This is a genomic window from Rheinheimera texasensis DSM 17496, from assembly GCF_000711985.1.
Taxonomy (GTDB): domain Bacteria; phylum Pseudomonadota; class Gammaproteobacteria; order Enterobacterales; family Alteromonadaceae; genus Pararheinheimera; species Pararheinheimera texasensis.
The window spans coordinates 346,030-403,700 of record NZ_JONU01000008.1; the positions used below are offsets into that span (position 1 = coordinate 346,030).

General features: G+C 53.8%; 38 protein-coding genes (2 of these 38 only partly in view). 11 read left to right on the forward strand and 27 right to left on the reverse strand.

The genetic code is table 11. The features are described 5' to 3' along the window. The 5 genes from Q399_RS0107495 to Q399_RS0107515 all read right to left on the reverse strand — a co-directional run. Nucleotides 1-456, reverse strand: the 5' end (the start) of a protein-coding gene (locus Q399_RS0107495; protein ID WP_031567315.1) for a flippase. Its footprint begins 870 nt before the window's first position; the window shows 456 of its 1,326 coding nt (coding positions 1-456); the start codon lies at nt 454-456; the stop codon falls past the left edge of the window. Continuing rightward, complete coding sequence (locus Q399_RS0107500; protein ID WP_157836253.1) at nt 449-1,564, reverse strand: phytanoyl-CoA dioxygenase family protein; 1,116 nt, start codon at nt 1,562-1,564, stop codon at nt 449-451. The genes Q399_RS0107495 and Q399_RS0107500 overlap by 8 nt, the downstream gene beginning before the upstream one ends. Nucleotides 1,565-1,948: 384 nt before the next feature. Beyond that, nucleotides 1,949-3,523: a methyl-accepting chemotaxis protein gene (locus Q399_RS0107505; protein ID WP_031567320.1), complete on the reverse strand. Its 1,575-nt coding sequence runs from the start codon at nt 3,521-3,523 to the stop codon at nt 1,949-1,951. A gap of 90 nt (nt 3,524-3,613) precedes the next feature. Next, complete coding sequence (locus Q399_RS0107510) at nt 3,614-5,242, reverse strand: methyl-accepting chemotaxis protein (protein ID WP_031567322.1); 1,629 nt, start codon at nt 5,240-5,242, stop codon at nt 3,614-3,616. 76 nt (nt 5,243-5,318) lie between these two features. After that, entirely contained in the window at nt 5,319-6,209 is an 891-nt protein-coding gene (locus tag Q399_RS0107515; RefSeq protein WP_031567325.1) for a LysR family transcriptional regulator, read from the reverse strand. Between the two features lie 139 nt (nt 6,210-6,348). Between Q399_RS0107515 and hutH the strand changes: the two genes are divergently transcribed. From hutH to Q399_RS0107545, 5 genes are all read left to right on the forward strand, one after another. Then, entirely contained in the window at nt 6,349-7,866 is a 1,518-nt protein-coding gene (hutH, locus tag Q399_RS0107520; protein ID WP_031567328.1) for a histidine ammonia-lyase, read from the forward strand. 11 nt (nt 7,867-7,877) lie between these two features. Further along, nucleotides 7,878-9,878, forward strand: coding sequence for a urocanate hydratase (locus tag Q399_RS0107525; protein WP_031567330.1), 2,001 nt, complete (start codon nt 7,878-7,880; stop codon nt 9,876-9,878). 357 nt (nt 9,879-10,235) lie between these two features. Beyond that, nucleotides 10,236-11,696 carry a molybdate ABC transporter ATP-binding protein ModF gene (modF, locus tag Q399_RS0107535; RefSeq protein WP_031567335.1) on the forward strand — a complete coding sequence of 487 codons (1,461 nt, stop codon included), beginning with the start codon at nt 10,236-10,238 and terminating at the stop codon, nt 11,694-11,696. Between the two features lie 104 nt (nt 11,697-11,800). Then, a complete protein-coding gene (locus Q399_RS0107540; RefSeq protein ID WP_084164198.1) occupies nt 11,801-13,924 on the forward strand; it encodes a TonB-dependent receptor in 2,124 nt (707 codons plus the stop codon). Further along, on the forward strand, nt 13,924-15,351 hold the full coding sequence (locus Q399_RS0107545; protein ID WP_031567343.1) for a PepSY-associated TM helix domain-containing protein: 1,428 nt from the start codon (nt 13,924-13,926) through the stop codon (nt 15,349-15,351). Before Q399_RS0107540 ends, Q399_RS0107545 begins: the two co-directional genes overlap by 1 nt. A 3-nt stretch (nt 15,352-15,354) precedes the next feature. On the opposite strand, the gene Q399_RS0107550 is transcribed toward Q399_RS0107545, so the two are convergent. From Q399_RS0107550 to Q399_RS0107565, 4 genes are all read right to left on the reverse strand, one after another. After that, on the reverse strand, nt 15,355-16,065 hold the full coding sequence (locus tag Q399_RS0107550; protein ID WP_031567345.1) for a hypothetical protein: 711 nt from the start codon (nt 16,063-16,065) through the stop codon (nt 15,355-15,357). Nucleotides 16,066-16,143: 78 nt separating this feature from the next. Next, nucleotides 16,144-17,127 carry an HD-GYP domain-containing protein gene (locus Q399_RS0107555; RefSeq protein ID WP_031567347.1) on the reverse strand — a complete coding sequence of 328 codons (984 nt, stop codon included), beginning with the start codon at nt 17,125-17,127 and terminating at the stop codon, nt 16,144-16,146. Next, nucleotides 17,124-20,453 (reverse strand): MHYT domain-containing protein, encoded by a 3,330-nt coding sequence (locus tag Q399_RS0107560; RefSeq protein WP_106388975.1) that lies wholly within the window; start codon nt 20,451-20,453, stop codon nt 17,124-17,126. Before Q399_RS0107560 ends, Q399_RS0107555 begins: the two co-directional genes overlap by 4 nt. 77 nt (nt 20,454-20,530) lie before the next feature. Beyond that, nucleotides 20,531-23,368, reverse strand: a complete 2,838-nt coding sequence (locus Q399_RS0107565; protein ID WP_031567352.1) for a ligand-binding sensor domain-containing diguanylate cyclase — start codon at nt 23,366-23,368, stop codon at nt 20,531-20,533. A 185-nt stretch (nt 23,369-23,553) separates the two neighbouring features. On the opposite strand from Q399_RS0107565, the gene Q399_RS0107575 reads away from it, so the two are divergent. Continuing rightward, complete coding sequence (locus tag Q399_RS0107575) at nt 23,554-24,006, forward strand: DUF4826 family protein (protein ID WP_031567354.1); 453 nt, start codon at nt 23,554-23,556, stop codon at nt 24,004-24,006. Nucleotides 24,007-24,150: 144 nt separating this feature from the next. Here the strand turns inward: Q399_RS0107575 and Q399_RS0107580 are convergent, their stop codons facing one another. From Q399_RS0107580 to Q399_RS0107600, 3 genes are all read right to left on the reverse strand, one after another. Beyond that, nucleotides 24,151-24,510 (reverse strand): hypothetical protein, encoded by a 360-nt coding sequence (locus Q399_RS0107580; protein WP_031567356.1) that lies wholly within the window; start codon nt 24,508-24,510, stop codon nt 24,151-24,153. A gap of 543 nt (nt 24,511-25,053) precedes the next feature. Next, nucleotides 25,054-27,687 (reverse strand): TonB-dependent receptor plug domain-containing protein, encoded by a 2,634-nt coding sequence (locus Q399_RS0107590; RefSeq protein ID WP_031567360.1) that lies wholly within the window; start codon nt 27,685-27,687, stop codon nt 25,054-25,056. A gap of 485 nt (nt 27,688-28,172) precedes the next feature. Then, entirely contained in the window at nt 28,173-29,984 is a 1,812-nt protein-coding gene (locus Q399_RS0107600) for a cyanophycinase (protein ID WP_051685839.1), read from the reverse strand. 371 nt (nt 29,985-30,355) lie between these two features. Here Q399_RS0107600 and Q399_RS0107605 point away from each other — a divergent pair, with 371 nt between their 5' ends. The 4 genes from Q399_RS0107605 (at nt 30,356) to Q399_RS0107620 (ending at nt 36,770) form a co-directional block, all read left to right on the forward strand. Next, nucleotides 30,356-33,235 (forward strand): TonB-dependent receptor, encoded by a 2,880-nt coding sequence (locus tag Q399_RS0107605; RefSeq protein ID WP_031567366.1) that lies wholly within the window; start codon nt 30,356-30,358, stop codon nt 33,233-33,235. A gap of 69 nt (nt 33,236-33,304) precedes the next feature. Next, complete coding sequence (gene yfcC / locus Q399_RS0107610) at nt 33,305-34,801, forward strand: putative basic amino acid antiporter YfcC (RefSeq protein ID WP_037045877.1); 1,497 nt, start codon at nt 33,305-33,307, stop codon at nt 34,799-34,801. Between the two features lie 21 nt (nt 34,802-34,822). Beyond that, the gene (gene iadA / locus Q399_RS0107615) at nt 34,823-35,995 is read left to right on the forward strand and encodes a beta-aspartyl-peptidase (protein WP_031567370.1); all 1,173 of its coding nucleotides are present in this window, start codon (nt 34,823-34,825) and stop codon (nt 35,993-35,995) included. Nucleotides 35,996-36,116: 121 nt separating this feature from the next. Then, nucleotides 36,117-36,770 (forward strand): response regulator, encoded by a 654-nt coding sequence (locus tag Q399_RS0107620; RefSeq protein ID WP_031567373.1) that lies wholly within the window; start codon nt 36,117-36,119, stop codon nt 36,768-36,770. Between the two features lie 11 nt (nt 36,771-36,781). On the opposite strand, the gene Q399_RS0107625 is transcribed toward Q399_RS0107620, so the two are convergent. The 9 genes from Q399_RS0107625 to Q399_RS0107665 all read right to left on the reverse strand — a co-directional run bounded on the left by Q399_RS0107625 (nt 36,782) and on the right by Q399_RS0107665 (nt 48,792). Beyond that, nucleotides 36,782-38,620: an ATP-binding response regulator gene (locus tag Q399_RS0107625; protein ID WP_051685840.1), complete on the reverse strand. Its 1,839-nt coding sequence runs from the start codon at nt 38,618-38,620 to the stop codon at nt 36,782-36,784. Further along, nucleotides 38,617-39,777, reverse strand: coding sequence for a nitric oxide-sensing protein NosP (gene nosP, locus Q399_RS0107630; protein ID WP_031567377.1), 1,161 nt, complete (start codon nt 39,775-39,777; stop codon nt 38,617-38,619). Before nosP ends, Q399_RS0107625 begins: the two co-directional genes overlap by 4 nt. A gap of 115 nt (nt 39,778-39,892) precedes the next feature. Continuing rightward, the gene (gene exaC, locus Q399_RS0107635; RefSeq protein WP_031567379.1) at nt 39,893-41,413 is read right to left on the reverse strand and encodes an acetaldehyde dehydrogenase ExaC; all 1,521 of its coding nucleotides are present in this window, start codon (nt 41,411-41,413) and stop codon (nt 39,893-39,895) included. Nucleotides 41,414-41,553: 140 nt separating this feature from the next. Beyond that, on the reverse strand, nt 41,554-42,258 hold the full coding sequence (locus tag Q399_RS0107640; RefSeq protein WP_245612852.1) for an esterase/lipase family protein: 705 nt from the start codon (nt 42,256-42,258) through the stop codon (nt 41,554-41,556). Nucleotides 42,259-42,425: 167 nt separating this feature from the next. Next, a complete protein-coding gene (locus tag Q399_RS0107645) occupies nt 42,426-44,852 on the reverse strand; it encodes a zinc-dependent metalloprotease (protein ID WP_211253230.1) in 2,427 nt (808 codons plus the stop codon). A gap of 485 nt (nt 44,853-45,337) precedes the next feature. Then, on the reverse strand, nt 45,338-45,799 hold the full coding sequence (locus Q399_RS0107650) for a helix-turn-helix domain-containing protein (protein ID WP_031567386.1): 462 nt from the start codon (nt 45,797-45,799) through the stop codon (nt 45,338-45,340). Nucleotides 45,800-46,452: 653 nt separating this feature from the next. Then, nucleotides 46,453-46,626: a hypothetical protein gene (locus Q399_RS22080; RefSeq protein WP_157836254.1), complete on the reverse strand. Its 174-nt coding sequence runs from the start codon at nt 46,624-46,626 to the stop codon at nt 46,453-46,455. A 159-nt stretch (nt 46,627-46,785) separates the two neighbouring features. Beyond that, nucleotides 46,786-47,622 carry an S-formylglutathione hydrolase gene (fghA, locus tag Q399_RS0107660; protein ID WP_031567387.1) on the reverse strand — a complete coding sequence of 279 codons (837 nt, stop codon included), beginning with the start codon at nt 47,620-47,622 and terminating at the stop codon, nt 46,786-46,788. Between the two features lie 51 nt (nt 47,623-47,673). Beyond that, on the reverse strand, nt 47,674-48,792 hold the full coding sequence (locus tag Q399_RS0107665; RefSeq protein WP_031567390.1) for an S-(hydroxymethyl)glutathione dehydrogenase/class III alcohol dehydrogenase: 1,119 nt from the start codon (nt 48,790-48,792) through the stop codon (nt 47,674-47,676). 142 nt (nt 48,793-48,934) lie between these two features. On the opposite strand from Q399_RS0107665, the gene Q399_RS0107670 reads away from it, so the two are divergent. Then, a complete protein-coding gene (locus Q399_RS0107670) occupies nt 48,935-49,807 on the forward strand; it encodes a LysR family transcriptional regulator (protein WP_031567393.1) in 873 nt (290 codons plus the stop codon). A 34-nt stretch (nt 49,808-49,841) separates the two neighbouring features. Here the strand turns inward: Q399_RS0107670 and Q399_RS0107675 are convergent, their stop codons facing one another. The 6 genes from Q399_RS0107675 to Q399_RS0107700 form a co-directional block, all read right to left on the reverse strand. Then, nucleotides 49,842-53,003 (reverse strand): efflux RND transporter permease subunit, encoded by a 3,162-nt coding sequence (locus Q399_RS0107675; RefSeq protein ID WP_031567395.1) that lies wholly within the window; start codon nt 53,001-53,003, stop codon nt 49,842-49,844. After that, nucleotides 53,000-54,169, reverse strand: a complete 1,170-nt coding sequence (locus Q399_RS0107680) for an efflux RND transporter periplasmic adaptor subunit (RefSeq protein WP_051685841.1) — start codon at nt 54,167-54,169, stop codon at nt 53,000-53,002. Before Q399_RS0107680 ends, Q399_RS0107675 begins: the two co-directional genes overlap by 4 nt. A 184-nt stretch (nt 54,170-54,353) precedes the next feature. Further along, nucleotides 54,354-55,571, reverse strand: a complete 1,218-nt coding sequence (locus Q399_RS0107685) for an ABC transporter permease (protein WP_031567399.1) — start codon at nt 55,569-55,571, stop codon at nt 54,354-54,356. A gap of 10 nt (nt 55,572-55,581) precedes the next feature. Beyond that, complete coding sequence (locus Q399_RS0107690; RefSeq protein WP_031567401.1) at nt 55,582-56,892, reverse strand: ABC transporter permease; 1,311 nt, start codon at nt 56,890-56,892, stop codon at nt 55,582-55,584. Between the two features lie 9 nt (nt 56,893-56,901). Then, entirely contained in the window at nt 56,902-57,606 is a 705-nt protein-coding gene (locus Q399_RS0107695; protein ID WP_031567403.1) for an ABC transporter ATP-binding protein, read from the reverse strand. A 57-nt stretch (nt 57,607-57,663) separates the two neighbouring features. Continuing rightward, nucleotides 57,664-57,671: the final stretch of an efflux RND transporter periplasmic adaptor subunit gene (locus tag Q399_RS0107700; RefSeq protein WP_031567405.1), read on the reverse strand. It continues 1,264 nt past the right edge of the window; 8 of the gene's 1,272 nt are visible here — the last part of the coding sequence; its start codon lies beyond the right edge, outside the window; the stop codon is at nt 57,664-57,666.

Below are 57,671 nucleotides of genomic sequence, written 5' to 3' on the forward strand. Positions count from 1 at the left end.
GCCGGCCAGATAGCTGTGCATGTTTTGTTGTTGAAACCAAAACTGATACACATCAAAGGCATAAAAGATCTGCGCCCCCAGAAGCAACGCAAATAGCAGGCTTAACCTTGCCTGACTCTCTAACAGCAGAAAACACAATCCCCCGGTCAATGCCACAGCAAAACCAGCGAAGAAACGGGCCTGCATGGCACTGTAAAGCAGACTGCGCGGTCGATCTGTCACCGTCAGTTCCCGTACCAGGATCCGGGCTAAACCCAGGGAGTACAAGGGAACTGCAAAAGTTAATAACGACAACAGATAATGAAAATGACCAAACTCTGCTGCGCCGAGCTGCCGGGCAAGTATGCTGCTGAGTAATAAAGTTACTAACAGTTGTATGCCACGCTCAGCCAGCAACAGCACAAAGTGTCGCCCGAGGCTAGTCCGGCCAGACCAGCGCTGCCAGATCTCAGGCAAGACATTTCCTGGGTTTTACACACAGACGATGTGCCGGACAAATCAGGTGATTGCCGTCAGCTGACAATTCACCTAATGCCAGGTCGGCACCGGCATGTGGACAATAGCGTGGAAATTGCTTCAGCTGGCCTTCGACCATTACATCAATGCGTTCGTGGTCAATATAAGTCGGTTGTAATGAAGAACCTTTTTGTTCAGCTGCAGCGAAAGTGGTGGCGGTTGATTCTGGTACAAATAAGGCTGGTGCGAAGGATTTGGCCAGGGTCAGATTATTAAAGCGGCCATGCTCAACGCCAATGTAGTTATAACGATACTTTTGGTGGAACTGCGGCTTTTCCACCGCACAGCGCATACTCAGTGCCACCCGGGTCTGGCCAGACTGATTGATCACAGAACCATGCAATAACTCTGCACAGAAAATCACTGCATCGCCGGCCTGCAGATCTGTCACGTAGTGCTGACTCGGGTATGTTTTGACACCAGGCTGGATCTCCTGGCCGTCCGGGTCGTGTTTCGGATGGTAATCTAATGAATGCAGTAAAATGCCCATACCATTTTGTGCATTGGCTTCTGTCAGTGCCAGCCAGACGTTAATGGTATTTTTTGGATGACCCCGCCAGGAATCTTTATGCTGGCCGTGTGGATTGAGCTTACCGCGGCCAATTTGTTGTTCGATGTAAGCTTCATGATCTTTAACAAAAGCATAGGGCAAATGCAGACGGATGTTTGGTTGCAATTCCAGGTACATTTGCCGGGTATGAGGGGAAAGCAGCCGGTGCATAATGCTGCTTTGCAGCTGTAAGCTCAGAGGTGAGCTTCGGGCGACCCGGGCTTGCCGGACTATGTCATGCACTGTTTGCTTCAGATGGATCTGGCTCAGATCTGCGACATCACAGGCAAAATATTGCTGGCTCAGCTGAGTAAAATCTTGCTGTAAACCGAGCTTATCGATTAGCTGCCGGACTATGATAACGTCACCTTGCTGTATAGCGGCAAGTGCGGCGGACTCAGGGATTATTTGCTGCTGACTGACCGAAAAATAACTTAGCTCGCCCGGCAGTGGTTTTATCGATTGGAAGACCGCCTTGTTGGCCCTGTATCGACGCATGGCGCTCAGCCACAGATAAAAAGGCGTTCTGTATAACTTTTGCCGGATTGCATGCAGATTCAATTTGATTTTACTTACCTGATGATCAATTCCGGCAAGTTTATTGACAGTGATTAGCGGATTCAAGCTTTGTTTAAGCCAGCCAGGAGGCGTATGCACTGCGTGTTGGTTATATGATTCAGATGTGGGCATCATTGTTGTCGGGTTACCACCGATTTAACAGGCATAAATGACTGTACGATGCCATTTATGCCTGGACCCTTTTGCCGAACGCAACGAGATGCGGCTCCATTCAGCTTACTGACGCAAGAACAGAAAGCTGAGATTTGCATCTTAAAGCTTACGTAGATAGCAGAAGCGGGCGACAGCTTTGCGGAGCCACTCTCAGGCCACTTTAAAGCGTGCGGCCATCATTTGCAGTTCATTGCCGAGCCGGCTCAGGTCTGTGCTGGCGGCGGCAGTTTGCCGGCTGCCGATCGCGGATTGTTCCGCGACGTCACGAATGCTGAAAATGCTGCGGTTAATTTGCTCTGCTACTGTGGCCTGCTGCATCGCGGCAGCGGCGATTTGTTGATTCATTGATTGAATTGTGTCGATTGCCCGTTCAATTGACGTGATGGCTTCAGCCGCACTATCAGCGCTGCACAGCGTCTGTTCCGCCAGGCCTGCGCTCTTTTGCATGTTGCCGACTGCAGTTTCTGCTTTGTATTGTAACGTGCTGATCAACTGCTCAATCTGACCGGTTGACTGCTGAGTCCGCTTCGCCAGGGCGCGCACTTCATCTGCAACCACGGAGAAGCCGCGGCCCGCTTCGCCGGCTCTGGCGGCTTCAATGGCCGCATTCAAGGCCAGCAAATTAGTCTGGTCGGCGATGCTTTTAATCACGTCCAGGACGGCACCGATACTGTTACTCTGATCTTTTAACTCGACAATAGCCTGTACAGAGGTTGTTACTTCATGTGCCAGTGCTTTGATTTGACTCGTGGTCTGGCCAACGACCTGTGAGCCCTGGCTGGCTTGTTGTGCTGATTCAGTGGCACTGCCGGAAGCGGCCTCGGCGCTTTGTGCAACATCCTGCACAGTCGCCACCATTTCGTTCATTGCTGTGGCCACCTGTTCGGTTTCTTCCTGTTGCTGGCGCACGCCGGCTGAATTTTGCGCTGAAATCGCCGCCATTTCTTCAGTGGCTGCCGCCAGCTGTGCGATACCCATGGTCAGATTCTGAATCAGGCTGCGTAGGTTGATGCTCATTTGTTGCATTGAACGCATCAGTTGGCCCGGTTCATCCCGCCGATATGTGGGTAAGTCACTCGTCAGGTCGCCAGCCGCGATATTCTCTGCTACCCGCACCACCTGCTGGATGGGTGTCACCACCATTTGCGTGATGATCAGCGCCGCCATCAGGCCAATCACCAGCGCCGCTGCGGCACAGATGATAATCAGGCGCTCTTTACCAGCCACTTCACTTCTCATCGCTTCCAGCTGGCGTTCGACTGATTTGGTGCCGGCCTGATCGGCAGCCCTGGCCGCTGTGGTCATTTGCTGTTCCAGTGCTGCAATGTCTGTAGTGCGATTCTCGCTGCGGGCGTCTTTCAGCTGGGTCAGCAGCTGTTGATAGTCGTTGAGCTCAGTGAGCATTCCCCGCATCAGCGTTGCACTTTCCTGCGTACTGAACAACGCCAGGCTTGCTTCGCCTTGTTGTTTAGCTCTGCTGCTCAGTTCCTGCGCGGCCTGATAATATTTGGTATCGCCACGTAGCAGAAAGTTTTTTTCCTGCTGACGGGCCTCACTGATCAATAAGTTGGCTTCGCTCACTTTATTGTTGAGCTCAAATCTGGCACTCAGGCTCTCCAGCGACAAATAGCTGGTGACGGAAACGAATAATAAAATCATCAACACCAGACCAAAACCAGCCAACAGCTTGACGCGAATACTCAGATTCTCTATCGCTACTAACATAGATGGAACTCCGTTAGGTTGGGGCAGGCGTTGGCGCAGGGCCTGCGTGCTTGCATTTTATCTGGCTTGCTTACCGCAAGCCGGCTCGTTTTATGCCGTTTTAAACTTCTTCACTTTTTGCTCCAGGCTGATGGCCAGATCTTCCAGTTGTTGACTGGACACCGTGATGGCGCTGGCCTGTTCCTCGACCAGAACGGCAGATCGGGTGATGTGGCTGAAGTGGCGGCTGATTTCTGTTGCCACTGCGGATTGTTGCTCTGCGGCAGTGGCGATCTGCAGATTCATCTGACTGATTTGACGGACCGACACATTGATGGCATTCAGTGAGTCGCCGGCTTTTTGCGCCTGTTCGACACTATTATCGGCCTGAGCTTTGCCTTGGGCCATTACCGCGACCGAATTGACCGAACTGCTTTGCATTTTTTCTATCACGGCCTGGATTTGGCGGGTTGATTCTTGCGTGCGCCGTGCCAGATTACGCACTTCGTCGGCCACCACAGCGAAGCCCCGGCCTTGTTCGCCGGCTCTGGCCGCTTCAATGGCCGCGTTTAATGCCAATAAATTGGTTTGCTCGGCAATACCCTGGATCACTTCCAGTACTGAACCAATCTGGCGGCTGTCTTGCGATAAATGATGGATAACAACGGCCGCTTCGCTTACTTTTTCTGCTAAGGCATTGATACTCGATTGGGTTTTGCCGACTTCAGCCTGGCCAGCAGTAAATTCGTTCATCGCTGTTTGTGCCATGCCGGCGGCATCGCTGGTGTGACTTGTCACTGCCGCTACTGTCGAAGACATCTGATCTACTGCGGTTGCACCCTGAGCAGTGGCCTGTTTCTGCTGACTGATCAGCTCTTCATTGTATTGTGCTGTCGACAATAAGGCTTTTGAGGCGGCTGATAACTGACTGGCAACCGCAATCGAATCTCTGGTAATGCCGGACATGTGGTCAGTTAAATCTTTGACAGCGCTTAGAATACTGTCTGAAGCAGATACCCGTACCTGCACTGTTAAATCACCGGAAGCAATCTGTCGCAGCACCTGCACTGCATATTCAGGTTCACCACCGACCATGTTTTTCAGCCGGCTGACGGTGCTGAAAGCGACAAAAGCACCAATGATGATGGCAATGGCTGTCACGGTCAGCATGATCCATTGAAAGCTGTTGGTCTGGTCGCGGGCCGCCGCGACCTGTTGCTGAATCGCTGCTTCCTGATAGTCGATGAGTTTATTAATCCGTTTCAGCCATTCGCTGTAGGATGGAGAAACAGTGGTCAATAAATAATCTGTCGCCTGCTGCTGTCGGCCGCTGTTGACCATCTGTAACAGATTGGCGGTGACTTGCTGCGTTGACAGCTCAATTTCTTTAATCAGCTGCAGCAGCCTTACTTCTTCGGCGCTGTGCGGCACTTTGCTGTACATAGTGTCGAGGGTCGCAGCGGCCTGTTGATAAAATTGGTCTAACCGCTTGATGTCGCTTTGATGGGTTTGCGACTGACCGGCTTCCTGCACCAGAACGGCGTCCCGGATTGAAATGGCTCTGTCGTGCACACTGCCGCGAAAGTTAATCGCCTGGCGTTGTTCCACCGCTGTTTGTTCAGATAGCTGCGTCAAATTGGCATCGGCGATGCTGATTTTAAACAAACCAAATAAAGTGATGCCCAGCATGATCACTAACAGCATGCTGAAGCCGGAATACAGTTGCTTCACTACCGTCATTATTGCACCTGCTTTGAAGTTATCGAGCGACTACTGTGCCGTAAAAAATAAGTTACGTTTGGTGCAATGGTCTGGATCAGTGGCTGTTCCGAATTTCGTTAATTGTCGCCTGCGCCAGCGGCGATGTGCTGTTGCTTTTTGAGGTGATCAGCATGACCGGGATTTGATAGCAGTATTTCTCGGGCATAATGGCGCGGAACAGGCCTTTGTCGACCCAGTAACTGGCATAGTGTTCGGGCAAATAACCGATAAACTGGCCGGATAAAATCAGATGGGCGATGCCTTCATCGTGATAGGCGCTGGCGCTGTTTTGATAGTTCAGGCCGTCGTTGCGGCTGTCTTTGTCGCGCAGGTAGTTGCTGGTAATAACTTCAGCTTGTGGCAGTAACTCACTGATTTTATTTGCTTCACAGTCAAATAGCGGATGGCCTTTACCGCAGTATAAATAGTTGGTTTCGTTGTGCAGCGGCACATAATCCAAGCCGCGGATCTGATGGCGGCTGACACCGATGCCGACCAACGAACGGCCGTTCGCCACAGACGTTTCTACTTCACGCGCTTCACAGACATAAATCTCAAACTGCAGGTTGCTGCTTCTGGCTTTAAGCCTCGCTATTGCCTGTGCCACACCGCAGCGTGGGTCGCTGACCAGGGTATCGATAATGGCAATAGTGACGCGGCCGGAGAGCTGATGTTTAGAACCTGCGACTGTGCTGGCAAAAGTCTCACATTGCTGCAGTAATTCTAATGATGCCTGATAGGTGATGCGACCGGCGTCGGTCAGTTCAAAGCCGCTACGGCCGCGTTTACATAGCTTGAGGCCAAGCCTTATTTCCAAATCTGACAAATGGGTGCTGATGGTCGAGCGGCCGATATTTAACCGTGACTCGGCCGCTGATAGACCGCCACATTCGACGATAGTGACAAATATCCGCAACAAACGTAAATCGACGTCCTGTACCTGCATTAGTTTGCGGCCTTTTAGTTCGATAAATTCGGAATAAGATACGATTATTATGTATTTATAAAACATCAGGCGCAAGCTAGCATCTGTTCATCCGCTGCCTGGCCGGCAGCAGCAGTTGCACCAATTTATGGAGTTTAAGATGGCATTTCATTATGGTATCGATCGGCTGGATTTAGACACAGTCAACGGCATCGCCAGCGGCCGCATCCCGGCACTGTTAAGCGAAGCTGCAGTGGCGAAAATCAACCAAAGCCGCGCTTGTGTCGATGTGATGGCGGCATCCGACAAAGCCATTTATGGTATCAACACTGGTTTTGGCCCTTTGTGTGACACGCAAATTTCGCCGGCCGAAACCGCGTTATTACAGAAAAACCTGCTAATCACTCATGCCGTTGGCGTCGGTGAACCTATTGCCAAAGCCATTTCCAAATTAATGCTGATCACTAAAGTGCACGCTCTGAGCCAGGGCTTTTCCGGTGTGCGGCTTGAAGTCGTTGAGCGTATGCTGAAATTTATCGAGCTGGATCTGATCCCGGTAGTGCCGGAGCAAGGTTCAGTGGGTGCATCCGGGGATTTGGCGCCGTTGTCACATTTATTCCTGCCATTAATCGGCGAAGGCGAATTCTGGGCCAAAGGCGACAGCAAAGACATCATTCCGGCAGCGCAAGCGTTAGTCGAGCATGGTTTAACTCCACTGGAATTGCAGGCCAAAGAAGGCTTAGGCCTGATTAACGGCACTCAGTTTATTTTGTCGCATGGCATCACAGCGCTGACCAAAATGCAGTATTTGCTGGATTTAGCCGATGTGGCGGGCGCTATGAGCATCGAAGGTATGCAGGGCAGTGGTTCACCGTTTCGGCCTGAACTGCACGAAATCCGGCCTTTCCCAGGCAATATCGAAGTGGCCGCGCGGATGCGCCGGCTGTTTAAAGACTCACAAAATATGGCGTCGCACACCGGCTGTGCCCGCGTGCAGGACCCGTATTCGCTGCGTTGTATCCCGCAGGTGCATGGCGCATCGCGCAACGCCTTTAACCATTTAAAACAGCTGGTTGAGATTGAGATGAACTCAGTCACCGACAACCCTATTGTCATCAGCTCGGAAGAAGCATTATCCGGTGGTGGTTTCCACGGCCAGCCGCTGGCGATGGTGCTGGATTACACCTCGATTGCCGCCGCCGAACTTGGCAATATTTCTGACCGCCGTTGTTATCTGTTGCTGGAAGGCCTGCACGGTTTGCCGCGCCTGCTGACCAAAGCCGGTGGCCTCAACTCCGGCATGATGATCCCGCAATACACCACGGCGGCACTGGTGACTGAAAACAAATCTTTGTGTTTCCCGCCTTCTGCCGACAGCGTACCAACCTCGATGGGCCAGGAAGACCATGTGTCGATGGGCAGTATCTCTGGCCGTAAACTGAATCAAATCCTCGGCAACTTAGAGAAGATATTAGCCATTGAACTGATGTATGCCGCCCAGGCCATCGAGTTCCGCCGGCCGAACAAATGCTCTGATTTAATCGAAGAAAATCATGCGATTATCCGCGCCAAAGTCGCCAAGCTGGAAGAAGACCGCCTGTTGAAGCCGGATATTGATGCGATGATCAAGCTGGTCCGTAGCCAGGCCTTCCACGTTAACTTTGCGCTGAACTCATAAAGGAAATCGCCATGAATTTTCAGGACCAGATTAAACAAGGTATTCCGGCCACTTTACCTGCAGCCAAGCCTTATCCGGCGGACGCCAACCGTGCGCCAAAGCGCAAAGACATTTTAACCAAAGCGGAAAAGCAGCTGGCGGTACGTAATGCGCTGCGTTATTTCCCAAAAGAATGGCACGCTGAACTCGCGGTTGAATTTGCCAAAGAGCTGAATGACTTTGGCCGCATTTACATGTATCGCTTTAAGCCGGAATACGCCATTAAAGCGCGGCCGATCAGCGACTATCCGGCTAACTGCCAGCAGGCCGCCGCTATTATGCTGATGATTGACAACAACTTAGACCCGGCAGTAGCACAGCATCCGGAAGAACTGATCACTTACGGTGGCAATGGCGCAGTGTTCCAAAACTGGGCGCAATATCGCTTAACGATGAAATACTTAAGTGAAATGGCTGAAGATCAAACGCTGCATATGTATTCCGGTCACCCAATGGGCTTGTTCCCATCATCTGTCGAAGCGCCGCGAGTGGTGGTGACCAACGGTATGATGATCCCGAATTATTCCAGGCCAGACGACTGGGAGCGCTTTAATGCGTTAGGTGTCACCCAATACGGTCAGATGACGGCCGGTTCTTTTATGTACATCGGCCCGCAGGGCATAGTGCATGGCACCACCATCACAGTGATGAATGCGTTTCGAAAAGTGCTGGTAAAAGGCGATACGCCCAAAGGCAAAATCTTTTTAACTGCAGGTTTAGGTGGCATGAGCGGCGCTCAGCCTAAAGCCGGCAACATCGCCAATTGCATTACCGTTTGCGCTGAAGTAAACCCAAAAGCGGCGACCAAACGCCATCAGCAGGGTTGGGTTGATGAACTCATCGACAATATGCCGGCGCTGATTAATCGCGTCAAACAAGCACAAGCGCAGCAGGAGGTGGTGTCTATTGCTTATATTGGCAACGTGGTCGACGTGTGGGAAGCCTTTGATGCTGAGGATATTTTTGTGCATTTAGGCTCAGATCAGACATCTTTGCATAACCCATGGTCGGGCGGCTATTACCCGGTTGGCGTATCATACGATGAAGCCAACCGCTTGATCCGTGAAGAACCCGGGCTGTTTAAAACCAAAGTGCAAGACACACTAAAGCGCCATGCGGCCATTGTGAATAAACACACCGCCAAAGGCACTTATTTCTTTGACTATGGCAATGCGTTTTTACTGGAAGCCTCACGTGCCGGTGGCGATGTGATGTCTGACAATGGCATCGACTTTAAATATCCGTCTTATGTGCAGGATATCTTGGGCCCTATGTGTTTTGACTACGGCTTTGGTCCGTTCCGCTGGGTTTGTACTTCGGGCAAACCGGAAGATTTGGACAAAACCGATGCGATTGCGGCGGAAGTTTTACAGCGCCTGATGCTGGAAGCGCCGGAAGAAATTCAGCAGCAGATGCAGGACAACATCAGCTGGATTTTAGACGCTAAGCAAAACAAGCTGGTGGTCGGTTCACAAGCACGCATTCTGTATGCCGACGCGCAGGGCCGTGCTGAAATCGCCCAGGCCTTTAACGACGCCATCGCGCGTGGCGAGATTGGCCCAGTGGTGTTAGGTCGTGACCATCACGACGTCAGCGGCACCGACTCGCCGTTCCGCGAAACTTCCAACATCTATGACGGCAGCCGTTTTACCGCTGACATGGCCATTCACAACGTCATCGGCGACAGTTTCCGTGGTGCGACCTGGGTGTCTATCCACAACGGTGGCGGCGTTGGCTGGGGCGAAGTAATGAATGGCGGTTTTGGCATGTTGCTGGATGGTTCAGCTGAAGCGTCGAAGCGCTTAAAATCGATGTTGTTCTTTGATGTCAACAACGGTATCGCTCGGCGAAGCTGGGCGCGCAACAACGAGGCGGATTTTGCCATCCGCCGTGAAATGGCGCGCACACCAAAACTGCAGGTGACGCTGGCCAACCGCGTCGACGACGAACTGCTGAACCAGTTGCCGTTTTAACTGACTGAGACTGGTCTGCGCCAGTAAGGCTTACAGCGGAGGCGGGTCTATGTCATGTGACGACCCGCTGAAACTGTGCCTGGCTTGTACTCAGCGTATTTGCAGGGGACGTTGCGCCTGCACTTGCCGCAGCGCTGCCTCGAATCGCATTAACAAACTCTCAGCACCGCGTTTGGACAAGACAGTGTAAAGACCAACCTGCTCAGGGATAGGGCAGATTTGAAGATCTTGCGGTGAACTTGCCACTGTCAAAGCAGGATAATTTAGCTGCTGGACCATCAGGTCAGATTCCGTCCGTGTTCATTTCGAAGTAAGCTGGCTTTTTCTGATTTTTGATAGCGCGGGCGACAAGTACCAATGCTCATTTTTCAACAATGCCGGTTTTTATTGGGCCTGAGCCATCAGGTGCAGGTCTCACAATTACAGCTTTCTGCCGGCCAGCACTGTGCCATTGTGGGCGCGAATGGCAGTGGTAAATCGGCGTTGGCGGCGGTGTTGGCTGGGCAGGCGCAATTATTGGCAGGTCATGCAGAGTTACCTGCACGCATTAGTTGGGTCAGCAGTGCACAACAACAGGCACTGATTGAAGCGGAGCGACGCAAAGGCGACGCCGATATTTTGGATGTAGAGGTGGACCCGAGCAGCGCCCGGGACATCATCTGTCGCGACCATCAGCATTGGTCGGACGCGCAGGAACAGCAGTTACAGCAGCTCGCCAGCATGCTGCGTTTGCAGCAACGGCTCGACACAGCTTTTCTGGCGCTGTCGACCGGTGAAACCCGCAAGTTATTATTAATCAAAGCGATTTTACAACAACCAGAATTATTGGTGCTGGACGAGCCTTTTAACGGTCTCGATGTCGACGCTTGTTCGGCGCTGCAGCAGCTGTTAGCGGATTTGCAGCAACGCATGACTTTAGTGCTGGTCCTGAACCGGCTTAGTGAACTGCCGGATTTTACGCAAAAAATTCTGTATCTGGCGCATGGTGAGATCGAATGGCAATCGGCCGACGCTGGTATCACCGCGTTGGAACTGGCGGAACTGGCGCAACTGAATCAGTTGCAACAAGCTCCGGGGCCATTGCCGGGCAAAGACCGTGATCGTTTCACGCCGGCACTGGCCGAGCAGATCTTAGTCCGTTTGCGTCAGGGTAAAGTGCAGTATGGTGACAGAGTGATTTTTCAGGGCCTCGACTGGCAAATTCAGCGCGGTGAACACTGGCAAATCACCGGGCCGAATGGTTCAGGTAAAACCTGTTTATTGCAGATGCTAAGCGGTGATAATTCACACTGTTACACCAACGATTTGCAAGTGTTTGGCTATCAGCGCGGCAACGGCGAAAGCATCTGGGATATCAAACAGCATCTCGGGCTGGTATCGAATAGCCTGCAGCTGCAATACCGCGTCGGTTGCCCGGTATTGCATGTAGTACTGTCCGGTTTTTACGACAGCATTGGCCTGTACGACCAGCCGTCAGCCCTACAAATTCAACTGGCGCAGCAATGGCTGGCGTTAATTGGCCTCGAAGCCAAAGCCAAAGACTCATTCCAGTCGCTGTCCTTTGGTGACCAGCGGCTGGTGCTGATCGTGCGGGCTATGGTGAAACACCCAACGCTGCTGATTTTAGATGAACCCTGCAATGGCCTCGACGAACTGAACCGGCTTAAAGTGCTGGCGCTGTTAAGTGTGTTGGCGCAAAGCGGCGAATCAACTTTGTTATATGTCAATCATCACTCTGAGGACAAAATCGATGGTATTCATCGGGTATTGCGGATGACCGATTATCAGGCGCCAGTGCCGGATCGGCCAGTCGCGTAAGCGGCTCTGTGCTACCAGACTGCGACAATTTGTCACAGCCGGCCCGGCATTTGTTTATGAAAAAATAACACCATTCCAGCTTGTTGATTTTATGGTGATATTTGATGCAGTCCTGCCACTTTTCCCAATCCCTCCCACGCACTCGTTTAGCCCTGTTGCTCGCCGCTGTATTGCCGGTGGCCAGCCTGCAGGCTGCGGAGCTATCCGCAAACGACAGCGCCCTTGAAGCCCAGGTAGAACGTCTGACCGTCTATGGCGAAAAACAATCCGACACTTTTGGCAGCAAGTCGGGCATTTTACTGAAAGAGCTGCCACAAAGTGTGCAGCTATTAGATGTCGATAGCCTGCGGGCGCAGGGGCTGGTGTCGGTTGGTGACTTGTTACGCGATGTGCCGGGTGCCAACCCGGGATATTCCCGCGTGGGGCCTTATCAGTCCTTCAGTCTGAAAATTCGCGGCTTTATGGCGGACCAGATGCGCAACGGCATGCGCCAGCGTTATTTTGAAGATGTGGATGCATCAGCGCTTAACAGCATCGAACGGCTGGAGGTATTAAAAGGGCCGTCCGGTGTGTTGTATGGTCAGTCGGCGGTGGGCGGCGTGATTAACCTGGTCAGTAAAATGCCGGGCGCCGATCAAAGCGGCAGTGCCTCGGTCCGTCTTGGCAGTTTCAGCCAAAAAGCGCTGAACTTTGACCACAGCCTGCAACTAAGTGATGCCAGCGCGCAAAACGTGGCCCTGCGGCTGACCGGCGAGCTGGAACGTTCTGATACTTTTGTCGACCGCCAGCCGATGGACCGTAATAATTTTGGTCTGGCGCTGGTACATACATTGGGCGAGCGTGTGACCGGCCATCTGGTGGCGGAATATGTCAGCCGCGAAACCACGCGTTATCCGGGTTTGCCGGTGTCGCTGGTGTTACCGGATCAGGATGCCGACGTGCTCGACAGCAGCCTGCAACTGGGTGAACCCGGTTTTGCTAACCTGCGATCTTTTGCACCTTTGTGGCAATACTGGGCCGATGTTCGCCTCAATGACGACTGGACACTGACGCCACGCCTGCAATATCAGCAATTTAATACGGTATTTGGGCAGGTGAACCTGCGCGCACCGGTCGCCGGCTCGCCGCAGCTGATTAGCCGCAATGGCCGCCAGGGCCGCGAGGATGATGATTACAGCATCGCGCAGTTGGATCTCAGCGGCAAACTGAACACCGGCGGCTTCGAACATCAGCTGCTGCTCGGTTATGAAGGCAGCTGGGAGCGCGGCCGTTTTACCCAGTCCAATATCCGCGCCGGTTCGCTAGCGCCTATCCATGTGCAGCAACCGGTGTATCAGTACGACCGCGTCGCACCGGTGTTAGATTTTGCTTTTGATAATGCTTACAACCTGGATTCCGATGCCTGGTATCTGCAGGACCAGCTGCGCCTGACAGAGCAGCTACAGCTGATTGGTGCGGTGCGTTATACCGACAGCAAAGCCGGCAATGGCAGCTGGCAAGCAGTGACGGATTATGTGCCGGTGTCGTCCACCATCTGGCAACTGGGGCTGACCTATCAGCTCAATGACCAGTTCACTTTGTTCGCCGGCCATAACACCGGCTTTGATCTGGAAAGCAGTGCGGCAGCCCGTAGCCGCAGCGGTGCGGCTTTAAAACCGGAAGAATCAGCGCAGCAGGAAATTGGCTTGCGGCTGGCGGCCGGCGACTTCAACGGCAGTGTCGCGCTGTTCCGGCTAGAGCGGCTGAACGCATTAACCGCCGATTTAATCGACCCGGATTTTAGCGTGAACAGCGGCGAACAGCGGGTCAATGGCGTGGAACTGGAAGGCAAATGGCAAGTGACTGCTGCCGTCGCAGTACAGGCCGGTTATGCCTGGATGGATGGGGAAGTCACTGTCAGTAACGACGGCGATCAGGGCGCTGCCTTAGGCGATCTGGCGCGGCATCAGTTGAGCCTCAGCACCAGCTGGCAGCTGAACCCTCAGTGGTCAGCGTATCTGCGTGGTAACTACAGCAGTAGCCGGCCTTTGTTGACCGGCTCGGACTGGACCTTAGATGGTTATAACCTGATTGGCGCCGGTTTCTCGTATCAGGCCAGCCAGTGGTCGGCACAACTGGCGCTGAACAATCTGCTGGACCAGGGCTATTACACCGCGTCCGGTAACGGCTTTGTGGTCTATCCGGGTGAGCCGCGTCAGGCCAGCCTGCAACTGAACTGGCAGTGGTAATGATGACAACAGCGCAATCGGCGAAAGCACAGCCAGCAACCAGCCAAGACGCACAGCGCGCCGGTCAGCGTCGGGCCTTGTTTTTCTGGCACGCCTGGTCGGCGCTGATGGTGGCGCCGGTGCTGTTGGTGTTGCTGCTGACCGGCAGCATCTACCTGTTTGACCGTGAGTTTGACCAGGCGTGGCAAGCCAAAGCATATGCGGTAGCGCAGTCCGGACAACCGGCGGCAACGCTGCAACAGCAGCAGGATTTTCTGCGTGAGCAGTATCCAGACGCCCGGCTGGACAAAGTGCTGTTGCCGCGTGAAGCATCTCAGGCGGTGCGCTGGCAGCTGGAAACGACAGAGGGTAGCCGGCTTGTTTATCTCGATCCTTACCAGCTGAAGGTCAATGCCATTGAAGATCCGGCCAGTGCGCCGATGGCGCTGGTGCGGCGCCTGCATGGCGAACTGCTGGCCGGCGCGGTGGGTGGTTATTTGATTGAGTGGATGTCGTGTTGGACGCTGTTTTTACTGCTGACCGGTGCCTGGATCTGGTGTCCGAAACAGTGGCGACTGGCCGGCGTGCTCTGGCCGCGCCGACGTGCCGATGGTTCAGTGCATTGGCGCGACTGGCATGCGATCCCTGCTCTGGTAGCGTCTTTGCTGCTGGCTTTCCTGGTGTTGACAGGTTTGCCCTGGTCGATTTTCTGGGGCCAGCAGTTTGCCAGCATGAGCCATGAACTCAGTCACAAAGCAGGACCGGCCTGGCACTGGATAGCGCCGTCACCGAATTTTCATCTGCCTGATACTGTGAATGCGGTTGATCCGCATGCGGAACATCGCGCTGAAGCAGCGAACGAAGCAATGGTTACAGGTGCTGCAGAGCCCTGGAGTGCGCAGCACCAGCATGTGCCGGCGCAGTCTGAAATCCGGCAGGGTCTTGCAGATATTGAATTGCTGACCTCCGCGCTGGCTTTATTACCAACGGAGCAGTTTGGCCCCGGAGTGCGGATTTTTTATCCCTCTGATGCTACAGCACCTTTTAAAATCAGCTATGTACCGGACAAAGCCGAAGGCCAACGCACGATTTATGTCGATGCCAACACGGGCGCTGTGCTGGATGATATTGGCTGGCAGCGTTATTCACTGGCGGCCAAAGTAGTGGAGTGGGGCGTGATGACGCATCTGGGCCGGCAATATGGCCTGCTGAATCAACTGCTGAACCTGCTGTTTTGTCTTATCGCCACCGGCGCTATTGCGGCTGGGCTGCGGCTATGGTGGTTACGTCGGCAGCCGGGGCGCTGGTTACCGCCGCGCCAGCGCACGGACCGCCTGCCACGGATACTGCAGCTGAGTCTGTTGCTGCTGGCACTGCTATTTCCACTGTTATGGCTGGCGTTGGTGTTGTATGCGTTTTTTTGGTGGCGGCCTCTGCGAAATTGCTAACGCTCAGGGCGTGGTTTGACTTTGCCGCACACCATATTCAAACATACAACCGGCAAAGGCCGGATAGCTTTGCAGGGGCGTCAGAACAATTTTGCTGATGGCGCTGATTTGATCCGCGCTTTGTACCTGGCTGATCTCCAGATAATAAAACCAATTCGGATCGGCATCAGCCTGCAGCTCCAGATAAGGGTATTGCCTGATCCGCCACTGGCCTTGCAGCATGGCGGCGTCGAGGTTATGACTGGTTTCGATACGGATCTGAAAACGCTGATTGGCTAAAAGTTCGATGCTGGCCGGTCCGGCACAGCCGGCGCCCTGATAGAGGTAGCTGAAGTCTTTTGGCGATGCGGTTTGCTGCACAGTCTGGCCGGGGGGCAGTAAAAACAACCCGATAGCATTGCCGCTATACCAATGATTGCCATGCACCATGGATTCAACCCTAAGTGCCGACCAGCCTTGTTGTTCGAGTAAATTCCTTAACTGGTCAGCTTCTGCGGGTCTGTCCATCAACAGGCCAGTGATCAGGGTATTCTGCTGCACCTGTGCCGGAAAGGCCAGGTCGTTCACAGTCACCGCAAAGCCTTGTGCCTGCAAACTGCTGCGCAGTTGTTCAGTTTGTTCTGCTGACAAATAACGGCCATATAAATGCACTTGTGTGTGTGCGCAGCCAGTGAGCCACAACAGCAGCGCCAGCACGGGAACCCGCTTTAGCATCAGTTTTCCTTAACTATTACAAATGTAATAGTTAAGTTATCGTTATAAATTTAACCGGTCAAGCCTGTTGCTGAAGATTTATTCAGCCCAGCGCGCCTTGATCTCCAGGATCTTCGGCAATTCCTGTTCGAGTAAATCCACCAGTTGTGGGTCAAAATGCCGGCCTTTTTGTGCCTGCAGGTGCGCCATAGTGTCTTCAATGCTCCAGGCACTTTTATAAGGTCGGGTGCTGGTCAGCGCGTCGAACACGTCACAGAGCGCGACAATGCGCGCTTCCAGCGGAATGTCCTCGCCTTTAAGGCCATGTGGATAACCAGTGCCGTCCCACTTTTCGTGATGATACAGCGCCACTTGCTGCGCGAGTTGCAGCAGATGCGAGTCCGCGTCACCTAAGATCTCGGCGCCGATCAGCGGGTGACGCTGCATTTCTTTAAACTCTTCGTCGGTCAGCTTGCCGGGTTTTAATAAAATATCATCGCGGATGCCGATTTTGCCGATGTCGTGCATTGGCGCGGCATGTAATAAATCTTCGGCCCGTTTTGGGCTCAAACCATAAGCGAGCGCTATGACCTGAGAAAAATGACTCATCCGCAGAATATGCAGGCCGGTTTCATTGTCGCGATACTCGGCTGCGCGGCCCAGCCTTTGAATCACCTGCAGCCGGGTCTTTTTCAGCTCTTGCGCCTGCACCAGTGACAGATGGGTTTTGACCCTGGCACGCACCACTGCCGGCGTTATGGGTTTGGTGATGTAATCGACGGCACCGACATCAAAACCCTGGGTTTCGTCGATTTCATCGCGCAGCGCCGTAACAAAAATAACCGGAATATGACGGGTTTGGGCATCGGCTTTAAGCGCAGTACAGACTTCAAAACCGGTCATGCCTGGCATCATCACATCGAGCAGCACCAGATCCGGCTGGTGTTCAGCGGCCAGTTGCAGCGCTTCCAGACCATTTTTGGCAAACAGCAGGCGGTACAGGTCATTGAGCACAGTGCGCAATACCCGCAGGTTGGTCGGTTCATCGTCGACCAGTAAAATGACCGGTAAATCCTCTGTCATACTTCCTCTCCACCTGCCAGTTGCGGCAACAGCTGTTGCAGTTGTTGCTGGGCTTTACTGAAATCAAAATCGTTGATGAGACTACAAATCTGCGCGACTTCCTGCTGGTACGGGCCATGATAGGCTTCCAGCTCAGTCAGTCGTTGCTCATCCAGTTCGTGGCGTGCCAGCGCACTTTGCAATGCCGTTAAAATCTCTGCCAACACGCTGGTGCTGGCGGGTACTGTGTAGGCCACCTGTTCGGTCGCTTGCTGTTGTAGCAACAGCTGATATTCAGCATCAAAACGTGGCCAGCAGTGCAGAATTTTATGCAGCAGATCGGCGCAGCGTTGCTGCTGTTGTTGCCGCCCGGCTTGTTCCAGTTCGGCGCAGACTTTGGCTAAAGGTTCCAGCGCCAGATTACCGGCCACACCTTTGACTGCATGCGCCACTTGTTGGATGACAGCAAAATCTTTTTGTTCCAGTGCCAGCTGCAGCTGTTGCAAGGCCAGACCTTGTTTGTCGAGGAATTGGCGCAGCGATGGCAGATAACGACCAAAACTGCCCCACAGCTGTAATGCTTTGCCAACATTAATCAGCTGCTCGCTGCCAGCTGTCGTGCTACTGAAGTCAGTCAACGGCGCTTGTACCTCGATTTGTAGTACCCGCGCCATTTCATAACAAAGTGCCGGGAAATCCACCGGTTTACTGGCAAAACCCTGCATACCAGCCTGCTGCGCAGCGGTTTTGTCTTCATCCAGCACACTGGCGGTCAGTGCTATCACTGGAATAACATCACGTGCTGTGTCCTGTTCCCATTGGCGCAGCTGACGACAAGCACCAAGACCATCCAGCACCGGCATCTGAATATCCATCAGGATTAGGTCCGGTTGGTGTTGTCTGGCAAGCAGAACGGCTTCAGCCCCGTCGGTAGCGCTGTAGACCTGATGGCCGGCGCGTGACAATAACAGGCCGAGCAATTCCAGATTTTGCGGAATATCATCGGCGATTAAAACACGCAGCGGCGGCAGGGCAGGTGCCTGCGAGCCATAACTGCTTTGTGCCGGGGCTTGCCCAGGGATAAGCGGAATGACAAAACTGAAAGTACTGCCGACACCGGGTTGGCTTTGCACCCAAATCCGCCCTCCCATCAGTTCCACCAGTTGTTTGCTGATAGTTGTACCAAGCCCGGTGCCGCCAAAGCGCCGGCTCATCGACGAATCGGCCTGAGTGAAGGCTTCAAAAATCTGCTCCAGTCGTTGTGGTTCAATCCCAATGCCGCTGTCGCGGATATCAAATTGCACCATGTCGTCAGGCATCGGCCGCACTGAAACAGTGACGCCGCCGAGTTCAGTAAATTTAATTGCATTGCCAATCAGGTTGGTCAGAATTTGCCGCAAGCGGTCGGCGGCGCCGAGGTAAAATTCGCCTAAATCCGCAGCCAGTTCCAGCTCGAGTGTCAGCTGTTTTTTCCGCGCCTGGATCCATAAGGTCGACACTACGCTATCCAGCACCGCCGGCAGCGAAAAGTCCTGCAGCTCCAGTTCCAGTTTGCCTTTTTCCAGTTTGGCGCTGTCGAGAATATCGTTCAGCAAATGCAGCAAGGAATGGGCAGAACTATGAATAGTCGACAGATGTTTTTTCTGCTCCGGCGCTAATGCAGAACTAAGTAACAGGTCACTGAAACCGATGATGGCGTTCATCGGCGTGCGGATCTCGTGGCTCATATTGGCCAAAAAGGCGGCGCGCGCTTCGGCGGCCAGTTCGGCTTTGTCTTTGGCCAGTCGCAGGTCAGTTTCCATCTGCTTGCGCACCGTGATATCCATGATAAAACCGTCCAGCCATTTGATATTGCCCAGCTCATCAAACACCGGTTCACCTTGCTCCAGTGCCCAGCGCAGCGAACCGTCCCGATGCACGATGCGATACTCCACATGAAAGACCCGGCGAAAGGTGTCCGGGTCTTGCAGCAACGGTCTATCGTCCGGATGGATGACTTCGACCCAGCTGCGTTTGCGGTCCGGCAGCATAAAGTCACTGGCCGGATAGCCGGAAATGCCTTCGATGGCGTCGCTTAAAAACAACATATCCCAGCTGTCGTTAAACAGACAACGATAAGCGGCGCCGGGGATATTGCTGATCAGCGAGCGGTATTTGGCTTCGTTGTCCTTCAGCGCCTGTTCCATCTGCTGGCGGACACGCAGGTCGGTGATAAAGGCCACAAACAGATCTTCATCCGGTAAGCGAACATGGCCTATCGCCAGCCGGACCGGTACCTGACGACCGTCTTTGTGCACGGCATTGACGTCGCGGCCCACGCCGATAATTTTTGCATCACCGGTATTGAGGTAACGCGCGAGGTAAGAATCATGTTCAGCACGGATGGTACCCGGCGTCAGGATATTCACGTTCTGGCCCAACAATTCTTGCTGCTGCCAGCCGAGGATTTGCTCCGCGGCTTTATTCATACTGAGGATTAAACCTTGCGCGTTGATAGTCACAATACCGTCAACAGCGGTATCCATCATCGCCATCAGCCGGCGTTCGTTCGTCATGGCGCGTTCGCTGGCGTCGCGGAATTTCAGTAGCAGATTGACCGCGACCACCAGTGCACAAATCATCAGCGTGGTGAAGGTAATGGCCATCGCCAGCACCAGCGGTGTTTCACCGGCTTGTGCCAGTGGTACAAAGCCGGGGGGCGGTACAAACCGCGCTGCGGCCATGCCGGTGTAATGCATGCCGGTAATAGCGCCGCCCATTACCAGACTGGCGATCATCGTCAGCCACAATGGGGAGATGCGCAGGCGTTTTAAGCCAAAACGCACCCACAGCGCCAGCACGGCCAGCACCACAGCCACCAGAATAGATAACAAAAACATCGGCAGGTCGTAGCGCAGCGCGACGGCCATGTCCATCGCGGCCATACCGGCGTAATGCATAGTGCCGATGCCGGCGCCGACTAAGACACCGCCCAATAATAATTGCGGCAGACTCAGCCGTTTTTTACTGATGAGATCCAGCGCCACCCAGGACGCTGCGATACTGGGTAACATCGACAATAACGTCAGACCGGGTTTGTAGCTGACTTCTGTACACAGGGCAAACGCCAGCATACCGATGAAATGCATCGACCAGACACCACCGCCAAGCGCGACACTGCCACTGGCCAGCATCAGCATCCGGTAACTGCGGCGCTGGATTTTAACGGCCTGCGCTGTGACCTGCATTGCCATGGCCGAGGCCAGCACGGCGATAGCAAAAGATAGCAACACCAGACCCGGCGTGTAGCTGCCACTGAGCAGCAGCGGATCTGCCGGATATTCAAACCACTGTAAAAGCCATTGCAACGACAGCACCTCCGCCTGAATTGAGTTGTGGTCAGCGCCACGACCTGATTATGTCACAGCGGCTGTGCATCCACGGATTAATTACCGGCCAGCACTACCTGATCGCGGCCCTGAGCTTTGCCCTGATACAGCGCCAGATCGGCGGCTTTGACCGCCTGTTCCAGCGCGTCTGGTTGCAAACCGACCGCGCTGATACCAAAAGTGGCACTAAGCGGGGTTGGTAACATCGGCAGCTGTAATTGGCGGATGCCCAGCCGCAGCTCTTCCACCAGGCTACTGGCCTGCGGCAGGTCCGTTTGTGGCATCAGCAACAAAAATTCTTCGCCGCCCCAGCGGGCGATTAGATCCTGGCCGCGCAGGCGTTGTTTCAGATACACCGCTACCGCTTTGAGCACGGCATCGCCTGTGTCATGGCCGTGTACATCGTTGATTTTTTTGAAATGATCGATATCCATCAACGCCAGAGTCAGGGCTGCCGGTGAGCGGCTGCGCTGTGCCTGCAGCAGCGCTGCTGCCGCATACAAGGCGCGCCGGTTTAACAAACCGGTCAGACTGTCGGTGTTGGACAATAATTTTAACTGCTGATTGGCTAATTCCAGCTCGGCAGTACGCTGTGCCACCAGCCGGTCTAGGGTGGCGGCGCGTTGTTGTAAGCGCCGCGTACGCAGATGGTACAAAAGTCCGAGCATGAAAGCGGTTCCGACTGTGAGCAGCGCAATGCCCAGCGGCCGTTGCCAGAACGGCACCGGCACTTGCAGTAATAAAGGCCGGGTTTGCACAAACTGACCACCGGCCTGCGCCATTACTTCCAGCCGGTGTTGGCCCGGACTGAGCTGACTTAAGGTCAACACTGCGTGCTCGCCGAGCGCAGTCCAGCTTTGCTCCGCTTGCCAGCGGAAAAAATACTGCACGCGCAAATGGGGCTGAAAGGCCAGCAATTTAAACTGCAGCTGCAGCTCTTCGACTTTTTCCGGTAGCAGGATGCTGCCGTTGGTTTCCGCCACATGAAATAACTGCCGGTTCAGCCGCATACTGGTCAGGTGTAACTGCATCGAGGATGGCACAGCGGTCATATCAGCCGGGCTAAGTTGCCACAGACCCATGCTGGTCGCGAGCTGCACCAAGTCGCCGGCAAGCGGGCTGATCCCCCTGAGCTGGGTGCTGCTGAGATCGAGGCCAGGTCTTGGCGCAAACAGATGTAAATTGCTGCCGTCCGGGTTGAAGCTCAATATACCATTGCGGGTCAGAACCCAGACCACATTCCCGCTCCGGGTGATGCCAATCACCCGCGGGTCCGGCAAGCCTTCTGCCTGACCGAGCAGTGAGACGGTCTGCTGGTCTGGCTGCAGGCGAATAAGGCCTCTGTCGGTACATAGCCATAACAAGTCTTCGACCGGCAACATGCATTGGAAATAACCGGTGGCCAGTTTATTGTCAGGTTGCCAGCGCAAGCTGATTTTGTTGGCATCGCCCTGATACAACTTACCCTGCCGGCTTAATAACCACAGCCGTTGCTGTGCATCGATCTGAATATCGACGATGCCTTCCTGTGCCTGGATATCGGTTTGCAGTTGCACCGCCTGCCAGTCCGCAACCGGCAGCCTGGCCGCTTCTGGACTTATCCGGTATACGCCTTGTTCCCATAACCCTAACCACAAAGCGCCGTCCGGCGCTATGATCAGCCGTTCGATATTAAAGCGCGCAGTGCTGATTTGCAGGGGCACAGGTACAAACTGATTATCACTGTCGAGCCGGAACAACCCCTGATCAGTGGCAGCCAGCGTATAGTCGCCGAATTGCACCACATCGCGCACGTAAGCCACCGGGCTCGCGGCGGCGAAAGTCAGTTCACGCCATTGCCCCTGATGCAGTTGCAACAGCGATTTTTCCAGCGCCTGCCAACGGGTATTGGTGATGGACGGCGGCCCCAGCCGGTGTGGTTGTTTTGGATTAAGAAAAGCGCTAATGGTCGGTTCAACCGGTCTGATCGCCGGCGCTGGTAACATTTGCAGGCCGTTATTGCGGCTGGTCAGCCAGATTTGGCCACGCCGGTCCCGGAAAATTTTGCGGATGTCGACGGCGCTTTGCAGTAGTTCGGTACTTTGTTTGTCTCCGCTCAGATTTAAGCGGAACAGGCCATCAATCGAGCCAATTAACCAGCTGCTGGCGGATTCGGCCAGAATCGTATTGGAATTGCCGACCCCGATCTGTTTGAGCTGATGGGGCTGAGCTAAATCCAGCAGATAAAGGTGAGCGCGCAGTCCGACTAATATACGATGCCCCTGCACGGCGATAGCCCGGATCTCCTGATCCCGGAATTCAACCTGTTGCAGCCATTCGCCCTGCGCTGCTGGCGTTGGCGGCAAACGGTACAGGCCTTTAGAAGTGGCGACCCACAAGGTGCCGTCGTCCTGTTCGGTCAGTTGCCAGATGCGCTGACCGGCGAGCGGCTGCCACAGTTCAGCCTGCAGATTATCCGGGTTTAACTGAAACAGCCCTTCGGTGGTGCCAATCCATAACACCTGTTGCCGGCTTAAATATAAAGTCTGGACCCGGGCATTGGCTGGCAGTGATGAGTTGATTTGCTGCCAATGCTGGCGCTGACTGTCGAGCCGCCACAGGCCGTTGCCCCAGGTACCGACCCACAGCTGGTTGTGTTTGTCGCTGACGACCTGACTGTAGCTGACGGCACGGCGCGGGCCCGGCGGCATAAAACGCAGATATTCCTGACCGTCATAGCGCAGCAGGCCTTCAAATTCAGCGGCCAGCCAGAGGAAATCTTGCTGGTCCTGCGTTATGCCGTACACCACGCCCGGCACGTTTTGTGGCAGTTCAACCGTAGTGGCGGGCAGTGTCTTGGCGGCCACCTTGGCGGAATTCAACCAGCTACCACATAACAAGATAAGCAGGAGCATCGAACAAGTCAGGCGCCGGAACCAATGCAACAAAATTCACCATGATAAGGACAAAAACCTAATGTATCTGAAGCAGAATGGTTTTTCCACCCGGCCGGCACTTGCAGTACTGCACTTGCAGTGTGGCGCTGCGGCCATGACAATAGCTGCTAACAGAGTGCATAAAGCCCCACAGGAGCAATAACATGGAATGGGACGACAGCGCCGATTTTGTCTGGTGTGAACAACAATTCGCTGCAATTGAAGCTTATGTAACGGAGCAGCAAATCCCGCATGGACTGATCTGCGACTGGCCTGAGTGGTATACCGCACCTTATGTCGGTTTATGGGTAGTGGAAGATCCGGCTGACCCGGGTTATGCCGGCCACTGGATTTTAGCCGGCGACAGCACCGGCGCTCAGCCGCAGCCGGTGCCTTTTGACCATTTGCCGGCTGCAGAGTTGCCAGAACCACGTGATGCCATGGCGGCCTTTGCCAAACGCTGGGCCGGGTTGGCGGCAAAAGCTCAAAAGGGTGAAAGCTGGTCCGGCAGCCCGGTACTGAGTGGTGATTTAGCGGCACAAGCCAAACAGCTGAGCCGCCAGGCGCAATTACTGAGCCTGTGGGCGCAGGATGATGAGCTTTGGGAAGAGGATTGATTGTACCGGATACTGACAGGTTTTCAGTGGTTGTGAGTAAGTGAGCCGGTATGGCGCCCACAGTGAGTGTCGTTATTGCAAAACATAAAATATATAAAAGAAGAACCCGGCGGTTGTCGCCGGCCGGATTCTCTCAATTTTGTACTATTTTCCGGTTGATACATTGCAAGGCAATATGTGGTCTCCAAATGATTTTTGGAGACGTAAAACATCGTCGTTGTTTGATTGCAGGTAATAGATTCTTTTCTCCAGTTCTGAAAAATAGTCTATTGCGCACATTGCTGAATTGATTTGAAAAGCTCTCACGTCTTCAATTTTTTCTTTTTTAATTGCGATTTTTGCCAGAATGATTTGAGATTCTATGTCTTGAATATGTGAGGCTCTTAGAATTCCAATTGCGGTATACGTAATGATAAAGCTTGAAAATAAAAATCCAAATATAAACCCATATGAAAATGATTTTTTACTATATTTCATTTGTCTATTTTCATCTATTTTATGCATTTTTATATGCGGTATTGTTGGGTTTGTGCATAATTATCGACCTGCTAAGGTTAATTAAAAATCAAATTAAAATCAGGTTATGCAGTTGTTTATTCACGATTTAATCGTCTGTAGCGGAAAATGGTTGTAATAAGAATTGCCAGATTAATGACGGGTATAAACATCAGAATGGAAGAGAATTTAAATTTGTTATATATTTTTGCATCAAGGTAAATTTTTACAATAAAAAAAATTAAGAAGATGACGCTATTTATAAACAGGAGCGGGTGTATTGAGCCAGCCCGTAACGATTCTAGTATTTCCATGCTTGATGAACATCCTTTGTTAGTGTGAAAAAATGCTTGGCGGTTTTTTTAGTGTTTTTTTCTGCGGGTTTTGCATGTTAAATGCTTTCTATTCTGATTGATTGTAGGTCTGATTTTTTAAATTAAATGAATTTACAGTGCTCAGGTATTTGAGAAAGGGCATTTCATTGAATTTAAAGTGTCCACCCAAATGAAGTGGACACTTTAATTTTTAATGTGTGAGGTCTGAAAAGCTATATCAGAACTTCACGGTATAACGCAGCGTCCAGTTGCGGCCTAACCAGTCGTGGATCGAGCTGGCATAACCGTTGGTTGGTGATGATGCATAAGGTGGTTCTTTGTCTGTCAGGTTACGCACTGCAAACTGGATATCCTGTTTGTCGGTGATGTTGTAACCGATGCTGGCGTTTAAGGTCAGCCAGGATTTGACGGTTTCATTGTCAAACTTAAAGTCACCATCGCCGAGCGAGCTGATGTAATGCGCGCTTAAGCTGGCATTCCAGTCTTGCAGTTCCCAGTCAATCGCCGCGTCGCCAACAAATTCCGGCCGGGCGATTTCACTGGCGCCACTGAGTTTACCCAGTAAATCTTCGGCTGGATCGTCGGCAGTCAGCTGACGTTCGTAGCTCAAAGTGCGGGTGCCGGCTAAGGTCAGGTTAAAGCGGCCGGCGCTGCTGTCGATGCCGTATTTGATTTTGGCGTCGATACCGTCAGTTTCCTGGGCGCCGACGTTAAAGAAACCGGTACGCAGGAATACCAAATCACCGCCGGCATCTTTCACACAACCAAAGGCGCCGTTCAGGGCTGCTTCGCTGCTCACAGTCGGCGCTGTGCCGGCGAGACAGGCTTTTAACGTGGTGTTGGCATCAACATCAACAATATCAGTGTGCTCATAACGCCAGTAATCCACGGTGATGTTGAAGTCATCCGTCAGGTTCCAAGACACACCGGCGTTCCAGGCTTCAGAGCTTTCCGCATCCAGACCACGGTTACCCAGCGTTTCCTGATCGAATTCCAGTTCACCGGCCTGAGCGCCGAAGCTACCGCACAAACCGTTGTACGGCTTGCCGCTGCCACAATCGATATAGTTCGAACCCAATGAAGTACCGGCGCCTAGTTCAGACAACGATGGCGCGCGGAAACCGGTGCTCCAGCTGGCGCGTAGGATCACATCATCAGTCGCTTTGTAACGCAGCGAAATTTTCGGGTTGGTATCACCACCAAAATCACTGTAATGGTCATACCGCAGCGCGGTGATCGCATCCAGCTGTTCGGTCAATGGCAGGTTGAACTCAGCGTAACCGGCATATTGCGTGCGGTCGGCGGCTGCATCGCTGGCACCTAAAGTACTGACTAAACCCTGCTGGGCGACTAAGGCCGGTCTGTCGAAAATATCTTCGCTGCGCCATTCACCACCAAATACCGCGCTGATCGGGCCGGCCGGTAACTCGCCTAACTGACCACTCAGGTTAAAATCCCAGGATTTGACATCCGATTCACCAACGCGCGGCGCCAATTCGCGCAGGCTGGCCAGCACTTCAGGCTTAGTGTCGCGGCCTAAATTAAACGGATTAAACTGGCCACTGGCAGTTGCTGCAGCGACGCGATCCAGATTGTAATAGCCACTGGTATGCAGCACTTCGTTGTCGGATTTACCGATAGTAGCAGCTGTTTCCCAGCGCCAGCTGTCGCTGCTGCCAAACAAAGTAGTTTCACCACGCAGGCCGGCTAGCAGGCGGTAGCTGTTGCTGTCATATTCCTGCATCCGCACTTCCGGGTAACGCGAACGGATACGGATGGTGCCGGCTGAGCCGTTTTTGGCGTCAATATCACGAGCCCACTGCGGCACTGAACTGAGTGTTCCCGGCACACGCAGGTCAAAAGAGCCGGCTGAATCGTAAGAATGGCCGCTGTTTTGCTGGTACATGGCTTCCACAAACAGCTCGTTGTCACCACCGAGGCGATAAATATGGTTTAGCGTGGCGCCGAGATTTTTGCTGTCCGGCTGAATCGCGCGCTCCATGACGTAGTCGTACTGGCAACGCGTGCCGCCATTGCTGGTTGCAGTACCGCACCAGGGTTCGGCGTAATCTTTGCCGTCAATTGTGACGCGGGTTGACGACTTAAAAGTAACATCAATCGGCCGGTCTTTATTCATCAGTGCATCGCGTTTGAAATAATCCAGTACCACAGTGGTGTTGGAGTTTTCTGTGGCGAAACCACCGGTGTAAGTGAAATTCTGCCGGGTAAAATCGCTGTCAGCGGTATCGTCGCCATACATGGCGCTGATTTCCTGACCTTCGTAATCTTTTTTCAGGATAAAGTTGATAACGCCGGCGATAGCGTCTGAGCCATAGACTGAAGCAGCGCCGTCGGTCAGTACGTCGATGCGTTCAATCGCTGCCATCGGAATAGCGTTGACGTTAACAAAAGAATCAAAGCCGTTGGAGAAAGAATCAACCGCCACCCGACGGCCGTTGACCAGTACCAGCGTTGAGCTTGAGCCCAGGCCGCGTAAGCTGACGCCGGCTGCGCCAGGAGGTGTGCCGTCTGAACCACCGACATTGCCGTTTTCAGTGAAAGTGCCGGCGCTGGCGGCTTGTGGCAGATCACGCAGGAAGCTGGCGACATTGTCATAGCCTTTGTTAATCAGCTCTTCTGCAGTGAAAACCTGCAGGGGATTGGCACCTTCCATGTCGACGCCTTTGAGGCGCGAACCTGTGACTTCAATTTTTTCGATTTTCTTTTCGGCGTCAGCCTGTTCTGTGCCAGCCGCCGGTGCTTGTTGGGCCTGAGTGCTGAAAGCCAGCAGCAGGGCGCTGCATAAGGCTGATTTACGGATTTTAGCTGCCGGTGATGTCGTTGTGTTCATGGGTATTCCTCTGGATCAAAATGTTGCTTTTAAGCAATCTGATTTACGTTGTGTAAAAAAACGACACAGAGGGGGCCGCACAGGCAGATCCGGAGTGACACGCTCGGACAGATCATCAATAACCACGGACTGCCATTGCAGGGAGTGCGCAACAACAGGCGGATTATTGCCGTAAAGCCGGGATCTGTGGGGCGTCCCTCTGCGTCAGGCAGAGGGGTGGCTAATTATTAAACCACTCGGAAAGGTAGTAAGGAGAGTAACGGTAGTTGCTCAGGTTGACTGCGCATTTCAACATGACTCTCCTCCTTTTGGTTTGGCAGCTGCTCAACATTGGGGCGGCAGCTGACTTGGATTATTCGGTGCTATTGAGCATTTTGGCAGGTCCAACCGGACCAGCAAAGCCGGAAAATCGGCTTGCTTTTCAAACTGTCTGATCCGGTAAAAACTGTCAAGCGGTTTTTTTTCACCCTGCATTCTCAGAATGCTTAGCGATTGATTTGCAGATAAAAATTCTGATAAGAACAATAATCTGCCGCTGGCTTCACCTGCGAATAAGCCCCAGACACAGCCCGGCTGTCTTGTTGCTGTAGCAGGATTAGCTGCGCCTGCGGCGCTTGTCCTTCAGCGCGCGGCTGCCCGCTTTGGCATAGTCGCCGCGCTAATTGCCGGTAGTGATCGCCACGCAAAATGTCGTCTTGTTTGATGACGGCGGCCTGATTTTGCTGCTGCGACACCGGCTTTTTCCACGGCGCAAACAACACTTTCAGCTCGCCATTTTGCAGCAATGCCTGGTCGTCGCGGCTCAGGTAGTGGGTGCGCACACCGCTGATGGTCCAGTCCGCGCTGCTGCCTTTGGCTTTAGCGCCGGCCAAATCGGCGATAAACACGCCGGAAGCACCAAGCACGGCTAAGCGGGCATTGTCAGGGGCTGTCGGATTTAAGCCAACCAGCAGGGCCGTGGCTTCATCGACGCCAAAACCGTAGCGGGTTTGCGTATCACTGAGCAACCTTACCAGCCGGGCTTCGCGGCCACGTTCGGAAAAATGCGTGTCGGTGACACCGAAGGGGAATAAACCCAGGCCACCCTGAGCCCGGTAGGTCAGCTGATCTTCGGCCAGTTCAGCCGGGCAGCTATGATTTTTTTCACAGCCGGCGAGCGGGGCCTCTGCCGCCACAGCGCCACTTTGCAGTGCCTGAGAGCTGCTGCCATTGCTAATCATCGGTACCGGTTTATGCGCAAAAGCCCCACCGGCCTGCACAGCCGTGCCGGCGCTGGTGCCGGCGACAATCAGTTTGCCCGCCTGCAGCCGGGCTGCGATGGCCTTCAGTTCCGGGCTCGGGCTGCCGTCTGGAAGACGCAGCGCTTGTAGCGTCAGGCTTTGGTCGCCGCCATTAAAAAAGATCGCATCAGCTTGCTCAATTTGGGCGACTGCAGCTGCCGGGCCTTGCTGGCAGAAAGCCTGCAGCTCGGCAAATAAATCCGGATAAACCGCGCTGCGATTGTAGCTGCCGTGGATGTCAGCGAGGTACTGGGGTAATTGCTCACAACCGGCTTTGCCGGCGGTTTTTTGCTGCTGTGCCGCCTGATAGGCAGCGTTTAGCGGTAACCAGCGTGCTTCGGCACCGGTTTCGGCAAAAGCGCTTTGATAGAAATCCACCGCAGACAGCGGGTCGCGGCTGGAAGCTGTCACCACTAAGACCACTGGTTTCCCCGGTTTTTGCCGCACTTTGCCTGCCAGTTCAGTGATTTTCTGGTAGATTTCGACGCTGAACGGGTCTTTGGTATGCGCCAGGCTGGCCTGTTCGCGCCGGCGTAGTTGTTTTTCTGCAAGCTGAGGCTGCTGCAACAGGTCAAACATCAGGTTCAGTTCCAACTCCGACAGCTGCTGATACAGCGTTTCGCCGCTGATGGTCTGGCCGGTCAACTTCACGGTAGCCAGCCGTAAGCGCTGGCGCAGTTCGTCTTCAGTCATGGCCGTGCTACCAAAGTCCAGCATCAGCTGACTGAGGATGGCTTGTGTTTGCTGGCGCTGTTCAGCCCGGCTTTCTGGCCACACCGCGGATTGGCTGATGTCATGGATGCGGGGCAGGCTGAGTGCATAGAGTTCGCTGCTTTTGGCGTTCGCAGCAAACTGCGGATTGTCGCTGCAGGAAGCGCGGCTTTGTGAGCTGCAGGTATGCAGGCCTCCACCAACTAACACCATTGAATATTCAGGAAATTGTGGCGTTGCCGCCATCAGGGAAGTGGTGCTGAACAGGCTTAGAGCCAGCAGCTTTCGGGTCAGATGTTGTTTCATTATAGGGGCCATTATGGTGACGTTTTATTACTAATACGCCGGGCTGTGTTGCAAAATCCAGCAGTTTTTTTTGCCCCTTGCCGCTTGACTTCCCGCAGGCAAATCAGTAATTGTGAAAAGGACTGTCGGCCACCCAGGCCCTCAGCACATCAATTTTCATGGTAGCGATATGCTGAAAAACGCTTTTTCATTGAGCTCATATCACTACTCGTCCTACTACCTGTCGGAGTGGTTTAACGAGTAGACACTGCCCGGACACTCTGTGTCTGGCGGGGTCTGTCCCTGCTCGTTTGTACCAAACATCACCATTTAATTTTCGGGCTTCTTGTGTCTGACACAAGCCCGGCAGCTGATCCGAACAGGTATTTTGTATGCGTAAACTTTCTGCCGTTACACTGGCTGTTGCCAGTGCATTCCTGCACAATGCTTTTGCTCAAACAGCAGAGCAAGCTACTGAAAACAATGAAAAAAGCGTTGAAAAAATTGAAGTGACCGGTTCGCGCCTGAAGGGCGTTGACCTCGAAGGCACCCAACCTCTGGTGGTGATTTCCGCTGACGACATTAAAAACTCCGGCGCCACTTCGGTGTATGACTTGCTCAAAGACGTCGGCCAGTTACGAGGCGGCAGCGGTACTTTCTCCACGTCCGAAAGCGGTACGGCATCGAACGACACTCCAGCCGGTCAGGCCGCAGCATCGCTGCGTGGGATGGGACCTTCCTCGACTTTAACGCTGATAAACGGCCGTCGGGTTGCCGCATCGTCTTTTGCAGCGGGTACCGAAAACTTTGTCGACATCAACGCCATCCCAGTCTCGGCCATCGAGCGGGTCGAGATCCTCGCCACCGGCGCCTCAGCCATTTACGGCGCTGACGCAGTCGCGGGTGTCATCAACTATGTGCTGAAAAAAGATTTTGATGGCGCGGAAATGGATATCAGCTACAGCGATACTGAAGCCAGTTCCGAAGAAAGTAAAAAAGGCCTGAATTTTATCTGGGGTCACAATTTTGGCAAAAACAACCTGACGTTGTTTGCCGATTTTTATGACAGCAATGAATTTGCCTACAGTGACCGCGCTCTGACGGCACAAACCTGGTCGCCATCGACCCGGGGTCAGTTCCCAACGGTACGCTACACCACGTCAGATTATCAGGACCCGGTCAGCGGCGAATACGTTGGTTTTGCCGATCCTTCCTGTCCACAATCTCTGGTACTGGTCACAGATCCGGAGTTTGGCGATACCGGCTGTGGCTACAATCCGAATCAGGACATGCTGATCCGGCCGGCGCAGCAGAATGCTTCAGCAGGGCTCATTCATCAGGGCGAACTGGGTGAATTGCGCTGGTTTAATGAGTTTTTCATCAGCCGGACAAAATCAACCGCACAAAGCACACCAGCCAATTTCACCGATTTGCAGGACCGCAGCAGCTGGATTTATGCCGGCTTTAATAACCCGGCGATCCGCAACGATAAAACTTTATCCTCATTGATTTATCCAATTAACCGCAATAGCCCGAATGGAACACGGGTGCCGGTGGTTGAACTGCGTGGCCGTTTCCTTGCTCCTAAAGTGATTGAAAATGAAACCAATGCTTATCGGCTGGTGAGCGGTTTACAAGGCACTGTGGCAGATTTTGACTGGGAAACGGCACTGATGTATTCCCGCAGTGAATCAGATCAACAAGCGATCTCAGGCGTTTATAACCGCTACAAATTTAATGCCGCCCTGTTTGGCGAACTATGCGCCGACGGCAGCACCAAATGTAGTCCTGCCGGCGGGGGACTTTGGTTTAATCCATTCGGTGGCCAGACCGGCAACGATGAAGTGCTCAAACTGATGGCGGAAAATCCGTCCCGGCGCGGTAAATCCGAAGTGCTGAGTGCCGATTTCCGCTTAAACGGTGATTTATGGCAGTTGCCGGCCGGCAATGTCGTGTCAGCCTTTGGCGCTGAATTCCGCCATGAAAAACTCAGTGATGACCCGGATTTGATTGCTCAGTCGCGGTTTGACCGCAATTACCTGGTGGATGTGATTGGTTTTGGTTCCAGCAAATCTGCGGCGGAGCGTAAACAATGGGCATTGTTCAGCGAGTTGTTAGTGCCGCTGGTCGACAAGGTTGATCTGCAGCTGGCGGGGCGTTATGACCATTACGATGATTTTGGCAACAGCGTCAATCCGAAAGTCGGCCTGAGCTGGCGTCCGACTGAGGCGCTGGTCCTTCGTGCCGCTTGGGCTACTTCGTTCCGTGCACCTTCGCTGACTCAGGCGGGGGTGGAACTGCGGACCACCAGTACTACAGCGCGCTGCCTCTCAGAGTTTGCTTCTTTATACTGTGGTGGCGATGTTGGCGGCGAAATCACGCCCAATACGCTGGAATTCGGCAATCCGGCCTTAGATCCGGAAGAAGCCGAATCGGTCAGTGCCGGTTTTGCCTGGAGTCCGACAGATGACAGCACGCTGACGCTGGATTATTGGCAGTTTGACCACAAGAAAATCATCGGCACCGATTTGGAATCCATGTTGATGCGCACGTTAACGGAACCTGGATTGCGTTTCTGCGGTTTGGTGCCGGCCGACCAAGTGGGGATCGCCTTTGATCCGCTGTTATGCGATGGTCTCAAGCTGCAATCAGGCTTTACTAACAATCTGACGCAGGTGCTGGCGGACTGGCGCAAAATCGATACCCGCGCCACCAGCCTGCCGCTGTTTCGCGACCATATTCTGTTGCTGGAAAATACCGGCAATCAGCAAACCAAAGGTCTGGATCTGACTTACAGCCAGCGTTTTGATACTGATTTAGGCAGTTTTAAACTCAGTGCTGATGTAACCCGGCTGATGAGTTTCACCCGCGAACGCACGGCGTTTTCCGGGACTGAGCAGCTTGCCGATAGTTTCCGCTATCCGCGTTTGTTAGCCAGCCTGAAATTACGCTGGGACGCCAACGATTGGTTTGGTGGCTTGGGGCTGAATTACACCAGCGACTATCAGGACGAAATTGCTTTGCTGGAACCGGCGGATATTGCGTTGCTGGCGGAGCAGGGCATTGCTATCGATCGTCGTGTGCCTGCCTGGACCAAAGTGAATGCGCAGCTTGGGTATGATGTGAACAAACATCTGACCCTCAGTCTGAATATTGATAATCTGCTGGATCGTGACCCGCCGTTTATCTATGGCCGCTATAAAGATGTCGATTTCATCAATCATGACGTGTTAGGTCGTAACTACCGTTTATTGGCGACCTACCGGTTCTAAATATCCGGTTCAGGATTGTGTTAAATCCGGGAAGCCTGGCTTCCCGCCTTTTAGCTTCAGGAATTTTATATGTCTGCTGAAAAACAGCTGCAGGGCAATTCATCTTCGTCCATGCCGGACGCGATGGTGATCCTGTTCTTTATCATGGTGCTGGCGGCTATCGCTTCGCACCTAATCCCGGCTGGTTCTTTCCAGCTGCTGGAACCGGCACCGGTGGCGGAAGGTGCTGCCAAAGTCACGGGTAAGCTGGACCCAAATAGTTTCCATTTTGCTGAAAACAGCGAAGGTGGGGTACCACTGTTTGCTGAAGGCGGCGGTATCGGTTTTTTTAACTATGCCTTTGAGGGGCTGGTGTCGGGTAATAAATGGGGCTCGGCCGTCGGCGTAGTGATGTTTATCCTGCTGACCGGTGGTGCTTTTGGCATCCTGATGAAAACCGGCGCAATTCACAACGGGATTCTGGCACTGATCCGGCGCACACAGAATCTGCAGATTTTATTTATCCCAATATTATTTCTGCTGTTTTCGCTCGGTGGTGCGGTGTTTGGTATGGGCGAAGAGGCAATAGCTTTTTGCATCATTCTGCTGCCACTGATGCTGGCGCTGGGCTATGACGCGATCACCACGGTGTTGGTGACCTATGTCGCAACTCAAATCGGTTTTGCAACGTCCTGGATGAACCCGTTTAACATTGCCATCGCGCAGGGTATTGCCGAGATCCCGCTGTTTTCCGGTCAGGAATTGCGCATTGGGATGTGGGCTGTGTTTACGCTGTTTGGCCTGGTGTTCACGATGCGCTACGCTGCCAAAATCAAAGCCAATCCGACATTGTCTCTCAGTTATCAGTCTGATCTGCGCCAGCGTAGTCAGCACAGTGCGCAGGTGGTCAGTCAATACCAGCTGTTGGACTCAGTGATCCTACTGGCTTTTTTTGCTGGCCTTGGCTGGATCATCTGGGGCGTCACCAGTCGCGAATATTACATTCCTGAAATTGCCAGCCAGTTTTTCACCATTGGTATCGTGATTGGGGTGATTGCTGTATTGGGCCGGCGTATGACGGTGAATGATGTCGCCGACGGTTTTAAACAGGGCGCCGCTGAGTTGCTGCCCGCCGCAATGATTGTTGGTATGGCCAAAGGCATGTTACTGCTGCTCGGTGGCGGCGATCCGCAAACGCCATCGGTACTCAACACGCTGCTGTATTATTCGGCGCAGTCGTTGCAGGATTTACCGGCCTATCTGTCTGCCTGGCTGATGCTGGTGGTGCAGTCAGTGATTAACTTTTTTGTTTCTTCCGGTTCTGGCCAGGCCGCCTTGACTATGCCGTTGATAGCCCCGCTGTCTGACCTGATTGGTTTGTCACGTCAGACCGCAGTGTTGGCCTTTCAACTCGGCGATGGCCTGACCAACTGTATTATCCCAACTTCAGCTGCGTTGATTGGTTGCCTTGGTGCAGTGCGGCTCGACTGGACGGTCTGGCTGCGTTTTGTCTGGCGGCTGCAACTGTATCTGTTTGCATTGGCCAGCGCTTTTATGCTGCTCGCTGTTGCCACGCACTATCAGTAAAAGGAATGGACTGTGAACTCTATGCTTCTGTTTAAAAATGCTGAACTGATGGCGCCACAGCCGCAGGGCCGACAGGATGTGCTGGTCGCCGGCAACCGGATTGTCGCTATAGGCCAGGATTTTAACCTCTCTGGCAGCAATGTGCCGGTGACTGTGATTGATGCTGCCGGCCATTATTTAACGCCGGGTTTTGTTGATTCCCTCGTGCATTTTATCGGTGGTGGCGGAGAAGGTGGTTTTGCCACCCGCACGCCGGAAATGCAGTTAACCGATGCCACACTTGCCGGAGTGACCACCGCTATCGGCGTACTTGGCACAGATGCCACCACCCGCACTTTGACCAACTTGCTGGCCAAAGCGCATGCCCTCGAAACTGAGGGTATCAGCACTTATTGCCACACCGGCTCTTATGAAATTCCGTGCCGGACGCTGACTGGCAACATCACCGACGATTTGATTCTGATCGACAAATTTATCGGTGTCGGTGAGATCGCCATCAGCGATCATCGCTCGTCGCAGCCAACCACCGAAGAAATTCGCAAAGTCGCAGCGGCAGCGCGGGTGGGCGGTATGTTAGCCGGCAAAAGTGGCGTGGTCAGCGTGCATGTTGGTGCCGGCGAGCGGATGCTGCAGCCGCTCTATCAGGCGGTCAGCGGCACTGAGCTGAAACTAAAGCAGTTTTACCCAACCCACATGAACCGCAACCGGCGTATCTTTGAAGCCGGCATTGAGTTTGCCAAAAAAGGCGGCGTCATCGATTTTACCACCAGCACTACAGCCTATGATTTGCAGCACGGCGAAGTAGCGGCGGCGGCGGCGCTGGCAGAAGCGCTGTATCTTGGCATTGCGCCTCTGCAACTGACGTTAAGTTCTGATGGCAATGCCAGTTTGCCGATTTTTAACGAGGAAGGTGAATTACAGGGTTTGCAGGTCGGCCAAGTCCGTAGTTTGTTTGATAGTGTGCTTGATGCGGTCAAGCGCCATCATGTGCCGCTGGCTCAGGCGTTAACAGCAGTGACCGCAGCGCCTGCAACTGTACTCGGCTTGCCGCAAAAAGGTCGTGTAGCCCCAGGTCTGGATGCTGACCTGTTGTTGCTGCGCCGCGACGATTTGCTGCTGGATTCAGTCATCGCCAAAGGCCGGTTGCTGGTGCAGGGCGGTAAGGCACTGGTGAAAGGGACTTTTGAGCGCTGAAGCTTAGCATTCCAACCCAAGGCAGCAGCCGGCACAGACCGGCTGCTTGCACAAAGCCGCGCCAGTCTTTACTCTGCAATCACCCTTGTTTGTTGCTGACTTCTGTCCAAAGCTGACGCCGATGCAATATATCTGTATAGCTGATGATCACCCGCTGTATCGTGATGCGCTGAAAGACGTGCTGAACCAGCATTTCACTGCACTGACGGTGCTGGAAGCCGGCTCGCTGGCGCAAGTGCTTGAACTCGCTGCGTCTTATCCGGCGCTGGAATTTGTTCTGCTCGATTTAAATATGCCGGGTATGGCCGGACTCAACGGTTTAGTACAGCTGCGTCAGCAATTCCCGCAGATCGCTGTTGCGATGTTGTCGGCTGATGATGACAAACAAACGGTGTTGCAGGCGATGGCGTTTGGCGCGGCCGGCTTTATTTCCAAATCCGCTGGCCGGCAGCAACTGGTCAGTGCGCTGAAGCAGCTGCTCAATGGCGACATTTATCTGCCGGCGGATACCTTCCGCCAAAGTGTCGCGCCCGGCAACAGCCCGATCGAACACAAAGCTGAACAGGCGTTATTACGCGGCCTCACCAAAAAACAAATCAAAGTATTGCAGCGAATGGTCAGCGGCGAGTCGAACAAACAAATCGCCGACGCACTTTGTATCGCTGAGACCACAGTCAAAGCCCATGTTTCCGCTGTGCTGGCCAAACTCGGCGTGCCAAGCCGGGTGCAGGCTATTTTGCTGGCAAGAGATCTCGATTTCAGTTTGTATCTGTAGTTGCAGCTCAGCTAAACACCCAACAGCAAATGGCGCAGCATGCTTTTTAACTGCAGCGGCCGCACCGGTTTATACAACAGCTGATAACCCTGTTGTTTCAATTCAATTGCGAGCTGCTGCTGGCTGTTGGCGGTGATCATCAGCACCGGCAAATCAGCAAAACCAGCCTGACTTTTTAATTGTTGTGCCACTGTGGTGCCAAGCAGTCCATCCGCCAGCTGATAATCAACAATCAGCAAATCAGGTTTTGCCTGAGCACTAAAAGCAGCGGCGTCGGCACCGCTTTGTACCTGATAACCCCAGCTGGTTAATAAAGTATCCATCGCCTGACAAATGGTTGCATCGTTGTCGATAACCCAAATGCTGGCGTTTGCTTTATCCAAGGCCGGTATCATCAGCTGCGGTAACACAGGCTCTGGTGCAGTGACAGGCAACTGCAACGCAAAGACGGAACCGCGGTCAGGCACCGACTGCACCCGTAGCGGATGCGCCAATAACCGGCATAAGCGCTCGACAATAGCGAGGCCCAGGCCCAAGCCGGCTTCAGTGGCGCGGCTTTGCGGCAGGCGCTGAAATTCCTGAAAAATCAGCTCAAGATGTTCATCTGCAATACCAACGCCGCTGTCGAGCACCTGAATTTCCACGTGGTCGCCTCGTCGCCTGCAGCCCAGCAACACAGCGCCACCGGGCGGGGTATAACGCAGGGCATTGGTCAGCAGGTTACGTAAAATTCGCGTCAGCCAGGCCGGATCTGTCTGCGCTGTGGCACTGGTGGCAATGAAGCGAAAACGCAGGCCTTTGCTTGCCGCGAGAGCAGCAAACTCACTGGCCAGCGCTGCTAACAAAGGCCCAAGTGCCACGCTGCTGCAGTCCGGTAGCAGCTGACCGGCGTCCAGTTTGGATAAATCAACCAGGGTCCGGAGTAAATCACCGACATCATCCAGCGCCCGCCCAGCCGACAGCGCCAGCTGTTCCTGGTTGTGGTCGAGCTGCTGCTCCAGTAAAGCGCCGTTAAACAGCCGTGCGGCGTTCAGTGGCTGCAACACATCGTGACTGACTGCCGCCAGTAACTGACTTTTTGACTGATTGGCCTGTTCGGCGGTGGCAGTGGCGGCGCGTAGTTGCTGGTTTAGCGCCGTCAGCGCACTAGTGCGTTCAGCGACGCGTTGTTCCAGATGTAAATTGGCCTGGCGTAAGGCTTCTGAGGTGCGTTTACGCTCGGTAATGTCGCGGTTTAACACAAAAAAGCCGCTGATTTGTTGTTGTTCGTCGCGATGCGGCACGTAGGTTTTCAGCAAATGCCGCCACTCGCCGCCAGCATTTTGCTCGTCAATTTCAAACACGACTTGCTCGCCGCTTAATACCTGCAACACATAAGGCGCAAGCCTGGCTGCGCCTTCTGGGCCATGCGCGGCATCCAACGTCTGGTTTAATAAACTGCCGTTTGGCACGCCATAAAAGTCGTCGTATCCACGGTTGGTAAACAGATAAATGCCGGCCGCCGACAGATAAGCAATCATCGCCGGCACATGGTCGGTGATAGTGCGGATCCAGCGCTCGCTTTGCGCCAGCGTTTCGGAATAACGCACCGAGCGGCGTAGCTCGTCATAAGCGTGCGACAGTTCGGCGGTACGTTCCCGCACTTGTTCGGCCAATACGGCAGCGTGCTGAAAGGCAGCATAAGGCCCGGTGTGTACGGCGTTTTGGCCGGCCTCGACGCGCTCAATCAGCGCCTGATTGATTTTGCGCAGCTTTTGGTTTTCTGCTTGCAGTGCTAACAGCTGTTGTTTAATAACCGATTCTTGCCCGGCGTCATTCCCGGCTTGTTGCAAAGAGGGCGTGTTTGTCATGGCGCTCTATCCACAGGCTTAGCGATCACCACGCCGGTGAAGGTCTGATTCAGGTGCACGCCCTGAAAATGCTCGCCATAGGTGTTAAAGCCAAACACGCGATGGGCGCGGAAAAATTCTGATGCCTGCGTTAGCGTCTCACGCTCGGTGCTTTCCAACCGGCGCAGCACACAGTCGCAGCCGATGGTGATTAATGGTTCGCCGATGCGCTGTTCAATGTCGGCAAAACGCTGTTGTAAGTCCGGTAAAATTGGTTGCGGCTGCATCGTGGTCAGCACAGCGCCAAGCCCGACCGCGCAATAAAAGGTCAGGCTACCGTCCGGATTGACCCGCTGAATAGAACGCACGTAATAATCTTTGCCGATTTTCACCGCCAGCGGATGCATGGCAAAGACAGTGGCGTTAAGATCTGCTGCCGCACAGCCAATGGCCGCCGCATAGGCGAGGGCGGCAGGTTCCGCATTCAGTTCCTGCACGGTGCGCATATCGGTAGTCGCTGCAGTGACCACCAGCTTGTCGGTGAGCGCACTGACATGGTGGGTGCTGAACACCTCAAACGGCAGCGTGGTGTGCAGCATAATGACGGCGGCTGCGCCTTGGAAAAACCGGCCATTGGCGAAAATATGAGTGGCGCTGAGTAAGTTGTCGTCACCGGCCGAACCGCCAAAATGGGCGATATTACCCAGTGCCGTTTCGAGTGCCAGCAACACCATTTCTTCCTGCGCGGATAAGCCATCAAGCAATGTCAGCACAAAAGGCCGGGCTTTTTGCGGATCCTGTATTGTATGTTGCAGCCTGTGTTGCAATAGGGCATCGACCAGCTGTTGTGCCTGCAATAAATCAAAAGTGGCCAAATCTTCGATACAGGCCAGCGCCACCTGAAAATGGCTGGCACTGAATGCCAAAGCACAGAGAGTACCCTGGTCATAGCCGCGTGGCGTGATTTCACCGGCCGTGGTGCAGCCAGCGAGTGTGACGCCGGCAAAATGTCGGGCAAAGGCTTGCTCCAGTGCAGGCCGGTCATATTCGGCAGAGCAAAAAAACAGCACAAAACCGGGTTTAGCCGGCAGCAGTTGGGCGGCGAGTTCAGCCACCGCCTGACTGGCATCGGGCGCAGCAGACATGGCGGCAACAATAGGATCGGAACAGGCAGACATAATTTCGCCTAAAGCTGGCCTGGATGTCAGGCATGTACCGGATTGTAGGGCGAATTTCTTGCCACAGGCAAGCCGGACCAAAGTCCGGCGCCGTGACAGGTGTCAAAAACCGGGCTTAGAAAAAGCCCAGCGGATTGACGTCATAACTGACCAGCAGGTTTTTGGTTTGCTGATAGTGATTGAGCATCATTTTGTGCGTTTCGCGGCCGACACCGGATTTTTTGTAACCACCAAAAGCAGCATGCGCCGGATAATGGTGATAGCAGTTGGTCCAGACGCGGCCGGCTTCAATACCGCGGCCCATTCGGTAAGCGCGGTTCATGTCGCGGGTCCAGACGCCGGCACCTAAACCAAACTCAGAGTCATTGGCGATAGCCAGCGCTTCGGCTTCAGTTTTAAAAGTGGTGACTGCGACCACAGGGCCAAAGATCTCTTCCTGGAACACCCGCATTTTGTTGTGGCCTTTGAGCAGCGTCGGCTGCACATAAAAGCCACCATTCAGGCCATCGCCGAGCGCTTCTTTATCACCGCCAATGAGCACCTGCGCGCCTTCTTCGCGGCCAATAGTTAAGTAGCTCATGATTTTATCGAACTGCTGCGCTGATGCCTGGGCGCCAACCATCACTTCAGTATCCAGCGGATTGCCGCGTTTAATCGCTTTGGTGCGTTCAATCACTTTGGCGATAAAGGCATCGTAGATGCTTTCTTCCACTAACAAGCGGGACGGACAAGTACAGACTTCGCCCTGGTTAAAAAACGCCAACACCACGCCTTCAATACATTTGCTTAAATAACTGTCTTCAAAATTCATCACATCGGCAAAGAAGATATTCGGTGATTTACCGCCCAGTTCGACCGTCGACGGAATGATATTTTCGGCGGCGCATTTGAGGATATGTGAACCTGTTGGTGTCGAGCCGGTAAAGGCAATTTTGGCAATGCGTTTGCTGGTCGCCAGCGCTTCACCGGCTTCGCGGCCATAGCCGTTGACGACGTTCAGCACGCCGGCTGGTAGTAAATCTTCAATAATTTCAATGAATTTTAAGATAGACCACGGCGTTTGTTCGGCCGGTTTTAACACGACGCAGTTACCGGCAGCCAGCGCCGGTGCCAGTTTCCAGGCTGCCATCAACAGCGGGAAGTTCCACGGAATAATCTGACCAACCACACCAAGTGGTTCATGGAAATGATAAGCCACAGTATGCTGGTCAATTTCACCGATACTGCCTTCCTGCGCGCGGATAGCGCCGGCAAAATAACGGAAATGGTCCACTGCGAGCGGCACGTCGGCATTTAAGGTTTCGCGCACCGCTTTACCGTTGTCCCAGGTCTCGGCGACGGCGATTTGTTCCAGATGTTGTTCCAGCCGGTCGGCGATTTTCAGCAGTAAGTTCGAACGGAAAGTGACAGAAGTCGAGCCCCAGCTGGCTTTGGCGGCGTGTGCGGCATCCAGCGCCAGTTCGATATCTTCGGCAGTAGACCGCGGGATTTGGCAAAACGGCAGGCCAGTGACTGGCGAAATGTTATCAAAATACTGTCCTTTCACCGGCGCCAGCCATTTGCCACCAATGAAATTACCATATTGCGCTTTGACGGTTACAAGGGCGCCGTCTTGCCCTGGATTTGCATAAATCATCATCTACCCCGTGGATTTGTGGTTATGGTCAGAAGGTGCATGCCATCTGCCTTGTCACCACCGATGTTATGCCTGCCGTACGGCGACGACCATTCGCCGGACGGACAGAAAAACCAGTACTAAAGTCGTAATTTTGCCGGTCAGCGGATCAGCTCATATTGCTTGGGAGCGGTGTCGGTTTGCAGACCAAAATGGCCCAGTGCATAGGTATAAGTGGCGTCCTGGCTCCAGATACTGCTGCTATGTACGCCATAAATCAGGCAAGAACCGGTGCTGCATACCACCTGATCTATATTGCTTTTGATCGAATAGACCCGGGCGCCAAACCGCACACCATAGAGGCTGTCCAAGAATGGGTTGCCGACGGACAGACCGGCACTGCCGCAAGTGGAGGTCAGCACGTTAAACGGATACACCCCACAGCTGAGCAGACCGCGAAATGCACCGGCAACGCCAACAAAGGCGTCGACCTGGCTCGCCACTGCCAGTTTGTTGATTTGCTGCGCCGCCAGTGTCGCGCCCATCGAATGGCCTATCACGTCGATTTTACCGGTACAGGAGCTGGCCAGTGCATTTTGGATGGCACTGCGAACCGGCGTTTCTTCGCTGCCGCTATGGTCGTTACATGCCGCGCAGCTGGTGCTGCCCCAGGCCGGCCGGAAAATCTGGGCGGCACTGTAGCCTTTACTCAGCAGCAGATTGTAAGTGTTGTTCCAGCTGGCGGGCGTGGCGGTATTGCCATGCACCAAAACAACATTATCCAGGCAGGCGGACTGGGCTGCTACTCCGCCAAGCAGGAGTACGACGGTGCAAACACGGGACATTAAACGTTGGTATAAACACATAGCAGGTGCTCACTTAGTTGCAGGGGAGAGACATCTACCATAGGAGGCTGTACAAAAAATCGACATAACACTTTGGTGCTGGATCGGGCCAAAGTTATTGGCAGGCTGCGTAAAACAAACAGGGCGGTTGAAGCCGCCCTGTTTTTTGGATTGTTCCTTGCTGACAGTTAAATCGGTGCACCAGGTGGCAATTGTTTTGGGACAAACAGCGGTTGCCAGACGCCATGCTGCAGATAGTGCTGCCACTGGCCAGCGAGCAATAACGCCGTGCCGTCATCGCGTTTTTGCAGTTGCTTGCCAAGGCCGGTCAGCTCCGCCAGCAAAGTGGCCCGCGCTTCAGGCGCTAAGTCTTGGTGGGTCAGGCTCTGCATCAGCTGATAAAAAGCGACATGACTGACGCGCTGGCGAATGAGACCTTTGGCATCATCAACGCTGGCGGCCAGAATAGTCTGATCAAGCACAGTACCAAGCAACTCATCGAGTTGCTGCTGACTGCTTAAGCGATTCAGCCGCTGCGGATGTAACAGCAGACTCAGCGTATGATTAGCTGAGGCTTCGGCGGCGGACAGCGGGTCAAAGGCGAGGCCATTGCGGCCCTGAAAACTCTCGCGCCCATCGGCATCGCCATAGGCTTTGGGTGGAATGAGCGCCAGCAGTTCTTTGGGTAGCGCCAGAAATTCCGGCGTCAGCGTGTCGAGTAATGCTGCTAACGCCGCTTGTTGTTGCTTGATATCTACCCACTGAAAACCTTTCGGTTGGTCGTAATCGCCTTTTAATTCATATTCATAATGCGCGCCGCCAATGAGTTTACTAACGGCTTCGACCTGATACCGGTGCAATGCATAAATCGGCACTAAGGCCTCATGCAGCGCCGACAAAGGCCGGTTGCTGGCGATGTTATCAAGGCCAAATTGTTTGAGGGCTGTCGCCCGCACTTGTGAAAGGCGGGTTAGTTCCGCCACCGGATCAGCGCCGCTGTCCCATAAATGGCCGATAGCGCTGACGCCGCCTTCCGGCCGCGCATCTTCATCAGCCATGTATTGCAAACCCTGTTGTTTAGCTTGCTGCACCAGCGCTGCGCGTGCGCTGTCGCTGTGGTCACCATAGCCATAAGCGATGGCATACAAATCCCATTCGCCGAGGCCTTCACGGTAGGCCTGATCCAGCGCCAGCTTGCCTTTTCGCAGGTCGACCTGCGGATGTGGATAATCCATCACCGTCGCGCGGCCATTGGCGCTACCGGCAAAGTTATGGATAAGCCCGAGCGTATGACCCACTTCATGCGCCGCCAGCTGGCGAATACGGGCCAGCGCCATAGTTTTGGCCGCTTCGGTGCTGCCGTTTTGCTGATAAGGCGCCGTGAGGCCGGTTGCGATCAGGAAATCCTGCCGGACTCTGAGCGAACCCAAAGTCACATGGCCTTTGATAATTTCACCGGTGCGCGGGTCGGTCACGCCATAACCGTAAGACCAGCCGCGGGTGGCGCGGTGTACCCACTGGATCACGTTGTAACGCACATCCATTGGGTCGGCATCTGAGGGTAAGTCTTTGACCTGAAATGCATCTTTATAACCAAGCTTTTGATAAGCCTGGTCCCACCAACCGGCGCCTTGTTTCAGCGCAGTGCGCACCGGCTCCGGCACGCCGGGGTCGAGGTAATAAACAATAGGTTCAACCGCTTCGCTGATTGCAGCTGCGGGGTCCTTTTTCTGTAAGCGGTGGCGCGGCAATAAGCGCTGCACTATAGGCTGGTCAAAGGCGGTGGCGTAGTCCATATACTCGACTTTCCAGTAGCCGGAATAAGGATGAAAGGCGCGTGGTTGATAACCGTCATCTGGCAGCGCCACCAGCGAATGGTGCAGATGCACAGTAATAGCCTCAGGCGCCGGTGTGACTTGTTTGACAAATTCACCGGCTTTACTGCCGCTGTAAGTCACCATAGCTTCCAGTTCAGTATTGCGCGGGAAGGCTTTACTGCGATTTAAATAAACACCGCTGCGGCTGGCATCCGGGCTGAAATTGCCTTGTTGCTGTGCTTCCAGTTTGGCGCTTATTTGATGCATATCGCTTTGCAAAAATGCGGTGTAATCGACCAGCAGCTTGCCGCCGTCGCTGGCCACCACCGGCAAACCGGCCAGCACTGAACTGGCAAAAGCTTCATCGATACTCTGGCGTTCAGCCGGATTGCTTGAGTTGGCGCGGTAATAAGTGTTGAGCTGCTTCAGCATCACCTTATTGCCAAATTGTTCAAACTGCACCAGCCGGGTGTCACCGAGCTGGCCACGGTCCAGACCAATGTCATTGGAACCGACGCCGCGCGGCAACGAACTCTGGAAAATAAACGGCTGCGCTAATTTGTCGACCTGCAGATAAACTTTGTCGGTCTTGGCGTCGTAATAAAAATCAAAATAACCGCTCTGATGTAACATGCCTTTGGTAAAAGCAGCAATCGCCGATTTTTTACTGACGGCTGGTGTCTGTGCTTGGGTTTGTGCTGCGGGTTGAGGAGTGGTTGCAGCCGTATTGGCGATCACCAGCATCGGCGCCAGTGCTGGCAACAGCCACAACAGGCGGGAACATAAAACAGACTTCATCAGGCATCCTTGTGCTTGCAGGGCGGCGCAGTTAATCACTGCGCTATTGAGTGCAATTAACATACAAGGTCAGTTGCAGCAAAAACAACCGCTAAATAACAGGCTTCGGTGGATGGCAGGTAGCTGGCGGTCAGTGGAGTTTGAGAATGACAGCGGTCCGCGGACAAAAGCCTCTTCGTGCGTCGCGGCAAAGCCAACACCGCCACCACCATGTTCGCCCGTTCGCGCCTCCCGCGCTCACTTTTGTTCGCTCACTCCGCGGCTGCCGGCGCTGGCTTTGTTGGGGTTTGGGGGCGTCAGCTTCGAGCGAATTGCTGACAATCAAATATGTTATGAACGGCGTGTCACGCCCAGCGCGCTTCGCTGACCGTACCTACACTCAAATCGCGGCGGTAGGTACGTGCAAGCGTGAGCGCCGCCGTACAAAAATTAGTATATATTTTTCAAGGGGCTGCAACTGCTACACTCCAGCCCATCGAGAAAACTTAGCCCAGGTTATCCGCGTCGTACCAGACGCTGTATTTATCACCCAGCCATAAGTGCAGGCGAAACAGATAAGCGTTTGCAAGCAATAACAGTCCGCCAGCTAATGCCGGTTCATTCAATAAGCCCAGTAAACAAAACACAAAACCAAAACCGTGCGAAATCATTTCGACCCGAAAGGCCGCTTTGCGGCTGGGCCTGAAGCTGAAAAAATTCAGCGCGAACAGCCATTTCAGGCCGGTCGGTAACTGTTGCCAATCGGTGGATTTTTTATCCATGACAAAGTGCTCCTGAGTTAAGGTCATCACATCAACTTCAAGCACCGCTGCCAGGCATTTTAATGTCTCAGTGCTGGGTTTATGGCCGCTTTCAATGCGCTGAATAGTCCGGACATTTAACCCGGACATCTGCGCCAATTGTTCTTGCGACAACAAACGGCTCAAACGTAATTGCTTCAAAATCATGGCATCACCTTGCAGACAGTGCAGCAGCACCTTAGCGTTTTAGCATACCTGACGGTGACGACGCATACCCGGCATTCACCTGACATCCGGCAGACAAGTACCCGACAGTTACCCGACATGGGCCTTATTGCAGGCTGTTTCGGTTTCATTGTTCAGTTTTGAGTGTGCGCCATAAGGCTGTTGCTGTTGGCGTTATTGGTTATGGACAAAGAGCCCCTATATCGCGGCAAAGCCAACACCGCCACCACTGCGTTCGCTCGTTCACGCCTCCCGCGCTCACTTTTGATCGCTCCTTCTGCGGCTGCCGGTGCTGGCTTTGTTGGGGATTGAAGAAGACTGCTATGAGTTGTTAGCCGACATTTGCAAGGTGATGTATTGACGGCGGTCGTACGGCGACGCTTTGCTTGCCGATCCCTACGATTACACTCGAAAGGTAGGTACGGTCAGCGAAGCGTACTTGCCTCCACGTGGCGTACATTTTCCAATGTCCGCTTTTGGCACAAAGTGACGATTCAATTGGTTTCTCAAAACGGTCGGATGATTACAAAAGCAGACCCTCTGCGGCAGGGATGCCGCAGAGGAGCCTACAGGGAACGTATTCACGGCGTGTCTGCGTTGTAAGCGTCCGTGCCGTTACAACTCAAATTAAACGCTTAGTCCCCATGAACAGGCAACTGCAACAACGCAAACTCCTGCCACTCGCTACTATCTTCGCCGGCATTGAGTTCGCCATGAAAATAATCGGGCTGTAGCAGCAGATCGTCTTGCTGAAAGTTGGTTTGTGAATCGACATAAAACGGCGAGGTGACTTGATCTGGCTGTGGCATCACGAAATCTCCGATGAATAAACAAAAGGGCTTATTAAGCTATAGCGGATTTTGCCGGCGGCGCAGAAAAAAAACGCCGGCATGGCCGGCGTGGGGAAAAGCTGGCGACCGACTTTGCAGGGCAGGCGGCCAGCGAGGCTTAACAGGTACTAAAGCTACTTATTCAAACAAATAGCGTGCATGAAAACGCAGATGTTCTTCGATAAAGCTGCTGATGAAATAATACGAATGGTCGTAACCGTGCTGAAAGCGGATATCGACTTTAGCGCCACTGCTGGCGGCTGCGTCAATTAAGGCTTCAGTGCGCAGCTGGACCGGATAAAACTGGTCTTTATCGCCTTGGTCCACCAGCATTGGCGGCACCATAGTCGCTTTGGCTAACAAAGCGCTGGCGTCGTACTCCAGCCAGTCAGCAATATTTTCACCAAGATAAGCAGTGAAAGCTTTGCGGCCCCAGTCACACTGGCTTGGCTGACAAATCGGCGAAAAGGCAGAGACCGAACGGTAAGCCGCTGGCTGGCGCAGGGCCAGCACTAAAGCACCGTGGCCACCCATCGAATGTCCACTGATCGATTTCACCTGGGTCAACGGCAGCGCTACCGGTAAAATCGCCGGCAGTTCGCGGCTGATGTAATCGTACATCCGGTAATGCGCAGTCCAGGGCGCTTCAGTGGCGTTGACATAAAAACCAGCACCCTGGCCTAAATCATAAGCAGGGTCGTTGGCCACCAGTTCACCACGCGGGCTGGTGTCCGGGATAATCAATGCAATACCAAGTTCGGCTGCGATGCGCTGGGCGCCGGCCTTGACTGAAAAGTTCTCGTCGGTGCAAGTGAGGCCAGACAACCAATACAGCGCCGGCACTTTTTGTGTTTCGGCCTGCGGCGGCAAATACACCGACAACTGCATTTTACAGCTCAGCGTATTGGCGAAGTGTTCAAATTTCAGCTGGCGGCCGCCAAACAGACGGGATTCGGCCAGTTGGGTTAATGACATACTCAAATCCTTGTCAAACACCCGGCACCTTATAGGTGCCGGGTCAAAAAATTAAAAGTGAATGACGGTGCGGATTGACTTGCCTTCATGCATCAAATCAAAGGCTTCGTTGATGCGCTCCAGCGGCATGGTATGCGTGATAAAAGTATCCAGCTCAAACTCGCCATTTAAATAACGTTCGACATAGTCTGGCAGTTCACTGCGGCCTTTGACGCCGCCAAAAGCAGTACCGCGCCAGACCCGGCCTGTCACCAGCTGGAATGGCCGGGTGGAAATTTCCGCGCCGCTTGGCGCCACGCCGATAATCACCGACTCGCCCCAGCCTTTGTGGCAGCACTCTAAGGCCGAGCGCATCACGTTAACGTTACCTATACATTCAAAGGAGAAATCGACGCCGCCGTCGGTCATCTCAACGATGACGTCCTGAATCGGTTTGTCGAAGTTTTTCGGGTTGACCACATCAGTCGCGCCTAATTTCAGCGCGATATCAAACTTGGATTCGTTGATATCAATGGCGATGATGCGGCTGGCTTTGGCCATCACAGCGCCAATCACCGCCGACAGACCGATACCGCCCAAACCAAAAATCGCTACGGTGTCGCCTTCCTTCACTTTGGCGGTATTCATCACCGCGCCCATGCCGGTGGTGACGCCACAACCAAGCAAACAGACTTTTTCCAGCGGCGCGACTTTGTTGATTTTGGCGAGTGAAATTTCCGGCAGCACTGTGTGCTCAGCGAAAGTAGAAGTGCCCATGTAGTGGAAAATCGGCTGGCCGTTTTTGGAGAATCGCGTGGTGCCGTCTGGCATCAGGCCTTGGCCCTGCGTGGCGCGAATGGCCTGACATAAATTGGTTTTGCCGGACAAACAGAATTTGCACTTGCCGCATTCCGGCGTGTAGAGCGGAATCACATGGTCGCCGACTGCAACGCTGGTCACGCCAGGGCCAACCGCTTCAACAATACCGCCGCCTTCATGGCCCAAAATGCAAGGGAATTTGCCTTCCGAATCAGCGCCCGACAGTGTATAGGCATCGGTGTGGCAAACGCCGGTAGCGATAATCCGCACCAGTACTTCGCCTTGTTGCGGTGGCATTAAATCCACTTCTTCAATAGATAACGGCTGGTTAGGGCCCCAGGCGACGGCGGCGCGGGTTTTGAGCATTTGCATGGTTTAATTCCTTTGAGCTGTGGTGACAGAAGCAAAGCACAGCCTGGCTGTGATCACCACCTGCAGAGACAACAAGATGTCTCATTGTAATTTTTTCTTAATCGAAGATAATCAGGCAAAAATGAAAATGAGTTTTGCATAAATGAAAGAATGGCAGGGCGTGTCCGAGTTTGTCGCGGTGGCGGAACTGGGCAGTTTTTCGGCGGCGGCGCGCCAGCTTGGTATGTCGGTGGCGCAGGTCAGCCGCAATGTGCGCGAATTAGAGCAGCGCCTGCAGGTGTTGTTATTGCAGCGCACCACGCGGCAGGTGCACTTAACTGAGCCCGGCACTTTGTATCTGCAGCAATGCCGGCCGCTGTTGCATGGCCTGGCGCAGGCCAATCAGCAGCTGCTGGATTTACAGGGGCAGCCGTCTGGTCTGATTAAACTGACCGCGCCGGTGTTTTACGGTGAAACGGTGATTGCGCCGCTGTTGCATGATTTCTTGCAAAAATACCCACGCTTGCAGCTGGAGCTGGATTTAACCAATGCCCAGCTCGATTTAGTCAAAGGTGGTTTTGACTGCGCCATCCGGCTCGGGCAACTCAGTGACTCCACTTTGCAGGCGCGAAAACTTGGCAGCCGCCGCGCTTTTCTGGCGGCAAGTCCGGCCTATCTGGCCGAACAAGGCATCCCAGCGCAGCTCAGCGATTTGGCTAACCATCGCTGCTTAGTCGGTTCAGTCGAGTACTGGCGTTTTGAACAACAAGGGCAAAAACTGCAAATCAGGCCCACGCCTTATATCAAATGCAACAGCGGCGTGGCGCTGACTGATGCGGCACTCAAAAGCCTTGGCATCACACAATTGCCGGATTATTACCTGCTGCCGCATCTGCAACAGGGCACGCTTGTGGAGCTTTTGCCAGAGCTGCAACCGAAAGATGACGGCATCTGGGCTTTGTATCCGCTCAATCAGCATTTGCCGCAAAAAGTGCGGTTGTTACTGGATTTTTTGCAGCAAATGCTCTCGCAGTAACAACTGAACCGGCCGTCAAGCTGACAGCGCCGCATCATACGGCGCTTCCGGCAATTGCAGTGTCTGCATTGGTCTTTTTCAGCTTAAAGTCTTCCAGCACCAGGTACAGCACCGGGATCAAAAATAAAGTGATCACAGTGGCGAACAGAATGCCAAAAGCCAGCGACACCGCCATCGGCACTACCACTTTTGCTTGCAGACTGCGTTCCAGAATAATCGGTGCCAGACCTAAGAAAGTGGTCAGCGAGGTCAGGATGATAGCGCGGAAGCGTTGCGTGCCGGCGTCAATCACTGCGTCCCGCAGCGCAGCACCGCGCTGACGGGCTTCGTTGACAAAGTCGACCATGATCAGGCTGTCATTGACGACCACCCCAGCCAGCGCAATCAAACCAAACACCGACATTATGCTCATGTCGAGGCCCAGCACCACATGACCGACCATAGCGCCGACCAGGCCAAACGGGATCACGCTCATAATCAGCAGCGGTTGGGAATAGGATTTTAACGGCACTGCCATCAGCGCATAGATACAGAACAGCGCCAGCAAGGCGGCCAGCATTAAATCGCGAATGGCATCAGACTCTTCCAGACTGGCGCCGCCCAGGCTGGTTTGCAGCCCCGGATATTGGTCCGGCAGTGTTTTCAGCAAGCCTTCCTGCAGTTCTTTAATGATCTTGCCTGGTTCTACCCGGTTTTTATCCACGCTGGCACTGACCGTCACAGCCCTGACTCCATCGACACGGGTGATAGCGCTATAAGACGGCTGCAACGTGTAACTGGCGATTTGGCCAAAAGGCACTTCTCCGCCTGCGGCTGTGCGAATTCGCATCGATTCCAAAGCCCCCAATGATGAGCGCTCCGAACGTGGATACCGCACCATCACTTTGACTTCTTCACCGTCGCGTTGCAGTCGCTGCACTTCAGCGCCATAGAAGCCGTAGCGCACCTGGCGGGCTAAGTCAGTCAGGCTGATGCCCAGCAAATCCGCTTCAGGCTTCAGCGCCAGCACGATTTCATCATTGCCGCCAAACAGGTTGTCGTCGATATCAAATACACCGTCATACTGCGCCAGCGCCTGTTTCAGTTGCTGGGTTGCTGCTTGCAGGGATGTCAGATCTGAACCCTGAATTTGTAGCGACAAATCACCGCCCTGACCGCCGCCACCCATTGAAGCGGCATTGATTTTAAAGCTTTTTACACCCGGAATTTCCGGCACCTGTTCACGCCAGCGATTGGCAATTTCAAAGCCATCGATTTCACGGCCTTCGCTTTTTTCCAGCTCAACCACCAGTTGCGCATTGGTGTCGCTATTGAGAAAGGCCAGCCGGTGACGGACTACATCCTGATTGTATTCACGGCCGAGTTCGGCATTGGCGCGTTGCAAAGCGGCTTCAATTTGTTTTAAAGCAGCGGCTGTAGCCGGGCCGGAGGCGCCTTCTTCCATCTGCAGGTTGGCCTGAATAAAGTCGCTGGGTAAGTTCGGGAAAAACACCCAACGGACAAAACCGCCGCTGATCAGGCCAAAAGTCAGGAACAGGGCAGCGCTGAATGCAGCCATCGTGATGTAACGATTATCCAGACAAGCCAACAGCCAGGGGCGGTAACGCAGGTCAATAAAGTTTTGCAGACTGCGGCTGGTCGCTTCGCGGATTTTACGCAGCTGATCACTGCCAAAACGGCCCAGAGCGTACAGGCCGGTTTTTTGCCGGTCCCACGGCTTGGTATTCATTCGCACCAGATGTGCCGGCAGGATAAATTTCGACTCAACAATAGATAACAATAAGCACAACACGACGACCCATGCTATAGAACCCCAAATCGCCGACTGAGCGCCGCCGACCATCAGCATCGGTGCAAAGGCTGCGACCGTGGTCAGTACCCCGAAAGTCGCCGGAGTTGCCACTTTCAGCGCGCCGCGGATCACAGCTTGTTCAGATTTGCCGTGTTTTTCCATCTCGCTGTAGGCGCTTTCACCGATGATAATCGCATCGTCGACGACTATACCGAGCACCAGAATAAAACCGAACAAACTGATCATATTGATCGAAACATCAAACCAGGGCAGCGGCAGCAGGGCGAGGGCGCCGAGGAAACAAATCGGAATACCCATCATGACCCAAAAGGCGATACGGAACTCGAGGAAAATCGTTAGTGAAATCAGCACCAGTAGCGCGCCGGCAATCATGTTATCAGTCATCAGGTCCAGCCGGCCCTGCAGGTAGTGGCTGGCGTCGCCCCAATAGTCGAGGCTGACAGTGTCCGGTAAGCTTTGCTTGCGTTCTGCAACGTATTCCTTGACCGACGCGGCGATTTTCAGCGTGTTATCTTCACCGATAGCGTCGACCCTTAATGACACCGACGAGCGGCCATCAAAAGTGCTGAAGCGCTCAGTTTCGGTAAAATCATCGCGGATGTCCGCGACGTCACTGAGCATGACTTTACTGCCATCCGGTTTTTTCAGTAACACAATGCGCGAGAAATCTGCGAACACATAAGCCTGGCCTTTCGCCCGCAGCAACATATTGCCGTTTTCTGCTTTGACCGCACCGCCGGGTAAATCCACTGAACTGGCGCGCACTGCAGCAACCACCTGCTCAAACGTCAGGCCATATTCACGCAGACGTTGCTCTGGTACATCAATTGAAATTTCATAAGGACGGGCGCCGACCACTTCAACTTTGTTGATGCCGGGGCGTAATTTCAGCTCGTCGCGGATATCTTTTGCCAGCTCTTTTAAGGTTGCTTCTGCGACATCACCATGCAGCGATAACCACATCACGTTGCTGGTAAAACGGGTGCGGTAGACGACAGGCTTTTCGGTCAGCTCGGGCAGGGAAGAAATAGAGCCGACCTGGGTTTTTATCTCATCCATCACTTCCTGAATGTCATAGCCGCTGTCCACTTCTGCAATGACGGTGGCCAAGCCTTCTGAAGCGGTGGAGGTGAGTTTTTTAATCCCGTTAACCTGACGCAGACTTTCTTCAATTTTATCAATGACACCGGATTCGACTTCTTGTGGTGCGGCGCCGAGATAAGGCACCCGGATAGTCACCTGTTCCAGTTTAATTTCCGGAAACACCTGCTGTTTGATGGTAAAAGCTGAAGCCAGACCCGCCAGTACCAATAACATCATCAATAAATTGGCCGCGACATGGTTGCGGGCGAACCAGCCAATAGCGCCGCTGTTGTCACTCATGGTTGGGTTGCTCCTTGTGCCTTCGCTGCGTCAGTCGCTTCGGTTCTGACTTGCATGCCGGGAATAGGATTCGCCAGCGGCGACACCACCAGCTGGTCACCCGTTTCTGTACCACCGGCGATGTACGCAAAAGCCTGATCGGCCCGGTCCAGCCGGACTGTACGGAGTTGCAGTTTGAGCGCTTTATCTGCGACCAGCACCTGATGGCCGGGTTTCAGCAGATGCCGCGGTAACTGCATCACCGCGCTGGCGGTGCGGCCAGTGATGTTTGCCTGCACAAACTGACCAAAACGTAGCGGAGCGCCGGTTTGAGCGCGGCGGTATGGATCATTTAATTCGGCAACGGCATGGATCACCCGGCTTTGACTGTCCAGCACACCTTCAGTGCGCACCAGTATGGCTGGCCACTGCTGTGCCGAATCATCCTGTAGTGACACTTCGAGCTGTAAATTGCTTTGCGCGGTCACGCCCAAATCCTTTAAATCAGCCAACGTCAGTGGTAAACGTACTTCAGCGATCGCTGTGTCGAGCAATACTCCAAGCTGACTGCCCCGACTGACAAACTGGCCTAAATTGGCTGTCCGGCTTTTCACCATGCCGCTGTAGGGGGCACGGATCTCAGTGCGGCTTAAATCGCGACGGGCTCTTTCCAAATCCGCTTCGGCACTGTTCACTTTGGCCAAAGCGCTGGCTAATTGAGGTTTTCGCAGGCCCAGTGCCGGTGCCTTACCACTGGTAAAGTTCAGCCAGTCGCGCTCAGCCACTTTGGCGCGGGCGCGTTCCTCTTCCAGCGCGGCTTTGGCGGTTGCCAGTGCCGCTTCTGCCGCTTTTACTGCGGTCTGGTAATCGGCGGGATCGATGCGGACTAGGACGTCACCGGCCTGAAAAAATCCACCGGCGACAAAGGCGTCGGCAATAGCAGTAATTTTGCCATTGACCTCACTGACCAGCGTGGTTTCGGTTTTAGCCTGCACCGTGCCCTGTGAAGCGACCTGATAAGTGATGTCCTGAAAAACCAGGGGTTGCAAACTGACCAGCGGGGGTAAACGGGGTTCGGTTTTTTTCTCCGGCGCTTTGCGTGCCATCGATAAGCCGATAGTGCCGGCGATTGAAAGGACAAGGATGAGACTCACCCATAACCACTGACGATTTTTCTTCTGCTGCATAAGGTCCTGCTGTCTGCTGACAAAGAGATGACCAGTATAGTAATGAAGCAGATACGAAGTGGTTCAGTTGGCGCTTTGTGCTAATTGTTACAAAATGCTTCAAAGCGCAGGGCAAGCGGCGTAGTTCAATAAGCGCAGACACAAAAGCAGAGACAGCCACACAAGACGCTGTCTCTGCGGATCTTCAAGCCCGGCCGCGGGTTGCGGTAGCCGGGGAGATGCGGGCCGCGATCAACGCCGGATAACTCACTGCCAGTTGACCGACCAGTAACAAGGCGGCGCAGCCGACGAGCAGCAGGCCCGGTGTTAGCGGTGTCATAGCAAAAGTGCTGACCAGCCAGATATTCAGGCCAATAGCGCCACCGATGCCCAGCACCACGCCAAGGCTGCTGATCAAAAGGTTTTCCAGCATAAAAAACCGCATAATTTGCCACTGACTGGCGCCGAGCGCGCGGCGCGTGCCAATTTGGCGGGTGCGGCGATTGATGCTGAACATGGCAAGGCCTACGATGCCAAAACCGGTGACGAGCGTTAGCACGATAATCACGGTCAGCAGGATATTGTTGGTGGCCTGATGTTCGCGGTAACTTTCTTCCCTGGTTTCGGTCATGGTTTTGACATTGCGGATAATGCGCTGTTTATCGCTGTCGGCCAGCATTTTCTCAATCTGTGGCATCAGTGCATCACGCCGGCCCGGCTCGGTACGGATAAACAGCCGCGAACCTTTGTTTTCCAGCTGACTTGGCACCAATGACGCATGCTCCGTATTGTCCCAGCCATTCCAGGGTGATTGCAGGCTTTTGACAATGCCGGTCACCTGCATCGGATCATGGTTGTTGATGTATACCGTTTGGCCCAACGCTTTTTTCCAGTCGCCCTCAAACAGCTTCTCAGCCAGTGTTTGCGTGATGATGATTTTCGGCGGCCATTTATTGCTCGAGCGTTCGCGCCAGCTGATGTCGCTTTCGCTGAAGTTTTCGCCGGCCAGTAATTCAACACCGAGTGCAGCAATCCCTTGGGTATCGACAAAATAAATCGCGGTACCGGTGCCGTCGACATCATCGCCCGGTTTGGTTTGTAAGCCCATCGACCAGCCGCCGCCACTTAAAGGAATGGCGTTGATTTGCGTCGCAGCCACCACGCCCGGTGTTTTGCGGATCTGGTCCAGATCCCGCGCCAACGCGCTTTGCAGCGGATAGTTTTCACCAAACACGGTGTTACTTAAATAAAAAGTGTTTTGCTCATCCACGCCGCTGGCTCTGGCCATCTGACGGTTGCGCTCCTGCATCATAAAGATGGCGTTGACCATAATGGTTAAGGTCAGGGCTATTTGCAGCGCAATTAATAAAGCGCCGATTTTGTTGCGCATCAGGGCGCGCAGCATAGGTCCGAGTTCTAACATGATGGGCTCCTTATTGCGCTTTAAGTTGTTGTGACGGTTGCACCTGACAGGCGCGCCAGGTCGGGTACAGGCCGGCCAGAATGCTGGAGCCAATCGCCAGCAAAATCGCCAGCAGCACCATATTCAAATCCAGCACCGCCAGTTCGGCCATCCAGTCGCCATACATGGACTTCACTGCCTCTAAACCGAGCCAGGCCAGCACTAAACCCAACAGCCCACCGGCCAGGCCAATACAGCCAGATTCGACCAGATGCTGCAGGAATAAATCGCGCCGGCTGGCGCCTAAGGCCTGACGCACGCCAATTTCACTGGCTTTGCCGAGGAATTTGGCCAGCAGCAGCCCGACGGTATTGAGCAAGCAAACGGTTAAAAACATCAGTGCCATCGCCATCATCATGCTGGCATCTTCTGATACCACTTCGCGTTGTTCCAGCCAGGTCATCACGTCGCTGAGTTTGTTGTTGCGGGTGCGGGCGAAGCGGCCGAATTTGTGTTGTTCGTCGGCATAAGCGTCGATGTAACTCTGGTACTGCTCGACGTCGGCTTTGGTCGGCAGCTCGACCCACAGCTGGGTCCAGATACATTCCGAATCGAGGTACGCTTTAAAGCCGGATTCAGTCGGTTTCCAGCAATTGTTATTGCCGGACTGGCCCAAAATTTGTTCCGCCATCAGGCTGAATGGCACAAAAAACTCTTCACTGTCCTGAAAAGCACCGGTGCTGATGTCATAAAAGCGCGGTTGTGGCTGCCAGCGTTTAATCACGCCTGCGATGCGGAAATCTTTGCCGGCCAGACGCAGCGTTTGCCCGGTGGAGTCTTTACCACCGAATAAACGTTCATTGATCTCTGCGGTGATCACCACAACAAATTCTTTATTTAAATCAGCCTGTTCATCCCAGCCGCTGCCGTATAAAAACGGCACATCAAACATCGGGAAAAAGTCGGCGCTGTTGGCGCGGCCTTGTGCCATAAACGGCAGCGCTTCTTTGTCGGCTGGTTCAATCACGCCGGCGACGCCGGTGGCGATACTTTGGCGCGGTGCCTTTTTCGCCTGCCATAAAGCAGTGGCATCGCGGTAAGTCAGCTGGTCCGGCGGGTCGCCGTTGTCAAAATACGGGTCATTCGGGTCCCAGGCATCGAGCTGGACATAAAACAACTGGTCACTTTTTTGCGGAATAGGGTTGGCCGACATCAGGTAATTCACTGTGATGGTGGTCATGGCCGCGCCAATGCCGAGCGCAATTGCCAGCACCATCAACAGGCTCATGCCCCAGGTGCGTTTTGAGCTGAGCCAGGCCAGCTTCAGATAATAGCTGAACATAAAGCCTCCTCAGACCGCGGCCAGATTGTGAATATTGTGCTGACCCTGACGCAGCTCCTGCGCCTGACCGTCTTTGATAAAAATCTGCCGTTTAGCGCGCGCCGCTAAGCCGTTATCGTGTGTCACCATCAATATCGTAGTGCCGTTGGCGTTGATGTCCTCCAGCAGGCTCATCACTGATTGCGCCATGCTGGAATCGAGGTTACCGGTCGGTTCGTCGGCCAGTAAAAAACGCGGTGAAGTGGCCAAAGCGCGGGCAATCGCCACCCGTTGCTGCTGACCGCCGGACAGCTGCGACGGCAGATGTTTCATCCGGGAGGCGAGGCCAACCTGGTCCAGATGATATTCAATGCGTTTTTTCCGCTCCGCGGCATTAAAACCACGATAACGCAGCGGCACGTCGACATTGTCGAACAGGTTTAAATCCGGAATTAAGTTAAAGCTCTGAAAGATAAAGCCAATTTTTTGGTTGCGCATCCGCGAGCGGCCTTTGTCGTCCAGCTTGCTGATGTCTTCACCATCCAGCCAGTATTCACCGGAGGTGGAGCTTTCCAGCAGGCCGGCGATGTTTAAAAAAGTGGTTTTGCCGGAGCCGGACGGGCCGGTCACGCTGACAAAATCGCCTTCGGCAAGGTCCAGATTGATGTCGCGCAGCGCGTGGGTCACCACGTTGTCGGTGGCAAATGATTTACTGATGTTTTTCATACTGAGCATAAATTCTCCTGTGGGCGTGGCCCGGCTGCTGTGTTCGTTTGGATTAGTTCAGTTGCTCTAATTGA

Bases quoted from the DNA above. Each gene is read 5' to 3' on its own strand.
- fghA (WP_031567387.1), bottom strand. From the start codon at position 47,622: ATGTCATTAACCCAACTGGCCGAATCCCGTCTGTTTGGCGGCCGCCAG.
- Q399_RS0107620 (WP_031567373.1), top strand. From the start codon at position 36,117: ATGCAATATATCTGTATAGCTGATGATCACCCGCTGTATCGTGATGCG.
- Q399_RS0107550 (WP_031567345.1), bottom strand. From the start codon at position 16,065: ATGCTAAAGCGGGTTCCCGTGCTGGCGCTGCTGTTGTGGCTCACTGGC.
- Q399_RS0107540 (WP_084164198.1), top strand. From the start codon at position 11,801: ATGCAGTCCTGCCACTTTTCCCAATCCCTCCCACGCACTCGTTTAGCC.
- Q399_RS0107675 (WP_031567395.1), bottom strand. From the start codon at position 53,003: ATGAGTGACAACAGCGGCGCTATTGGCTGGTTCGCCCGCAACCATGTC.
- Q399_RS0107605 (WP_031567366.1), top strand. From the start codon at position 30,356: ATGCGTAAACTTTCTGCCGTTACACTGGCTGTTGCCAGTGCATTCCTG.
- Q399_RS0107575 (WP_031567354.1), top strand. From the start codon at position 23,554: ATGGAATGGGACGACAGCGCCGATTTTGTCTGGTGTGAACAACAATTC.
- Q399_RS0107695 (WP_031567403.1), bottom strand. From the start codon at position 57,606: ATGCTCAGTATGAAAAACATCAGTAAATCATTTGCCACCGACAACGTG.
- exaC (WP_031567379.1), bottom strand. From the start codon at position 41,413: ATGATTTATGCAAATCCAGGGCAAGACGGCGCCCTTGTAACCGTCAAA.
- Q399_RS0107645 (WP_211253230.1), bottom strand. From the start codon at position 44,852: ATGAAGTCTGTTTTATGTTCCCGCCTGTTGTGGCTGTTGCCAGCACTG.
- Q399_RS0107525 (WP_031567330.1), top strand. From the start codon at position 7,878: ATGAATTTTCAGGACCAGATTAAACAAGGTATTCCGGCCACTTTACCT.
- Q399_RS0107580 (WP_031567356.1), bottom strand. From the start codon at position 24,510: ATGCATAAAATAGATGAAAATAGACAAATGAAATATAGTAAAAAATCA.
- Q399_RS0107505 (WP_031567320.1), bottom strand. From the start codon at position 3,523: ATGTTAGTAGCGATAGAGAATCTGAGTATTCGCGTCAAGCTGTTGGCT.
- Q399_RS0107500 (WP_157836253.1), bottom strand. From the start codon at position 1,564: ATGCGTCGATACAGGGCCAACAAGGCGGTCTTCCAATCGATAAAACCA.
- Q399_RS0107545 (WP_031567343.1), top strand. From the start codon at position 13,924: ATGATGACAACAGCGCAATCGGCGAAAGCACAGCCAGCAACCAGCCAA.
- nosP (WP_031567377.1), bottom strand. From the start codon at position 39,777: ATGTCTGCCTGTTCCGATCCTATTGTTGCCGCCATGTCTGCTGCGCCC.
- Q399_RS0107685 (WP_031567399.1), bottom strand. From the start codon at position 55,571: ATGTTAGAACTCGGACCTATGCTGCGCGCCCTGATGCGCAACAAAATC.
- Q399_RS0107515 (WP_031567325.1), bottom strand. From the start codon at position 6,209: ATGCAGGTACAGGACGTCGATTTACGTTTGTTGCGGATATTTGTCACT.
- iadA (WP_031567370.1), top strand. From the start codon at position 34,823: ATGCTTCTGTTTAAAAATGCTGAACTGATGGCGCCACAGCCGCAGGGC.
- Q399_RS0107600 (WP_051685839.1), bottom strand. From the start codon at position 29,984: ATGAAACAACATCTGACCCGAAAGCTGCTGGCTCTAAGCCTGTTCAGC.
- modF (WP_031567335.1), top strand. From the start codon at position 10,236: ATGCTCATTTTTCAACAATGCCGGTTTTTATTGGGCCTGAGCCATCAG.
- yfcC (WP_037045877.1), top strand. From the start codon at position 33,305: ATGTCTGCTGAAAAACAGCTGCAGGGCAATTCATCTTCGTCCATGCCG.
- Q399_RS0107665 (WP_031567390.1), bottom strand. From the start codon at position 48,792: ATGCAAATGCTCAAAACCCGCGCCGCCGTCGCCTGGGGCCCTAACCAG.
- Q399_RS0107680 (WP_051685841.1), bottom strand. From the start codon at position 54,169: ATGCAGCAGAAGAAAAATCGTCAGTGGTTATGGGTGAGTCTCATCCTT.
- Q399_RS0107670 (WP_031567393.1), top strand. From the start codon at position 48,935: ATGAAAGAATGGCAGGGCGTGTCCGAGTTTGTCGCGGTGGCGGAACTG.
- Q399_RS0107555 (WP_031567347.1), bottom strand. From the start codon at position 17,127: ATGACAGAGGATTTACCGGTCATTTTACTGGTCGACGATGAACCGACC.
- Q399_RS0107640 (WP_245612852.1), bottom strand. From the start codon at position 42,258: ATGTGTTTATACCAACGTTTAATGTCCCGTGTTTGCACCGTCGTACTC.
- Q399_RS0107625 (WP_051685840.1), bottom strand. From the start codon at position 38,620: ATGACAAACACGCCCTCTTTGCAACAAGCCGGGAATGACGCCGGGCAA.
- Q399_RS22080 (WP_157836254.1), bottom strand. From the start codon at position 46,626: ATGCCACAGCCAGATCAAGTCACCTCGCCGTTTTATGTCGATTCACAA.
- hutH (WP_031567328.1), top strand. From the start codon at position 6,349: ATGGCATTTCATTATGGTATCGATCGGCTGGATTTAGACACAGTCAAC.
- Q399_RS0107510 (WP_031567322.1), bottom strand. From the start codon at position 5,242: ATGACGGTAGTGAAGCAACTGTATTCCGGCTTCAGCATGCTGTTAGTG.
- Q399_RS0107650 (WP_031567386.1), bottom strand. From the start codon at position 45,799: ATGATTTTGAAGCAATTACGTTTGAGCCGTTTGTTGTCGCAAGAACAA.
- Q399_RS0107590 (WP_031567360.1), bottom strand. From the start codon at position 27,687: ATGAACACAACGACATCACCGGCAGCTAAAATCCGTAAATCAGCCTTA.
- Q399_RS0107565 (WP_031567352.1), bottom strand. From the start codon at position 23,368: ATGCTCCTGCTTATCTTGTTATGTGGTAGCTGGTTGAATTCCGCCAAG.
- Q399_RS0107690 (WP_031567401.1), bottom strand. From the start codon at position 56,892: ATGTTCAGCTATTATCTGAAGCTGGCCTGGCTCAGCTCAAAACGCACC.